Below are 45,044 nucleotides of genomic sequence, written 5' to 3'. Positions count from 1 at the left end.
TAGTCTAACAGACATTGTAAAGCCTTCCTAAAACTGTTTATGTTTAATGAACCGCCGTATGCCGAACGGCACGTACGGTGGTGTGAGAGGACAGTAAGGGAAGTAATCCCTTACTTCCTACTCGATACCGGGCCACGGATTTAAGCCATGGCCGGTTGTGATCTTTATGCAACAGCAGCTGATAATGCAGGAGCGGCGGGAAAATCAACCGGCACTTTAGTGACACCATGCAGGTAGTTGGTAATTATTTTATCGCCGATGAGCACGATGGTATCTACCAGGTTCTCGTTGGTATAACCGGCTTCGAAAAAGTTTTCTACCAGGGCCGCATCGGGTCGGCCGGCACTTTCAACAAAACTTTTTGTAAGCGCAGCCAGGGCATTCAGTTTCTTATCGAATGAAACAGCGCCGGTCCTGATCTCCAGTATCTGCTGGTCGCTAAAGCCGTTTAATTTGCCAATGGTCGTGTGAGCGGCTAAACAATAGTCACAATCATTCACCTGGCTTACTACCAGGTTCACCACTTCTTTTTCTTTTGAGGTTAATGAACTCGGAGCGCTTTGCAGGGCCAGGTAATTGCCTAAGGCATTTTTGGAATAGGCCATAGTAGCGTACAGGTTGGGAACTTTGCCCAGTTTTTTCTGCAGGGTATCGAAAATGGCCTGGTTGTTAGCTGATACTTCTTCTCTTGTAGGAACTTTGAACGATCTCATTTTTTTATCTTTTGATTTGTTTGTCGTTATTGACGATGTAAAATTGCAAATCAAAAGGGCTGATAAAAATGGACACATTTCCCGAAGGCTTGTGCTTTTTTCCCTAAAAAGGCGGAAGGCAGAACATACAACGCAAAACGCCAACACGGGGCGCCGGAGGCTGAACGTTAACCCCCAATGCCGGGCTTGCCGAATGTATTCGAAAAGTACCCTTTGCAGGAAGGAGTGTTAAACTTTCGGCATTACACTTTTTGCGTACTACGAAATTCTGAGGGAGAGACCTCGGTGCTCTTCTTGAAGAAACTACTGAAATAGGCCGCATCTTCAAATCCCAGTTCGTAAGCAATTTCCTTGGCCGATCTATCGGTGTAGAGCAGCAGCCGCTTCGCCTCCAGGATAATGCGCTCCTGGATGATGGCCAGCGGTGATTTTTTATTATACAGGGCAAAGAGGTTCGACAGGGTTTTGGGCGAACGGTTCACCTGGTCGGCATAGAATTTTACGCTATGCTCCTTTTTATAGTGATTTTCCACCAACAGATTGAATTGCCGGATGATGTCCAGCTTTTGGTCGGGCAGTCCAGTTTCCGGCAAAAACTGCTGTTTGGCCAGGCGGGTGGCGATGATGATGAGCCTTTTCAATAACATGCGCAACATGTCTTCCTGGATATTATCTACGGTCGCAAACTCTTCAATGAACATTTGCTGCAGCAGATCAATTTTATGGCTGTTTTCCTTGTTAAGCGAGGTAAACATGGTCTGTTGAGCACCGAAGAATAAGAAACCGACGCAGCTTACTTCCTTGTCGTGGTCAACGATACAATAAAATTCCCGGTTAAATTGCCAGGCTACAATGCCGCTGCAATCTGAGAAGCTGAATGTTTGACTCACCATCAGGCAGAGCAGGGTACCAGCCGGGAACTCATATTCAATACCGTCAATCGTGACCTTTTGCGACAGGCCCTTATTCCAGGCGATGGTCAGCAATTTATCTTTCCGGTCTTTACCATAGAACTGCCGGTCAAATTCATCTTCTTCAAAGATCAGCTTGCATTCGCCTGCCGTCTTTGCATTTTTATATACCAGTTTCATACATGGAAGAATAGAAGAGCAATATAATTAAAAAGTGCCTGACCTGTAAGGTCCGCAGCAACCGACTGTTTACGCAAATGCCCCGCAAGCCTTACAGGTCACTCACTTTCCTGTCTTAACGCCTGTTTATATTCAGGTAAACAATAGCACAAAGCATAATGATGATACCGGCCCATTGAATGCAATGGATAGGCTCCTGCAGCACGATAGCCGCACAAATAATCGCCACCGGCATTTCAGCTACCATGAGCACGGAACTGACGGATGCTCCTATTTTAGGGATGCCTACTGCAAATAAGAGTGGCGGAATGATGGTGCCGAATAAAGCCAGCATGCCTGTCCATTTAAAGAACGATAAATTATATGGAATGCCAGTCGATAAATGATGACAGTTGACGATAAAAATAGCGGCAGCAGCACCGGTGACCATAATGGCGCTTCTGGTAAGCGGTACTGTTTGTTTACCTGTCTTGCTATTGGCAACTATATAAACCGCATATAGAGCCGCTGAGGCGGCGGCGATGACAATACCTTTAAAGGAAAGGTCTTTGGCCAGATCGATGCCGCCTGTTGCCATAAATGTTCCGATGAATACGAAGGCAAGGGCCAGGAATAACCGGATGCCTGGCCTATTCTTTAACAGGAACCAGTCGAGCAGTACCGTCATCCAGGTAAATTGCATTAACAGGATGATGGCTACAGACGCAGGTATATAGTTTACCGACAAGTAGTATAAAAAAGTAGTAAGACCAATCAAAGCGCCGGTGCAAAAGAGCAGCAGCCAGGTTTTGCAGGAGATGGTGGCTTGTTTGTTTGTATAGCTGTTCTTTTTCATTAATAAAACGAGTGACCAGAGTACCAGCGCGCCCAAAACGGCCTGCACAAACGAGATCTGTGCCGCATTGAATCCTTCTTTGTAGGAGAGCTTTGCCAAAGTAGACAAAATACCGTAGCTGCAGGCTCCGGTAAAAACCATGAGAATATATTTAGACATTGTCTATTCGTTGTTTTGAATGTTGAAAAGAGGAAAATTGAAGAAGAGACAGACAAAACAACTGAAGGCCCGCTTACATAAAGTAATGGGGAATGGATTGCAGCAGATGCAATGGTAACATTTAACCGACAGCTATTTGCCTGTTAAATGACGGGCGGGGGAAGAATAGAAAAGGATGATCTGAGCGCCATAACGTTTGTTTCTAGTGCAAATTTATTGAAAAAAGGTTATCGATACGCTTGTTGAATGGATCCGCTGTTAACGCTGAAAATCTTTTCGATCAATTCGATACCAATTACATTTAATTCCATGATGTACAAATGAGCCGGTGAGTGTTAAACCAGCTTTGCTAAGTACTTTATTGGATCCGATATTTTCCGCATGCGCATGGGCAAATACTTCGGGGGCCTGTAAAACATCAAAGGCATAGGTAAGCGATGCCTGCGCTGCTTCGGTAGCAAAGCCCTGTCCCCAGTATTTCTTGATCAACCTGTAACCAAGGTCCAGGAAATTAATGTGATTATTTGTTAATTCAGCGATCAGCTTTAACTCTGCCCATCCCATGAACGCGTTTGTTCTTTTATCAATCACCGCCCACCGGCCGATACCGTTATCGATATACTGTTGTCTGATAAACTGAATGGAATCGGCGATCTGTTGTTTATTTTGAACCGGTTGGCTGGTTAAATACAGGTGAACGTCCGGGTCAGCATCCAGCTCAAAGTATTCATCGATATCCATTGGAAGGATCTCTCTTAAAATCAATCGGTTTGTTTCGGCAAAGATTTTCATGATGACCCGGCAAAGATACAATTCCTGACGTTAGGCCCTGCATTGGCTCATTTGTTGCGTACAAATTGGAAACTTTTTCATGGCAGGAAAAAGATTCGACATAGAGATCATTGCTGCCCCTTCCATATTGGGTTTACGGCCGACCGGCGTACAGGATCTTGCCAAAACGCTGTTGGCCGCTGGTTTGGCCGGCCGGTTACAGGTAGAACTTCCTGTAAGAGAGGTTCAAACACTTAATGATTTTTATAACAAAGAAAGAGACCCGCAAACCCATTGCCTGAATCCTGCATTGATCAGGGAGTTTTCACTCATTTTAGGAAAGGAGGTAAACACGGTGATCAACAGTGGCCGCTTTGCATTCATTTTAGGCGGTGATTGCAGTATTCTCATCGGCATAATGGCTGCTTTAAAACGTATCGGTTCCTATGGACTGATCTTCATAGATGCGCATGCCGATTTTTATGAACCGGAGAAGTCTACTACGGGCGAAGTAGCCGATATGGACCTCGCCATTGTAACAGGGCGGGGGCCCGCCATTTTAACAAACATTCATGACCTGCAACCTTATGTAAAGGATGAACACGTCATTCATATCGGACAAAGAGATATAGAAGAAGCGATGGGGTTTGGCAGCCGCGATATAAGAGAAACAATAATCAAATGTTTCAGCATGGCCGACATTGAAGAGCGCGGCATTGAAAAAGTGATGGCCGACACTTTATTACACGCACATCAATTACCCGTTGAATCGTTCTGGATACATTTCGATACAGATGTTTTGGCTGACGATATAAACCCTGCAGTGGAGTACCACCTGCCAGGCGGACTTTCCTTCTCCCAACTTGAATACATCTTACAAAACTTATTAATGTCTGTAAATATTGCAGGTATCAGTGTAACTATCTACAACCCATCTTTCGATCCTGACAGAAAAATTGCCCGCAATATTGTTGAAAGCCTCGGCAGGGCATTCGATGTATAATTTTTTGAAATGATCTATTTTTGCGGTAATCAACAGCGCATTTTATCTATGGATGGCCAATACAGAAAAGACATTTATCCCGGGCAGGAAGTAGCCATTATACTAAAAAAGCACCAACGTACCGGTAAGTTAACATATGGGATAGTGAAAGACCTGCTGACTTCAGCAGCCTATCATTCGCGGGGAATAAAAGTTCGGCTGGAAGACGGGCAGGTTGGCCGGGTAGCCCAGACAGATGTGGTGGACCCGGAAGCAGAATAAAGCGATCGGTTATTACAACTTAATTCAATACGTCGTTGACTGATTTGAATAATTCGGCTTTGGTGAATGGTTTTTTGAGAAAGACATCAGCGCCGTTTTCAATAGCAACATCAGAGGCAGCCGCATCTACACCGGTTATCATGATCACCTTCGTAGCAGGATGATGCTTTTTAATAAAGCTGATGAAGTCTATCCCGAACCCGTCAGGTAAACGGTTGTCTAACAACACCAAACTAGGTTGTTCCTGTAGAAGGTATTCCTCAGCTTTTGCAAGGCTTTGAACATGTTCTACCTCCATATCTTTTTCATCTAACAGAATATTCAATAATAAGCAGAGATCTCCCTCATCCTCGATGATCAATACCTTTTTGGGGGCATGTTTTGTGGCTTTGACTTTCATACAAGAAGGTGGTTTGTGCTTCACGCTATTAAAAAAGCGTGCCAACTTCTTAGCTGTTGCCGATCGGGAAATCTGGAGATCAGTTAAACGATTGCCTGAATTGCAGGGGCGAGATATTAGTTTTCTTTTTAAAGAATTTATGGAAAGATTGCGGGTGTTCAAAACCCAGCTGATAGGCTATTTCCGCGACTGATAAATTGCTGATGGATAAAATTTCCTTGGCTTTTTCAATGACTTTCTCCTGGATGTGTTGTTGGGCATTCTGTCCGGTCAGCGAGCGAAGCATATCGCTTAGGTAATGCGGTGATACGTTAAGCTCGGCGGCAAGATATTGTACGGTAGGCAGGCCCTTCATCAAAGCAGTTTCGTTATTAAAGTAATCACTTAGCAGCGCTTCCATTTTTGTAAGCAGATCATGATTCACCGCCTTCCGGGTAATAAACTGGCGCTTATAGAAGCGGTTGCTGTAATGTAACAGTAATTCAATATGGGCTACGATAATATCCTGGCTTGAATCATCTATCACCTGTAATTCCTCTTCGATATTACGCATAATGGTAGTAATGACCGTTCTTTCTTTTTCTGACAAATGCAGGGCCTCATTGACCGAATAGGAAAAGAAGCCAAAATTTTTAATGCTTTTTCCCAGCGGATAATTCCTGATAAAATCAGGATGGAAGAGTAAGGTGTGCCCCCTGTATTCCGTTTCATCGGATACTGCCAGTACCTGGTTGGGTGCTGTAAAGGCCATGCCTCCTTCATCAAAATCATAATAGTTCTGCCCATACTTGATCCTTCCTCCCAGGGCTGCTTTAAAAGAGATCTTATAAAAATTGAGTAAAAAGGATTCGGGCAACTTGTTTTTATCAACCGAGATCTGTGTATTGTCTACCAGGCTTACCAGCGGATGCAGGGGCTTTGGTAAGCCCAGCACCCGGTGTAAGTCGGATATAGCATTGAATTGATAAGGGATCTTGTCTTCCTTTTTCATTTAATAAAGTTAATTAAGAAAGCGCTAAAAAGGTTTCTTCCATTTGTTTCCTGAATGCTTCATCGCCCAGCTGCAGGCGTTGTGCATACAGCGCCTTTGCATCTTCTCCCGCAACATATCTTAATTTGTCTTTTCCGTCTGTAGCAGCTTCATAAACCACCTCTGCAATTTGTTCTGCCGAAGTAAAATGATCTTCATTGATCTGTGAAAACATCTTGTTCATCCATTGTTCATAGGCAGGGTGTGAAGTCATATCAGCAGAGCGGTTCAAAAAATCTGTTTTAATGCCGCCGGGGGAAACTGTTTTAATGCTTACGCCGATCTTCTTTAATTCAAAGCCCATACTTTCGCTCCAGCCTTCCAGGGCCCATTTGGTGGCATGATAAACGGAAGAGAAGGGGAAGGTGATCAACCCTCCTATAGAGGTGGTATTGATAAAGAGTCCCTTTTCTTTTTCACGGAAAAAAGGAATGAATGCCTGTGTAACCCTGATAACGCCTAAAAGATTGGTATGTAACTGGCGTACGACCTGTTCATCAGAGGTAGATTCCAGCGGCCCCATCAAACCGTAACCCGCGTTATTAAAGACCACGTCAATATCACCTGAATGCATTGCCTTCGCGGTGGTTTCTTTGATCTGCACAGGGTCTGTAACATCCAGGGGCAACAAAGTGATGTTGTCGATCTTATCAAGCTCTTTTTCATTTTGCGGTTTACGCATGGTGGCAATGACTTTCCAGCCTCTTGATGCAAATAATTTAGCTGTTGCTTTTCCCAGGCCTGTAGAGGCTCCTGTAATAAAAATCGTTTTCATTTTTTGTAATTTGTTATACAAAATTGCATTACCGCTTATTCCCGGATGTAGCCTGATCGGAGCTTATAGTAGCCAAATCGGAATGGGGCGGGGGCGCAGGGCCGGCCCGGCATAAACATTGATCTGAATGGTTGTTAATTGTTTTCTTTAATTTCCGGTCGTTAAAAATAATTATATGCATAAGATCGTCAGCCTAACGCTTTGTCTTGCAGTATTTGCCATAGCTTGTAATGACAATAATCAAACTGCTGTAGAAGGATCGAACATTGCTGCGGACAACAGCCCCGATACCTCCGGCTCTTCTGTGGAGAACAGATCGCCTAATACTTCTTATAAACCCGCCTTTCCCGGGCAAACGCGGATTGGCCGCGTTGCGACAAAAACGCCTTATGAAGCTGTGGTGATCACTTCTGATCTTAAAAACCCCTGGGGTATTGCCGTGTTGCCAGACGGCCGGTTCCTGATCACCCAGAAAGGAGGCACCATGTGCATTGTTACGGCAGAAGGAAAAGTCAGCGAACCTATTACTGGCCTGCCACCGGTAAATTACCGGGGCCAGGGTGGTTTACTGGGACTAACCCTCGATCCGGCTTTTGCCAATAATAAAATGGTGTACTGGGTGTTTTCTGAGAACGTCGAAAACGGAAACCTTACCAGTGTGGCAAAAGGAAAATTGTCTGCCGATGAGAAAAAGATCGAAAATGCCACAGTCATTTACCGCGCTACACCAGCGCACAACAGCAATCTTCACTATGGTGGCCGCATCCTTTTCGATAGATCGGGTAACCTGATCGTGAGCACGGGTGAACGCTCAGACAAGGAAACAAGGCCCCAGGCGCAGTCTTTAAATTCAGGCCTGGGCAAACTGGTTCGCATAACCACCGATGGCAAACCTGCCAGTGGGAACCCTTTTGCCGGACAAAACAATGCGCGGCCTGAAATTTATTCCTATGGCCATCGCAATGTGCAGGGCCTGGCATGGCATCCTGAAACCGGCGATCTTTGGGAAAATGAATATGGACCCCAGGGAGGCGATGAGATCAACCTTATTCGCCCGGCTAAGAATTACGGCTGGCCCACCATTTCCTACGGCGAAGAATACAGCGGCGGAAAAATAGGAGATGGTATTACACAAAAGGAAGGCCTGGAGCAACCGGTTTATTACTGGGACCCGGTAGTATCGCCCAGTGGAATGACGTTTTACAATGCTGACCTCATACCAGAATGGAAGAACAATCTGTTTGTGGCTGCCCTGAACAAGCCGCATTTGATACGGCTGGTAATTGAAAATAATAAAGTGACCGGCGAAGAGCGTTTTCTGGAGCAGGAAAACCAGCGTTTCAGGGATGTTGCTGTTGGCAAAAATGGCGCCTTGTATGCCGTTACCGATGCAGGTAGAATGTATCGCATAGGGAAGAAGTAAGCAGTATATGTAACTGGCTATGGCATAGTTTTTTTCGGCTTTTGATATGGCCAGGGCAAGAATATATATAGGAACTTCCGGTTGGCATTATAAACATTGGCTGGGCACCTTTTACCCGGCCGGAACGAATGCTAAACAGCAATTCAATTACTACACAAAGTATTTTGATACTGTTGAAATAAACAATTCATTTTACAAGTTACCACCGCGGGAAGTTTTTGAAGGATGGTATCAAAATTCGCCCCGGAAGTTCCTCTTTGTTATCAAAGCGAACCGGTTCATAACGCACAATCTAAAGCTAACCAGGCCACTAGAACCATTAACAAGGTTGTTTAACAGTATTGCTCCGCTTAAAGAAAAATTGGGTCCTATCTTATTTCAGTTACCTCCGAAATGGAAAGTGAATGTAGAGCGGTTAAAAGCCTTTCTGCAGGCGCTGCCAGTGGGCTATAGTTATGTATTTGAGTTTAGAAATGATACCTGGTACAATGAAGAAGTGTACACATTGTTGCAGGAATACAACTGTGCTTTTTGCATTTATGAATTGGGTGGCCATTTATCGCCATTAAAGGTTACGGCCGATTTTGTGTATGTGCGGCTGCATGGGCCTTCTGCAAACAAATATCAGGACAGTTATAACAGGGCAAGTCTTAACAAATGGGCGAAACTATGTATGGAATGGCAGAGCCAGAAAAAAAAGGTATATGTATACTTTGATAACGATCAGCATGGTTATGCAGCGTTCAATGCGATCAGTTTGAAAGCCATGGTTAAAAAATTAACAGCGATGAAAAAGCTGCGTTCAACCGGTTGAATGATCGCCTTTCATTGCTGTTATCCGGCATAACACCATGCATATTTATTGTTTCCGGTTATCTCCACCTGATTCCAGTCTTCTTCTTAATTGGGCGGAAGGAAGGTAGATCTGGAAACCAACAGAAAGGCGCAGGTCACTAGATGTAACTCTTTCACCGAATCCAATAATACCATTGTATTTCAGCAATGCTTCAAGACCTACATTTTGAGTGAGGAAGTAAGTCCAGCCCGGCCCAAAACCTAAACCCAAACCATTGGTGTTCTCACCGGACGCAGGATTGGTGCCTTCAATACCTGCATTTCCTTCCAGGAAAAAACGGGAGTTACGAACGACGTTAATATCCGTGCCGAGGTAGTAACGTCCTAACAGACCAATACCATAATCAATACTTTCGCCGCCCCCTTTGGACGTTACCAGGCCGAAGTTCAGATATCCGCCCAATGCCAGATTATTTGAAAAGAAATACGCCAGTTTCGGTTCCAGGAAAAATGAGAAGTTACCTCCTTCATTTAAGCTGAGATCGAAATCAGCAATGTCGGCACCCACCAGTATATTGCCTTTCTGGATCTGAGCATGTGCTCCAATGATCAAATGCGAAGTTATCAGCAGTGTAATTATTTTTTTCATAAACCGTTTTAATACGGAAGCAAAAAAATCATACCCAGATGTAAATGACCCGGCATGATAAATAGGCATCAATATAGTAACAGACCATATCGTACAAACTCCATTAGTGCGCAAGTTTTACCTCAACCCGTTAACAGGTAAAGGCCACAACAACGTGAAGCCAGCGATGTCTAACCAGGGATGGAAGCTGCTCTGGTAACAGGAATAAGTGGTGATGTGGTATCCCTCATAGGCCGTAATACTTACCTTTGTTATATGTTCATTCCAGACGTATCGCAGCCATTGTGGTTCACGATAACGCTTATCGTGTTCTTTGCCATAATCGTGGGCAGGTATTTCCTGGTGTCAGGTTTGTTCTACCTCGTATTTTATATCTGGTTCCCTTACCGGTGGAAACAAAGAAAGATCAGTAAGAAAGCGTTCTCACGCAGCCAATTACATAGAGAAATAAGCTGGAGTATGTTAACGGCTGTAATATTCGCGTTTGTGGGAACAACGATGATCCTGCTATGGCAAAACGGATATACTAAGATCTATACCGATCTTACAGCATATGGATGGTGGTGGCTGCCGCTAAGCCTCCTGGTATCCATGCTGCTGGATGAAACTTATTATTACTGGATCCACAAGGAGCTGCATACCCCAAAGCTCTTTAAAGTAATACATAAAATACATCATCAGAGTAATATCACCTCTCCCTGGACGGCTTTCTCTTTTCATCCATTAGAGGGATTGCTTTTGTCTGTTTCGTTGCCCGTCATTCTTATGATCATTCCCATGCATCCGGTTGTCATCCTGCTGCAGCTAACCATTATGACATTCAGCAGTGTGATCAATCATCTCGATATAGAGCTTTATCCAGCCCGCTTTCATAAACATATATTGGGGAAATGGTTTATTGGCGCAACGCATCACGCGCTGCATCATAAGCAGTTCAAATATAATTTCGGCCTTTACTTTACTTTTTGGGACAAGTGGAGAAAAACCGAAAGCCCCTTGTTTGATGAAGCGTTTGAACGTAATACGGCAGCAGATACTAAAGTGTAAATGCAACCGCGTTTGTGCTGTTATGTTAAAGACCGTATCGGTTTCAGTACTTTCTGCTATTGAACTATTTTATGACAGGAGTTAAATGGTGTTCATCAACTTTTTTGTGGCAAAGGTAAGGGCTGCAACAGGCGATTCAAATAATTGTGGTTCTCCATCCTCATTATTGATCCATTCGGCATTCGCGGATGGCGGTTCGGCAAGATAATAGCGGGCCTTAAAATATTCAGTTGGAATAGTGTTGGGGTTTTCCCTGCCTGCAGGTTGTTCAATCACTTCTACCCACACATCTTTACCGTTTATTTTATGATGCTCGATCATAGTAAACAAGTTTACAGTCAGCTATGCAAATGCGGGACCAGGCTGTACCTTTTGGCTGAAAAGGGATGAACGGCGTCGGCTGAAGCTAAAAGAGGCGCCGCAAGCGGCGCCCCTGTTTGATGATTGAACTGCAATAAGCCAATAGCTATTTTTTGACGATCCTTTTGATGATCTTTTTATCCCCGTTGATCAGTTGTACTACATAGATGCCTGCAGGATATTTATTAATGTGCAATTTATGAACATTGCCCGATGCAGAACCAGTATAGTAGGTTTTACCGGTAAGGTCGGTCACGACGATCCGGGTTTTTTGGTTGCTTTCGGGTAAGGTGATGGTGACCTCATCTTTTGATGGAACCGGGTATACCTGGATGCGCCGGGACAGGATCTCAGCTTCAGTGCTTGCTGCAGCTGTCACACGTGCGGTAGCGGCCGACCCATACACCTCAAATTCATACAGAGAATAGCCATATTGAGACCCACGGGCGGTGCCGGTCATCCGAACATATCTGCAGGTTGCCGACAATCCGGTATGATCGTTTGTGAGTGAAGTATTGCCGCTGACGTTTTTGACGGTTGTCCAGTTGACGTTGTCTGCAGATACTTCCACCAGGTAATCCCTTGCATAGGCGGCTTCCCATGCCAATTTGATCCGCGAGACGGTATACTGGCCGCCGAGGTCAACCGTGATCCACTGCGGATCAACATAGAGGGTGGCCGACCAGCGGGTTGATGCATTGCCATCAACTGCATAATTGCCTGTGAATGCAGCGCCTTCAACAGATGATACGGTTACGTTTTTGTTAAGCGCAATATTGTTCGGGGTGCCTGCCACCGTGCCGTAAACTTCCAGGTCGTATATAGAATAACCATAGGTGGTACCACGGGCAGTACCGTAAACACGTACATACCGGGCGGTAGCGCTTAAGCCGGAATAATCGTTGCTTAGGGAAGTATTGTTTTGCACGTCGCGGACGGTGTTCCATTTGCTGTTGTCGGTAGAGACCTGCACGAGGAAGTTTTTACCATAGGCAGCTTCCCAATTAATGCGGATGCGGTTGATGTTATAAGAATTGCCTAGGTCGATCGTGATCCATTGCGGATCGATGCCCTCAGCACTGGCCCAGCGGGTAGCCCCATTGCCGTCTACTGCATTGGGACCTGTTAGTGTTCCGTCTTCAACAGAAGAAACAGTAACCGGTTTATTCAGGGCAATATTTTCGGGATTTGGGTTTGTTCCTCCGCCGAAATCATCAGCCGGATTCAACATGTTATTGCGAATGAACAGACCCGCTTCTTTGAGGCGGCTGGTTGTCCAGTTATTGCCGTTGCAGGTACCGGTTGTCCACACAGCGCCGCTTCTGAAATCATCGCTGTAGTTCCAGTTCACCCAACTGATCTTTTTCGTGCGCATGAGATCTAAATAGCGTTGCGACATGGCCATGTCGTTAAGACCATCGCCGGAGGCCTCCTGGGTACCAAATTCGGTAACGAAGATGGGCAGCCGGTCACTGGCCCAATCCAGGTGACTGAGGTAAGCGTCGCGGTGGCTTCTGGCATAAAAATGAAAGGTGTACAGGAGGTTGGGGTAGTTGAGCGGACTGTTTATGATCTCCTGTGCGCTGCTACCTTCTGATAAACCAAGTGATGACCAGGCCCTGGTGCCTACGATGATGGGCGCGTCGTTGTCGATGGCCCTGATGACGGGGATCACCTGGTTGGCGTAGTTCTTAATGCTTGCCCAGCTTACATTGCCATTCGGTTCATTACAGATCTCGTAGAGGATATTGTTATTGTTTTTAAAGGTATTCGCCATTTCTGTAAAGAAGGTAATGGCGCGGCTGGTATTGTGATTGGGATCACCGGGTGTGAGCATGTGAAAGTCGATCAACGCATACATACCGCGGGCGGTTACTTTATTCACCAGTGTTTTTACGAGATTGGTATAGTGGGTGGGATTGGTTTCATAACCGCCTTCCTGGATATACATGGAAATGCGGAAGATGTCTGCCCCCCAGTCATTGGCTACTGCATCGAGCGATGCATCGGTAAGACATTGGCTGTACCATTGAATGCCGTGGGAGCTCATCCCGCGTAACTGGATAGGATAGCCGTTCTGGTTGGTTAGCTTGGTGCCTACTACTTTTAGCTGGCCATTGATGGCAACAGGTGTTTGTGCAAAGCCCCATACGCAGATGAAAAGGCTTACAAACAGGACAATTGGTTTTTTCGGTGTTTTCATTAGATGGTTTATTTACTTGGTTCTGAAAATGACATACGGGTTGGCCTAACCTGTTAAGGAAAGGAAACAATTGTGCAGGAGGCTTTTGTTACTGGCAGTGAAGAAGGTAAATCGTTTGAAAGATAGCTTAGCTATTGGGGTTATAGGGAAGACAAATGTAAGGAAAGGGTTGTTTAAAAATTATCTTGTGGATAATAATAAACTGTTGAGATTTCTTAAGGTTTGAGTGGAATGCCTGATACCAGGGTTTAATTAAAGATCCCATTCATTTCCGTTAGTATAATAGGTTGTTCATCGGTAATGACGATGGTATGCTCGTGTTGCGCCATAAAACCTCCTTTGTTGCCAACCATCGTCCAGCCGTCGTTGAGTTCCACGGCATAGGTAGAGGTGGTGGAAATAAAGGTTTCAATGGCTACGACCGAATTTTTCTTAAATCTTCTCAGGTCGGAACGGTTCCTGTAGTTCAGCAATTCTGCCGGTTCTTCATGAAGGCCGCGGCCGATCCCATGCCCTCCCAGGTTTTTAATAACTTTATAGCCATGTTTCCGGGCTTCTGTCTCCATGAGGTGCCCAATATCTGCTATTTTTACGCCGCCCCTGATGTTGCTGATCGCATGGCGCAGGATCTGTTTGGAGGTATCTACTAATTTTTGATGTTGATTCACATCATTTCCAAGAACAAAGGAGCCGCCATTGTCGGCCCAGAAGCCAGCAAGCTCGGCAGAAACGTCAATATTTATCAGGTCGCCCTCTTTCAAAATGCGATTGGCCCTGGGTATACCGTGGCAGAATTCATTGCCTACACTTATGCAAGTCCAGCCCGGGAAGCCGTATGTCAGATAAGGTGCTGATCTTGCGCCAAAGCCGGCGAGGACCTGCCCTCCAAACTCATCCAGCTCTTTGGTGCTCATGCCGGGTTGGGCATAATTGATCATTTCCTTTAATGTGAATGCAACGGCTTCACTTGCTTTTTGCATTCCTGACAATTCCGATTCCCTGGTTATTGACATATTTTCCTTTTTCGGCCAGCAAAGGTATGAAATTATTGACGGGTGCGTTTTTGGTGGTTTAAAGCGAAGGTAGAAGCAACAGGCAATACCGGTCCTACCATTGCTTATCCAGCTTAATGGCTTCTTGTAAGAGGCGAACTATTTTCCGTTGGTTGATCTCCTCCGGAGCTTTATAAATTTTATAGAAGATCTGCTTATTGGTTCCCTGCGTTAAATAATTGTCAACGTCATTAAGTTTGTTGCCATACCAAAATCCGAAGAGCACACCTTCTTTGATCCCACCTCTGGGGACTGTAGCGGGCCAGATAATACAAATTCCCTTTTTGCCATAGAAGTAAGGTACATTAAATGAAAGTTTCTCTTTGCAATATCCGGGAAGGGTGTCGATAACGATATGCCTCAATACATCAACGATTATTTTTTCGTTTTCAGGCAGCAAAGCATAGAGCTGAACCAGGGACTTGATCTTTTCTGTAGCCATATAAGAAAGAAAAGTGTGCTATAGAATTATTTTCAGGATATCAGTTTATAAACATATTCATCTATTTCTGCAGCCCGTGCATTGGCAAAGCCGCGGATCGTATCTATTTTTACAAAGCCACATTTCTCCAATACACGTTGTGAACCTATGTTATCGAAAGCTACGCGGCCAAAAATGGGTCGTGTCTTTTCAATCGTAAGGAACTGCATGAGAGCAGCAGAAGCAACTCCCTGTCCCCAGTATGGCTTGTCTACCCAATAAGTTATTTCTGCATCACCATCCATGACAAATTTAGATACGCTGCCTGCAATGGCGCCATCCACCAGGATGGTACGGGTGTTAATGCTTTCATCATTTAGCAGTCGATCCCATTTCTTCATGAAGGCATCCCTGTCGCGATGATCTTTTGGCATAAACGCAGCAAGGTGACAAGCTTCTTCGTCGAGTTGAAAGCGGAAGAAATGTTCCAGGTCGGTATATACCGGGCTGCGAAGTTGTATAACTGGCATAGCCGTAAGTTAGGAAGAAAAAGTTATAGTTGCAGTGATGCCTTTCGTTGTGATATAGTGTTTTTTAGCCATTTATAATCCTGGTATGTGAATGGTTTGGTTTCCTCGTAACCGATTGATGCGATACTCGCGCCCGCCTGTTGCAATCCTTATGAACGGTTCGATGTTTTTTCAGTCAAGTTTCTTCTTAAAGACCACTCTGTGCTGCCCCAGGCCTGAGTAGTCTTTAATCACCTTTATGCCGTATTCATTTTCAATTCCGGTCATTTGCATTCCCATAGCCAAATGAAAGTGTATTGATTTTTCATTTGTTGGCGTTGTGATGGCTTTTAAGTTGTAAATACCGATGCTTTTTAGGTAAGCTATAAAATGATTGTAAAGGGTTTTGCCTAATCCTTTATTTTGATGAGTTTGTCTAACCCCGACAAGATGAACATAACCGGTGTGTTCAGTCTGTGATAAAAAACCAAAGAGATAAGCAATTACCTTCTCGTCGTTTTTTATCACAAATGCCGTGTTTCCAAATTCATTAAAAAACATGGGATGATGATATGAAAGCGTTCTGTTGCTTCCCCAGAAATCTTCGATGTCGGCAAGGATCTGTAAAAAATCCGAATGATTACAATTTAGTATTCGTGCTGTATTCATATGACCATGCAAAATGTCAAAGTTCTTAAAAAACTTTTATTTGTCACATCTTGCTCGTTGCGCTGTTAACGTCCGTCGCTAATCGTTACAGTTGAACCACCTGGAAATCAATTTTAACAGAATGTATAGTTGCTTCAGGATTTATTCTTCACCTGTATAGCTATGTTAGGACGAGACAAGTGCTACAAAAGTTGGTGTTGAGTGCTCTAAGAGTGTTTACAGACTTGTCTACGATTGGTGAGGGAGTGCTCTTGCGCACTTGGTCTGCAGAGCTGTGTTAGAGCTATCTGCTATCTTAGAGCTATCTTAGTGCTATCTCAGTGCACTCTCAATACTATGGCACATCATGAGGCTACCGAAGGATGTATTGGCGACATGCACCTGTTTACTACCGCCAATATTGAAGGGCTGCTTCCTCAAAACTGGAAAAAACTACCACAACTGTAATCGCTTGCCCGGTGGCTTATAAACACCGAATGAAACAGGGAGGTAGGCTGCCGCAAGTAGCATCCTTGATGGAAACACTGCATCCCTGGCTGGGAAGCAACCGTTATTTGACAGTGACCCCAACATGCTTTTGAGAGCGCCGGCTTCAATTGGGTAAGCGCAGACCTCGTGAATTTTATCTTTATTTTTTATTTTAATATGGGCTGCTGGCTTCAATATTGATTGGGTATATGTATGAAAAGCATCTTTTTATTACCCCTTATCGCCTTGCTGCTGCCGGCTTCCGTACAGGCTCAGCAGACGACAGGCCGGTTAGATATAAAACTCAACAAAAACGTCTTTCCACCCGGCGATTCATTACTTGTAACAGTGGATTATAAAGATGGCGGTGGCCAACTACTGAACCAATCCCTGGCAACAATGGAGCTGGTGATTGAGAACGAAGAAGGCCGGCGCACCCGCCTCCGCTGGCCGGTGATCGAAGGGCGAGCTTCTGGTAAAATTTTCTTACCCGATTCCTTGCCCCTCGGCAAATACACGTTGCTGGCGGGCTTGCAGCAACGATTTTTCGAAGTGATTGGCCAGATAAAAGACGACAGGAACATCGGTAGTATTCAAGCGATGCTTCTCACCAAAACTGGCGACTGGGACGAGCAGAAAGTAACTGTGGCGCCGGACGGCACCTTCGCTATCCGTAACTGGCTGTTTGAAGACAATGCATTGTTAGCTTTCCAGCGAACAAAAGACAATAACCAGTCGCTGAATATCAGCATCAGTAGTCAACTTGATTCCAGCTATGAACCCCTGGCCGTTGCAGGCAGAACATTTTACATAGGTAACCCGCCAGCAGCGGTGCGGCCAACCCTGAACAAGCCTGTTGAAACCCCAGAGGCGCTTTTTGCAGACCGCGGTACTACGCTGCCGGCGGTCATTGTAAGGAGCACCGCCAGAACCCGGGGGCAGCAATTTAATGAAGAACATGTCAGCGGCTTGTTCCGGTCAGGAGACGAGCGCTTGATTAGTATTATGGATGACCCCAGTGCGATTGGGTTTCCCAATGTTTTTAACTACTTGCAAGGCAGGGTTGCCGGGTTGCAAATTGCATCAACAGGCGCTGCCACGTGGCGTGGCGGCGGGGTAACGTTCTATCTGGATGAAGTAAGGGTGTCGGCCCAACAGATCGCCAATATACCCATGACAGACATTGCAATTGTAAAAGCGTATCCCCCGCCTTTCACCGGTGCTTTCGGTGGCGGCGCTGCGATTGCAGTTTATACCCGTCGGGGTGGCGAAGCCAATTACCTACCTCCTAACAGGCAGGTGTTTAAAGTACGAGGCTACACGCCATCTGCAATAGCGTTGGACATGAATAAGCTAAGTTTGTAATCATAGGATCAGGTTCAATTTTTCTGCCATATAACCGTCTTCAAAAAATACCTCGGCTACATCTTCAATGATATCTTGTTCAGAGTAAAGATTGCACAGGTGAACATCATATTCGCTAAAAATAGCCAGCTGGCGGATATGAACCCACGCTGAAATTCTTTGATCTACCCGGGATGGGAGTTGAACCCACACTTAAATAAAAAAGGCCTCACTTCCGTGAAGCCTTGTCTTAGTAGCGGGATCGGGAGTTGAACCCGAGTCCGCCAGCTGGCGGATATGAATCCAACGCGCTGATCAAATAAAAAAGGCTTCAAATCTGAAGCCTTTACCTTGTAGCGGGATGGGGACAATTCCAGAACCAGTTACTAGCCGACTTAATTGCTTTTAGCGACTTATAAGCTCGGCAGTCAGCCGATCGACTGCCTGTCTACTCATTTCCGAAACTTTTTGTTTCTGTTGGCTTCAGTTCATACCCGACATTTGTAAAGCTAACTACCAGCCATTTACCGGTCGCCTTGTCTAGGACATATGTGCCGATATTGCCTACGGTACTTATTGAGCGCACTTGTACTACTGCCACATCAGGCTTTACAAATCTTATCTTTTCGATGGTGTATGCTTTCTGGCTATTCTTTGCTGGTCCTGCATGAAACTGAGCAAGGGCTTCTTTCATCACTTGCTTGCCTTTATGCCATTCCCCAAAAACATTGATATGGTCTATATCGTCAGCATATACAGATACCATCTTTTCCACATCATGAGTATTCCAACCTTCGTAAAACCGCGCCAACAAGTCCCTAATTGCATTTTCTCCTGAGCACTTGTTGATTGTGCCGTTAAGAATTGAACGGAAAAAGTGAAAAGCATTGTCATAAAGAAGCAAAGACTATACTTGCAGGGGAAAAATTTTTTCTTCATATGTTGTAGGTTTAAAGCGTGTTTTGGTAAAAGGACTATCCACTCTCAGTATTGCTGCAGTCAAGATAATAGCGCCGCTCTGCAGAAGCCGAAGCCAAATTAATGTTTATAGCTGATACTTATTTCTGTTGTTCATCAGTGTTCCCGTCACGCCGGAACTGAAGCTGAACAGCGAAAATAACCGCTGATGTTTATGCAAAAGAAACCGTTACCTTCCTAAAATCAAAAGAGTTTAATTTCGTTGCTCTTTCCAATAGCGCTACACATTATATTGTTGCTGCGTATGTCACAAATATTGACCAATTTCACGTTTTTTATAGCGGACAAGACAAACATATATCAATAAATGTTGGTGTGCTAGGTAACAGACCCTAAACTCTTCAAAGTCATTTGCATAATACAGGCTGACTATTCTTTTCTAAGAAAGGTTATCCTGTCCGAGGGAATGGGAGTTGAACCTAATTGGCAGCAGCGTAACGCTAACTGAACGATAATGACCAAATAAAAAAGGCTCCAAATATTGAAGCCTTTTCGAGTAGCGGGATGGGGCGAAAAGTCTAACCGATTAATACAGGATTTGATTGATTTGACAGTTTGTCTGACTGACAAAGAACTTAAAAGTATATTTCCGGCCAACCAGTTCCCTTCAATTTGCCATATCTGTCAAAATTAAATACAATTACAGTTAAATTGAGAGATGGCGATTGCATTAAGACACTGACAGCCAATACATTAATGCTTTTTACACTTCTAGGGTACACAGATCTTACTTTTATGTTAGATTTGTATACGAGGATAAATTTTATATAAATGACTTCGCCACTTTTAGATAGAATTACTATACAGCCTGGGCTAATGGGAGGCAAACCCACGATACGTGGTTTGCGTTTTCCTGTAAGTGATATATTGGAATTACTGTCCAGTGGTCTTACCGAGGCAGAAATTCTTGAGCAACATCCTGTTCTCGAAAAGCAGGATATTGCAGCAGCCCTCCTATATGCTTCAATGAAAATCAAAAACACAGTAGTCATTCATGCAGCCTGATTGGGAAATCTGGATCGATACCAATATTTCTCCAATAATTGCCAAATGGATGGCTGAACAAACCGGTTTGGTCGTCAAATCTTCTTATAGCCTTTCTTTACACTTTCTAACGGATAGAGAAATTTACGAGAAAGCAAAAAAACAAGGAAGGGTAATCTTAATTTCCAAAGATGCTGATTTTCCTGAACTGATTAACCGGTTAGGAACTCCGCCGAAATTAATCAATATCAGGGTTGGTAACATGGGTAGTCGGCAATTATGGGAACGAATTCATGCAGGAGTTGTCCAAGGAGTAAAAATTTTAATAACTTCTGATGTTGCTATAGTTGAAATTGATTGATTCTTTTTAAACTCGCTAGCTCCACCTTACACTATAATTACATTTATTGAAAAAGACAGATCCAACAGACATACTCAAGTTATGCATATCTGGCAATTTTATCTCTTACTTATCTTCCAAAGCAAATATTCTTATTCTAATAGACAATGCTTCGCCTCCGCAGTCACAAATTGTGATGAGTGCCAGCCTTCGAACAAATGCAATGGTTTTTTAGGAAATGTGAACGTGAATGAGGAGTAAAGGCAATGATTAACTGACTAGCAGTTCCCGATTTAACCTGTGCGGGCTAAATGGTTTTACATAGAAACACTTAAAGGTGTCAGTTTTACTATTCGGAAGATAAAAAAGTTTGAAAAAAATCAAAATGGCCTAACTATCGTTAAGCCATTTGTCAGTGTAGCGGGATCGGGAGTTGAACCCGAGACCTTTGGGTTATGAATCCAACGCTCTAACCACCTGAGCTATCCCGCCAATTATGTTTTAAGACCGTTCTGAGATTTCTAGTGATCCGGTCGAACCCGAGTCCGCCGGCTGGCGGATATGAATCCAACGCTCTAACCACCTGAGCTATCCCGCCGTTTCGTTGCCCCCATTCCGCCCACTGGCGGATATGAATTCAACGCTCCCATTAATCCTCACTTAGCGTGCTTGAAATAATGGGGTGCAAAAATAGAAAAAAATCGCTTTCCTGAAAATTTTATTAAGCAGTTCTGACACAATTCTTTAAGAAAATCGGCTTGACCGCTGGAAACTGGCCGCATAACCTCTTTCCAATTTGAAAAGTTAGCGGCCTCAAGTGCAAAGCTATTAGCAAAATCAGCATGTCACCCTGCCGATGCGATAAGGCTTTTACCGCATCGGAAATATCATCCGCCAGCGCGACGAAGACTGACAACCGATCGAAAATAGCATCCACCGGGTGCGAGAAGCCTTCTTCCCGCGGGGGAAAGGCTGCGCCCGATACAAAATATCTTCCGCCCTGTGGGCGAAGGCTCCGTCCAGACGGGAGAGATCATCCACCGAGCGGGTTGGGACTGGACAACCGATGGGAGAGAGCACCGACCTAACCGGTGAAGGCTGTTGCCTGCTGGGAGACGCCTTATTCCCGATAGGCGTTGGGTTCATCCCGGTCGGAAAGGTCTTCATCCCAACAGGCGGAGGCTGCGAAATGATCGGAAATCTCATGAACAAGATGGGTGGCGTCATCGGGTTGATCGATTTCGTCCCCCGACTGCTCGAAGGCGACGTCAAATTAGTGGGCGAAGGCTCCAAATTGATCGGTGATCTGAAATTTTTGACGGGTGAAGGCTCAAACCCGGCCGGTGATCTGAAATTCCGACCGGGCAATCGCTCCATCTCTGTGGGCGGTGTCAAATGCCGGTCGTCGATCGCTCCATCCCCATCGGCGGTGTCAAATGCCGGTCGCGAATGGCCTGAACCCAATTGGTGGCGTAAAATTTCCGACCGGCCAAAGTGCAAAACCACCGGTGTTGTCAGTAACCCGCCAGATGTTTTGGACTGGCAACTTTAAACGCTGAATTCTTGTTCAAATTCCAAAAATCGGTCATCTTCGCAGCCTGGTTAAAGGCTTCCGCGCTGAAGCCTTTTATTTTTAATTCAGGATTATGGCTAAGTCAGGTCGCGGTAAACAGGTATTGACAGATCAGCAAACGGCTATCATTAACTCCAAAGGGGATCTTCGCATCAACGCGGTTGCGGGTTCCGGTAAAACAACAACCATTATTGAATACGCCGCTTCCCGGCCCGCCAATGCCCGAATCCTGTACCTCGCCTTTAATAAATCGGTAAAATTAGAAGCTACGCGCAAATTTGCTGAATACGGATTAACCAATACAAAGGTTGAAACGGCTCACTCCCTCGCTTATAAACATATCGTATTCAAACACAATTACAAAGTAAAAGCCCAGGGCTACAAGAACAGTGAAATATGTCAGCTCCTTAGCATCCGCAGCAATGGTGAAAAACATGCAGAGTTTGTGATCGCTAACCACATCAGCAAATTCGTTGCTTATTTCTGTAATAGCGACAAAGCCAAAGTGCAGGACCTGAACTATCTCGATACCATTGCAGATGCAAACGCCAAAGCTTTCGCCCGCTCTTTTTATAAATTCATCGAGGATGGCACCCGCTTGCTGCTGGCTAAAATGGACAGAGGGGAGATCGAGATCACCCATGATTTTTATCTGAAGAAATTTCAGTTGTCCAATCCCGATCTACCTTACGATTATATTTTGTTCGACGAAGCCCAGGACGCTTCTGCCGCTATGCTCGACGTTTTCATGAAGCAAAAAGCGACTAAAGTGATAGTTGGCGACACGCATCAACAGATCTATGCCTGGCGGCATGCCGTTAACTCGCTCGATAAAGCTAATTTCAATACTTTACAATTATCAACCAGTTTTCGTTTTACCCAGGAAATCGCCCATCTCGCCACCAATATTCTCTCCTGGAAAAATCATTTGTTCGAATGTGAACCGGTTGCCATTACCGGTAAGGGCACCTCGCAAAAAGAAGTTGTAAAAGCAACCATTGCCCGTACGAACCTTGGCCTTTTGCTGAAGGCCATTGATTTTATCACTGACAATCCCAAAGTGAAGCATATCTACTTCGAAGGAAATATCAACTCCTATACCTATGCCGATGATGGCGCTTCGCTTTATGATGTATTGAGTTTATACAATGGTAACCGTGACCGGATCCGCGACGAACTGGTAGGCTCTATGAATAATATTGACGAACTGGAAGAATACGTAGAAAAAACCGAAGATCACCAGCTGGCTACCATGATCGAAATCGTTCGGGAATATGGAAATGAAGTGCATGGCATCATTAAATCACTGAAAGAACTGCATACCGGCGATGAAGACCGCAGCAAAGCCGAAATGATCTTTTCAACCGTTCACCGTTCTAAAGGAATGGAATACGATGTGGTGTACCTGGTAAACGATTTTCTCACCGAAAGCAAACTGAAGGACCTTAAAGAAAAGCATAAAAGCGACAAAACCGTAGCTTTCGATAAGGCCAGGCTCAACGAGGAAATCAACCTGCTGTACGTGGCCATTACCCGCACTAAAAACAAATTGTATATCCCCGATACCTTGGTGCCAAAAGATTTTCCTGTTTCTGCTCAGATCATCAAAGTAAAAGCCAGGGAAAAAGAGCTTACCAACAATAGCTATTTAACAGAAAGAGCCGCGTTAAAACAATCTACCGTTAAGAAAAGATCAACCGTTACTTCGCCAAAAGAAAGGGCTTACAATGTGCTTCAACAAAGGGAGATCAACAAGGACGCTTACAAACCCTGGTCGCCCGATCAGGATGATGAGCTTAAAGAGTATTATGATAATGGTACTTCCATCAGTAAGATCGCGGCGCACTTTGGCCGCACCAAAGGGGCCATTATTTCGCGCCTCAAAAAATTAAAACATTATTTCGACGAGTAATAATCAGCATATTATGTGCTGCATAGATACACCCAAAAAAATATTTGGTAAATTATACCAATCGGTATATTTTTGTGGTGTTATGACAAAAGCAGAGCGTACAAGACATTTTATCGTTGAAAAAGCAGCCCCCATCATAAATAAGAAAGGAATGGCCGGTACTTCTATCAATGATATTGTTGAAGCTACGAGGCTTACCAAGGGTAGTGTTTACGGCAATTTTGAAAGTAAAGACGAGATCTGCCTGGAAGCTTTTGATTACCTGGCAAAAAGGGTAGGGGCCGATATAGTAATGGCCATGTCCCGTGCAAATTCGAACAAGGACAAACTGTTTGCTCTTTTCGAATATTATCTTGCAGTCGTTTCTCAGGAAAACACCTATGGTTGCCCACTGTTAAATTTTGGTACAGAAGCAGATGATACCAATCCCATCGTAAAACAGAAAGTTAATAAAGCTATCCTCGCTACAGAAAACCTGATCGCAAAAGTCGTTCGCTCAGGTATTGAAGCCGGTGAATTCAAAAGATCCTTTGATCCCGAAACCTTTTCTATAAAAGCCTTTGCGATGATCGAAGGCGGTATGTGGATCGCCCGCCTGCAGGGGAACAACAAACAATTACAAATCATTCTTGATTCTTTGAAGCAGGAAATTGATGACTATTGCCAATAGTCCTTTTTTTTACGCAATAATATACCGATCGGTATAAAATGGTCAGCTAATTAAAAACAAACAATATGAACATTGAAAACAAAACCATCCTTATAACAGGAGGTGGTACCGGTATTGGCTTTGCTATAGCCAAAGTATTATCACTAAAAGGTAATAATCTTATTCTGGTTGGCAGAAGAGAAGACAAATTAAAAGAGGCCGTTGCCCGTTTGCCGAAGGCATCTTATATCGTTGCGGATGTTACCAATAGTACTGATGTTGAGAACCTGGTTCAACAGGTAAATGCTACATTTGGTGGTTTAGATATCCTGGTAAACAATGCCGGCGTGGTAACTGCGTATCCTCTGGAAAGTACAGAGGGCGTTTACGAAAAAGCAAAGTTTGAAATGGACCTGAATTATCTTTCTGTAGTAAGGCTTACAGAACGCCTGTTGCCCTTGCTTAAAGCCAGTAAAGAAGCAGCTATCGTGAATATTGAATCAATTGTGTCGTATTTGCCTAACACCGTAATAGCAACTTACAGTGCGACAAAAGCGGCCCTGCATTCGTATTCCCAATCATTAAGGCTGGTGCTGCAAAGAACACATCCTCATATCCAGTTGTTCGAAGTGTTTCCGCCCTTTGTTGATACCGATATGACCAAAGGCTTCAGTGCCGATAAGTTATCGCCTGATGTAGTTGCCGAAGACATTTACAACGCACTGCAAAAAAATGAATACGCCATAAGGCCGGGGCTGACCAAGGATGTATATCATTCATTTCTGCAGTCACCAGAGATTACTTTAAAGAGATTCAATGGGATAGAGGTGTAAGCCAGTGAGCTTTTAAACCAAGCATCTTTGAGCTTTTAAGCCAACCGGAACAGTTCTGCAATCACCAACTTTGTGGTATCAAAAAATGAATACTATGTCAAAAGTTTGGTTTATTACAGGAAGTTCCCGGGGATTGGGAAGAACCCTTACAGAGGCTGTGCTGGCAAAAGGTGATCGGGTGGCTGCTACGGCACGCCAACCGCAACAGTTAGCTGAGCTCGCCGAAAAATATCCACAACAGCTTCTGCCGCTTCCACTGGATGTTACCAGTAAAACAGCGATCGTCAATGCTGTTGAGCAAACTATTAAAAGGTTCGGACGCATAGATGTGCTGGTGAATAATGCCGGTTTTGGTATTATTGGCGCCGCAGAAGCATTTACCGATGAACAGGTGAGCAGTCAGCTTGAAACGAACCTCTATGCTCCTATTAACGTTACCCGGGTAGTATTGCCCTATATGCGTAATCAGCGCAGCGGCCGCATTTTGCAGATCAGTTCATTGGGTGGCCGTGTAGGTAATGCAGCCCTTTCTATTTACCAGGCAGCTAAGTTCGGTCTTGGTGGCTTTACTGAAGCGCTGGCCAAAGAAGTTGCCCCACTGGGTATAAAGGTTACTTCAGTAGAGCCGGGCGGTTTTCGTACCGACTGGGCCGGAGCATCTATGAGCTATGCACCTGCCGTTGAAGGTTATGAAGAATCGGTGAATAAAAGAGTTGAATTTTTTCAAAGCGGTAAATTTATTCCCGTAGGCGACCCTGTTAAAGCGGCGCAGGTTATGATCAGTATAACTGAACATCCACAGCCGCCGGTTCACCTCGTATTGGGCAGTGAAGCCGCTGGCTTGTTACGGCAGGCAGATGAAGACAGGAAAGCGGAATTCGAAAAATGGTTACCGGTAACCCTTTCTACCGACCATGATGCTGCCGAGAATTTCCTGGAAACGGAATATGGTAAATCGATTCTTGGCGGAAAAAGCTAAACTTTGCTGAACAAATCGTCTGATACTATGGCTCAACAGCCGTCAAAACCTGAAATTGTTTACTCCTGCTACTACAAAACGAGTCGTGGGGGTGAACAATTTATTCAGGACCATGTCTTCAGCTACCAGATCTCGGGTACACTTACCATTAATGATGGTCATGGCGACCACCGGTTTTCGCCCGGTGATTTCCGTTTCATCAAAAGAAATCAACTGGCCAAGTTTTTAAAGCAGCCACCGGAAGGCGGCGAGTTTAAGTCTATTTCTATTTACCTCGATCAGGCAACGTTGCGTAATATGGGCAGGGAATATGGGTATAGTGCTGACAAAGACCATACGCCTGTTTCCATGATCAGGCTCAATCCGCATCCACTTTACAAAGCCTACATGGATTCTTTGATCCCTTACGCAGGATTGCCGCCTGAAGAGAATGAAGTTTTGTTGTCATTAAAAGTAAAAGAAGCGGTACTGCTGTTACTTCGAGATCAGCCGGCTCTGAAGAATGTGTTGTTCGATTTTTCAGAACCAGGCAAGATCGATCTCGAAGCATTCATGCTTACTAATTATCAGTTCAATGTGGGCTTGAGCCGGTTTGCTTACCTCACGGGCAGAAGCCTGGCCACATTTAAACGTGACTTTGAAAAGATCTTTCATACGTCCCCCGGCAACTGGTTGTTGCAGAAGAGACTGCAGGAAGCCCATTATCTCATCAAAGAAAAAGGAAGCAAACCTTCCGATGTATACCTGGAAGTTGGTTTTGAAGACTTGTCGCATTTTTCGCATGCATTTAAAAATGCGTTTGGAGTGGCGCCTTCTAAAATTTAGATACCGGTATATGCCCTGTCAAAGGCGCCACGATTTCATTTTAATCATACATTATAACTGATCATTTAAAACTTCCTCACGCTTCGTAATATTACGATAACAGGGGTGCGTTATTGTTAGAAAATACAGGTTCCAAAATTTACTGTAAAGAAAGAGTAGAATTGCATCACAGTTGGAATAAAAGTTGTAATGTAAGAAGCAGGATATTCAAAGGATATTGGATTTAACCGGGGGCGTTATTTTTATCTGGCCCCCTCTTTTCAAAACTAATATCCTTTCAAAATATATACGCTTACTTCCTGGATCCGTACCCGCATCATGCCCTTACCTTGGTTATTCTTTAAGGTATGATGAATGAACCGTTTTTTTTGTTAACGTAAACACCAAATCCGCCAAAAGGCGTATTGTGCAGCATAAGCACTAACGTGCATGCAGCTTGCAGTTGCATACTGGCTAACATTGCTTTGAATAATTTTAATACCCGTATATGGAAGTCCCGTCGTGGTTTACCCCAAACGGGATTTTATATTTAGCCGCTACAGATCCTCACGGTTTGGACGATCATTTAATTTACCGCCCGCTAAAAGAATGCCCTTATTATCGGGAAAATAAAAAAGGCAGAAAAGAGCAAACACTGGTTTATTGATAATTTGGCCGAAAGGTGTCTGTAACTTTTAAACGCGGGCCATGCCTTATTTTATTATAACGGTGAAAGAAAGCAAAGCAGGCGCCAGACGGCGCAGGAAACTGGTGGTTGCTTCCAAAACGAAACCGGAAGCCATGATATCCTTTCAGGAGATGTGTCGCGGCACCGGATTTGTGCCGGATCATAAAAGCGTGAACGAGATAACGCCGCTCCGCTACTACAAGATCGTAAGCAGGCTATTGGGAAGAAAAATAACTGCAGTGGCGGCATGAGCCTGTAAATAAAAAGCTCCCTGACGGAGCTTTTAAATCTTGGGCACCGGCGCCTGATTAGTCACAAAAAAAGGCTGCTCCGGCCAACTGGCGGAACAACCTTAGGTGGTATACGTACTAGTTATATTATTTCTTGCCCGGATATTCTTTCAACGCCTGCTCCAGGCAATCCATTGCTTTATTCAGATCATGTACATTCAATACATATGCCAGCCGCACTTCGTCTTTCCCCAGCCCGGGTGTTCCATAGAAACCACTAGCCGGCGCCAGCATCAGGGTTTGTCCGTTAAACGAAAATGACTCCAGTAACCACTGGCAAAAAACATCCGCATCGTCGATGGGTAAACGCGCCATGGCATAAAATGCACCGCCGGGGTTCGGACAACTTACTCCCTCCATCGCATTCAACCTTTTCACCAGCACGTCGCGCCTTTTCTGGTATTCTGTTTTGGTAGCATCAAAATAATTATCGGGCAGGTCTACCGCGGCTTCTCCCAGGATCTGGGCGAATGAGGGCGGACTTAACCTTGCCTGGGCAAACTTCATTACCGAATCCAGCACCTCCCGGTTCCTGGTAACCAGCGCGCCTATGCGGCCACCACAGGCGCTGTATCGCTTCGATATCGTATCCATTAATATCACATTGTCATCTACCCCCTTTAAATGCATAGCGCTTATATGTTCGCCGCCATAGCAAAATTCCCGGTAGGCTTCATCTGAGAACAGGTACAGGTTATGCTCCTGCACGATCTGTTTCAGCGTTTCCATTTCTTCCCGGCTGTATAAATAACCGGTAGGGTTATTGGGATTGCAAATGAGTATCGCTTTCGTCTTAGGCGTAACCAGTGCCGAAAATGCTGAAATGGGGGGCAGGGCAAAACCATTTTCAATATGAGAGGTCACCGGAACCACCTTGATACCGGCTGCTACTGCAAATCCATTATAGTTGGCATAGAACGGTTCCGGAATGATCACCTCATCACCGGCATCGAGACAGCTCATGAAGCCGAATAAAATGGCTTCTGAACCACCTGTGGTAACTATGATCTGGGTATGATCTACTTCAATACCTGTCTTTTTATAATACTGCACCAGTTTACGGCGATAACTTTCATTACCGGCGCTATGGCTGTACTCCAGCACTTTGAAGTCTGCGTGACGCACAGCGTTCAAAATAGGCTCAGGTGTTTCAATATCTGGCTGGCCTATGTTCAGGTGATACACCTTAATACCCTTTTTTTTGGCGCCCTCCGCATAAGGCACCAGTTTCCGAATAGGTGATGGCGGCATCAGTTTGCCGCGACTACTAAGTGTTAGCATTTCGCAAATATAGGGTACTGGTTTTATGTTCTAAATGCTTTGTTTCTGATTGAGAATCTGGTATTTACAAAAAATACTGTTCTGGTAGACTGGTTAATTTCAGGTGTAATGACTTTCAATGGATTATAGCCGGCACAAACAGGCATCTTGAACAATAGGTTAAAAAAAAATCCTCACTGCTTTCGCCGTGAGGATCAGTATAAATCGATTATTACTTTCTACTTCAGAGGAATTATCCTTTTTTGTTTCCTTTTTCTTTTTCGAATTTAGCGTAGTCTTCTGCGTTCAGAACTTCGCCAGTAATTTTCAATTCCAAAGGCTGATCAACCCCGGCCACTTTTACATAGATAGTTTTATTAAAGGGGCCGGCGGCCGCCGCATTGAATCCGGCAGTGATCTTGTCTTCTTTCCCTTTGCCAACAGGAGCTTCTGGTTTTACGGGCGTGGTACAGCCGCAGGAAGCGCTTGCTGATTCAATAACTACGGGTTTATCAGAAATGTTAGAAAAAGTAAAGTTGTATGTAACAGGCACACCTTGTTTGATCTTTCCAAAGTTGTGCACTAATTCTTTGAATTTTACAAAGTTATCAGCTTTATTAACGGTAGCAGCAGGAGCAGTCTGTGCAAAAACGCCGGCCGTCAGGATCAATGCTGCAAAAGCTAATACAAATCTTTTCATGAGTTTATGTTTTTAATTGTTTTTCAATAATGATAAAGACGCATTTACAGGAGCAGAGGTTGTAGGGCCTTTATAAACCGAACCTGTAATGTTCAGGACCTTTGTCTGGTTATTATTGTAGATAATGGTAATGGTTTTATTAAATGCACCCTCATTGGCTGCATTGTAACCTACTTTAATAACACTGGTTGCGCCTGGCTGAATGGCCTCTTTGCTCCATTCAGGAGTGGTGCAACCGCAGGATGCCTGAACGTTCTCCAGCATCAGGGGCTCCTTGCCGATGTTCACGAGCTCAAAGTTATGCGTAACAGGGCGACCTTGCGGAATTTTTCCGAAATCATAAGAGGTTTCCTTTAACTGAACTACCTCCGCAGGTTTAGTAGCGGCTGGCGTAGTTCCGGTGGATGTTTGTGCCTTCGAAACAAACGCAAAAGCGGAGAAACAAACCAGTAATAACAAACTCTTCATACGTACAAAATTTAAGGTTTTTGGCGGCTCATTACTAAACTACACAATATCCCCGAAACTTTCTGGTGTTAAAATGGTTACACTGTTCATCGATGGGAATAACACATGTAACGCTAACATGTTCAAAATTACATTTTTAACGGCCTTTCAGCCAATAAAATTTTGGGCTTGTGACATTTTTTTAACAACCCCGCAAATTGGCGTGAATATTAATATTTTTGTCGCATGGAAAATAGCACTCACAATCAATCGCTTGCCGGCGAGAAGCTGTCTTTCGATAAATTTCGCGAAGAAGTTCTAAAAGATTACCGCCTGGCCTGCGAAAGCCGGGAGGCCAGTTTACTGGGTCGTAAAGAAGTACTTACCGGTAAAGCCAAGTTCGGCATTTTTGGTGATGGCAAAGAAGTAGCGCAAATCGCCGCTTCGAAGTTTTTCCAGCCCGGCGATTTCCTGTCGGGTTATTACCGCGATCAAACAATTGCTTTTGCCACCGGCCAGGCCACCGTCGAAGAATTCTTTTCACAATTATATGCCGATCCCGATACGGCGCATGATCCGCATAGTGGCGGCCGCCAGATGAATTCCCATTTTGCCACGCCCATCGTTGATGCACAGGGCGAATGGCTCGACCTGGTTAACCGTAAGAATATAGCAGCCGGTTTGGCCCCTACGGCCGGACAAATGCCCCGTGCGTTGGGAATGGCCCTGGCTTCTAAATTATTCCGCCATTCGGATGTGCTGAAACATTTGACACACCTGAGCAACAACGGTAATGAAATTTGTTTCTGCACTATCGGTGACGCTTCTACGTCGGAAGGACACTTTTGGGAGGCGCTGAATGCAGCAGGTGTGTTGCAAATACCCTTAGCCGTTTTTGTGTGGGATGATGGCTATGGCATTTCTGTTCCCCGCCGCATGCAAACCATCAAAGGTTCTATTTCAGAAGCCATGCGTGGCATGCAGAAAAAAGAGAACACCAATGGTTTTGATATCTATAAAGTAAAGGCCTGGGATTATGCTGGCATGTGCGAAGTTTTTGAGTCGGCGATCCGCCGCATGCGCGAAACGCATATTCCCGCCCTCTTCCATGTAGAGGAAGTGACCCAGCCGCAAGGCCATTCTACCTCGGGCAGCCACGAACGGTATAAATCACCCGAGCGCCTCGCCTGGGAACGCGAATGGGATGGAAACAAAAAAATGCGCGAATGGATCCTCGAAAATACCCTGGCCAGTGAGGAAGAACTGGAAGACATTGAAACCAGAGCCAAGGACATGGTTCGCGAAAGCAAACAGCGCGCCTGGGAAAAATACATAGTACCTGTTAAACAGATTGTAGCTAAATGCGTGGAGCTGCTCGATGTCCTGATCGGCCAGGGCGCTGATCCTACCGGTGAAATAGCCGCTGCTAAAAATGCGCTGGCGGCCAACCGCGAGCCCTTGCGTAAAGATGCGATTGTAGCATTACATAAAGCGATACAGGCTGCCGGAAACTCGCCTTTGATTGCTGACGTGAAAAATATGTATCAGCAATTACGCAAGGAAGGCTACGAAACCTATGGCAGCTACCTGTATGATGAAAGCCCAAAGAGCCCGCTGAAAGTAACTACCACACCGTTGGAGTTTGCCAACGATGCCCCTATGCTGAACGGGTATGAGATCCTGAACCACTACTTCGATGAGCTGTTTGCCAGCAATCCGAAAGTACTGGCTTTCGGGGAAGACGTTGGCAAGATCGGCGATGTGAACCAGGGTTTTGCCGGCTTGCAGAATAAATATGGAGAGAACCGCATTTTCGATACCTCTATCCGTGAGCTCACGATCATCGGGCAGGGGATAGGCATGGCCATCCGAGGCCTTCGTCCTATAGCCGAAATACAGTACATCGATTACATGTTGTACGGACTGCAACAGTTGAGCGACAATGCTTCCACCTTGTACTGGCGTACAAAAGGAAGGCAAAGTTGTCCGCTTATCGTACGCACCCGGGGCCACCGGCTGGAAGGCATCTGGCACAGTGGCTCGCCCATTGGAATGATGCTGCATTCCCTGCGGGGCATGCACATTTGCGTGCCGCGGAATATGGTGCAGGCGGCCGGTATGTACAATACCTTGTTGCACGGCAATGATCCGGCTGTAGTGGTAGAATGCCTGAACGGTTACCGCCTAAAAGAGAAGTTGCCTTCCAATTTGGTTAATTATAAAGTGGCGCTGGGGGTTCCTGAGATCCTGAAGGAAGGAACTGATATCACTATCGTTTCTTATGGAAGTGTGTTGCGGATCATCAGCGAAGCAGTTGCCATACTCGAAAAATCGGGTATCAGTTGCGAGATCATTGACGTACAAACCCTGTTGCCCTTCGATGTGAATCATATGATCATGGATTCGCTGAAAAAGACCAATCGCATCGTGTTCATAGATGAAGATGTGCCGGGTGGTGCGGCTGGATATATGTATAATAAAGTGCTGGAAGAGCAGGGCGGCTATCGCTGGCTCGATGTATCGCCGCGTACCATTACCGGTCAGGCGCACAGGCCGAGTTATGGCAGCGATGGCGATTATTTCAGCAAGCCCAATGTGGAGCAGATAGTGGATGTGATCCAGGAGATGATGAGTGAGTAATCAATAAGCAATTGGCAATAAGCAATTGGCAAAGAGTACAGGCTTTGGTTAGTTGATTAATAGATATTAACCAGCTGCCGTGAGTGTTAAAAATTTCAAAGAAACAAAGGTTTATCGACTTGCTTTTGATTTGGCGATGGAAATATTTGAGGTGTCAAAAACGTTTCCGAACGAAGAGAGATATTCACTTACCGATCAAATAAGAAGATCATCGCGGAGTGTTTGCGCAAACATTGATGAATCCTATAGGAAAAAATCTTACCCCGCTTATTTTGTATCTAAAATATCTGATGCTGATATGGAAAATAGCGAAACAAGTGTATGGTTGGATTTTTCAGTTGGGTGTAAGTATATTAGTGAAGAGAAATATAAAGCTTTATCAGAAAAAAATAAGGAAACAGGCAGGCTATTAGGCCATATGGTCAACAACCCAGATAAATACTAATTGTATTTTTTGTCTATTGCTTATTGTCTATTGCCGCCTTTCACCATCCAATGCCCTTTTGTTATGAAATTAACCCTTTACCAGATCGATGCCTTTACCAACCACCTGTTCGGAGGAAATCCCGCAGCCGTAATACCACTTGATCAATGGATCAGTGACAGCTTGATGCAGCGGCTGGCTATGGAGAATAACCTCAGCGAAACTGTTTTCTTTGTGCCCTCGGTAAAACCAGATGCCGATTATGAGATCCGCTGGTTTACTCCGGAATCAGAGATCAACCTGTGCGGTCATGCCACCCTGGCTTCGGCCTTTGTTCTGTTTCATGTGATGGGTTATGGTTATCCCGCGATCCGTTTTCAATCGAAAAGCGGCATACTGACCGTCACCAAAAGCTTCGACCGGATCCGTATGGATTTCCCGGCCTGGAAACCAGAACCCGTAAACGAATGGCCTGCTGAATTATCTACCGCTTTGGGCAATATTCCCTTCACCAGTGTACACAAACACCGCGATTACCTGGTGGAAGTAGCCGATGAAGCCATTGTACAACACTGCCAGCCCGATTTTACCCTATTGAAAAAATCAGGGCATAAAGTGATCCTTACGGCCAAAGGAACGAAAGCCGACTTTGTCTCAAGGTTCTTTGCCCCTACCGTAGGCATCGATGAAGATCCGGTAACAGGTTCAGCGCATGCGCAGCTGATACCTTTCTGGGCAGAAAAACTGAACAAACAAACATTACATGCGCGCCAGTTATCGAAACGCGGGGGCGAATTGTGGTGCGAAAACCTGGGCGATCGGGTTACCATCGCCGGTCAGTGCGTATTTTATATGAAAGGTGAGATAGACCTATAAACAATTATTCAGTGCTAACAGCAAGCGAAAAGCGATTTATAAAATCCTGGGAAGAACAGCGTCAGGGCGGGCGGGTAAAATATTATCTGCTGTATATTACTATGGGCACTATTGTTTGCGCCCTGGTAATAGCCTTTTTAACCCAGGTACTGGGATTTGGTTTGCCCCAAAGTCTTATAAAGATCATTGTTGGCAGCTTCCTGATCGTTACCTTTTCCACCATTTTCTCCTGGTGGTATAATGAGAAAAAATTCAAGGCCATCATTCAGCGGGAAGTAAAAGAGGGAATGAGGAGAGATGACGAGCTGACCAGTTGACTAGATAAGACTTAAGGTTGATAAACTGAAAAATAGGAGTGAATGCTGAGCGATGAATTTATCCGCGCAAACGTGTATTTAATTAGCACATCAGCAAATTAGCACATCAGCAAATTAGCAATTAGCACATTAGCAATTAGCTAATTGAGGAATTGTTACTCTAAAAAGCGCTCGCGTTCTTCGAGCGTAGGTACCGGGCAGTGTTCCTTCTTTCCAAAAAGTTTATACCGGTTCATGGCAATCAGCCGGTATACGCCATCTCGAAGGGACTGGGGTACATAAATAAACAGATACATCAATTGCCACCCACGTCCCAGGTGTTTCAGCAAACGTAACACGGCTGTTGAACGTGTATACAACACATTTCCTTCAATGAGCATGAAAGAATGATATTGATCAGTAGGGAGGTGGTATTTATGCAGGTATTCCTGTCCCGTTTTTCCCTGCAGCGACCCGAATACAAACCGTTTCTTCTTGTCCCTTTTTAAAATGAACTGTACTGTCCCGTTACACAGGTTGCACACTCCATCAAAGAGCACAATGTATTTTGAAGAGGTACTGGCCATTATTAAGCAAAATTACGGGGCCCGGGTAAATTTTCTATAGCCGGAAGCCGGGCATTTTTATGAGATTGGATATGTTCTCACAGATACAAATGTTGTTCCAGTCATACATAAAAAAACCGGATGGCAACATCCGGTTTTTAATTAAAAATTTATATTTTATCAATTGCCTTTTGCCAGTTGCGTATTGATTACTGCAGGTTATGGAATACTTTCTGCACATCATCATCCTGTTCCAGTTTGTCAACCAGTTTCAATACTTCCTGGGCCTGTTCTTCTGGTAATTGTACTGTAGTGGAAGGGATCCATTCTACTTCGGAACTGATAGGAGTGATATTTCGTTCTTCCAGTGCTTTCTGCATATTGCCAAAATCATTGAAGGCTACGCGGATCACCAGCACAGTCTCGCCATTCTCACCGGTTCCTTCCCCCATTTCTTCCAAACCGGCATCTATCAGTTCAAGTTCCAGGTCGTCCTGGTTCAAACCCTCTGGTTTCAGTTTAAACACACCCATTTTTTTGAACTGGAAGCTTACGCTGCCGCTGTTGCCCAAAGTCCCATTGCCTTTGTTGAAAATGGCTTTCACGTTGGCTACGGTGCGCACATGATTGTCGGTTGCGGTCTCAACCAGGATAGCAACGCCGTTCGGACCATATCCTTCGTACAGGATCTCTTCATAGTTCTCCATCTCTTTACCCTGAGCACGCTTAATAGCCGCTTCCACGCGGTCTTTAGGCATGTTCACGCTTTTGGCGTTCTGAAAACAACGCCGCAGGGCCGGGTTGGTATTGGGGTCAGGTCCGCCCGCTTTTACAGCGATTGCGATCTCTTTTCCAATACGGGTAAATTGTTTGGCCATCCGGTCCCACCGGGCAAACATGGTGGCTTTACGTACTTCAAATATGCGACCCATATATTAGTTTATACTTTTTTTAGGTTACAGGTTACAGGTTCCGGGTTCCAGGTTTTTGCCTTGGGCCTTCGCCTTGCGCTTAAAACGGTTGCAAAAATAAAATAACTGGGGCAAGTAGCCAACATACACTGTTTAAAACAAAACCCCGCCGGCAGGCGGGGCTTTTATTGAACAGATCTGAAAATCGTTATTTTTTAAACATCTTGTAGCCAAATAGTATGGCATGCAGCAAGGCAAAGACCAGCGAAAAATAGAATATGCCGGCGTCATCGGGTGTCAGCATATGATGAACAAAGGCTATGATGGCCAAAACGATGGAAAGCACCAGTCCACAAATACCACCCACTTTGTTACCCTGGGGGAGAGTGGTCGGGCTGTTGGCCGATAATATACTGTGACGAACGCCGTAAGCGAGGTAGATATCAAGTCCAAGGATCATCCAAACTATCAGCCGGATCCAGGTGTCGAGCGGCAGGAACACCATCATGAACAAACAGGTGAACACACCCAGGATGGGCACTAATGGTACCAGCGGCGTTTTAAAGGCGCGGGGAGCATTAGGCATGGTCTTACGCATGATGATCACCCCTATACAAACCAGGATGAAAGCGAACAGGGTGCCGATACTGGTCATTTCTCCCACCACCCGGGCCGGTACAAAAGCTGCGAAGAGGCTTACAAAGAGCAGGAACAACATATTGTTTTTTGCCGGGGTGCGGAACTTTGGATGCACTTCAGAAAATACCCGCGGTAACAAACCGTCTTTACTCATGCTGAAGAATACGCGGCTCTGGCCCATCAACATCACCAGGATCACCGACATATAACCGGCCAGAATAGCGAGTACAATGGCCTTGTTCAACCAGGGATAATCAGCATGCACCACGCCGTTCGCATCGGGCGTACCCATATGGTCAATTGCTACTTTTACCGGGGCGATACCATCCTGGCCCTTGAAGGAAGTATAGTTGGTTACGCCCGTCATTACGTGGGCAAACAGGATGTACAGGACCGTACAAATAGCCAGCGAACCGAGGATACCCCAGGGCATATCTTTTTTCGGGTTCTTGGCTTCCTGCGCGGCGGTACTTACCGCATCGAAGCCGATGTATGCAAAGAACACGATAGCGGCTGCCCGGATGATGCCACTGAAACCAAACTCACCGAAATTGCCGGTGTTCTCAGGAATGTAAGGAGTATAGTTTGCATTGTTAATATACTTCCAGCCCATGATTATGAAGATCAGCACAACGGCCACTTTCAGGGTAACGATAATTCCATTGATAAAGGCGCTTTCTTTAGTGCCTTTTACCAGTAACAAACTCATTAAGATCACTACAAAAACCGCGGGTACATTGATGATGCCGCCATCCCATGGCCCCGCGGTTATGGCAGGCGACAGGTGGATATTAAAATCTGCCAGGAACCGTACCAGGTAGCGGCTCCAGCTGATACTTACCGTGGCTGCACCAACGGCATATTCCAGCACCAGGTCCCAGCCAATGATCCAGGCTACAAATTCGCCCATGGTAGCATAGGAATATGTATAAGCGCTTCCCGCAACGGGGATCATAGATGAAAATTCTGCATAACATAAGCCGGCAAAAGCGCAACCCAAAGCGGCAACTATGAAGGAGATGGTAATGGCAGGGCCGGCCTGGTTGGCAGCGGCGCCACCGGTAATGGAGAATAAACCGGCGCCAATGATGGCCCCGATACCCAATGCTATAAGGGAACCGGCGCCCAGTGTTTTTTTAAGGGTATGCCCACTGGTATCCTTTGCTTCATTTAATAATGAATCCAACGGTTTTTTGACAAATAAACTCATAAGAGCGAGTTAGAAGTTTTTTGAATGAATAGTATTTCTTTAATCATGTATGAGGTCGGAAAGATAAGGATTTCTTAAAATTACTGCTCAAAAGAGTTCTTAAATCCTCTCCACATCCCCGGGGCAAAAGATAAAACGATCTCTCAAATTGGTTTATGCTTTTAATATTATATTGCACCCTATTACTTTTTAACGGATCTACATGAAGAAAAACAGGCTCACGCTCTATATACTGATCGCCATGGCGGCGGGTATTATTGTGGGTTATCTGATGCACCGGGTAGGAACAGGGCACAACATTACCTATTCCCCTGCTAAAGATTATACGGGAAAGGACACTATCACGTTGGTTCTCTCGGGGAAAGAAGTACAACAGCCGATCGAGGTTGTTAAAGATTCTGCTGCTTATCGTCAAACAACCGTAACCGCCGGAACCTGGCTGGTAGTGGCCAATACGAACGCTTCTTACGAGGTCAACAGGGAGTTGACATTAAACAAGATCAAGGTTGCACCCAAACACGGTACGGCGTCCATTAAGGCCATTCAGTCGTTCAGCGATAATATTAAATTATTGACTACTATTTTCCTGCGGCTGGTTCAAATGATTATTGCACCGCTTGTTTTCTGTACGCTTGTAGTGGGCATCGCCAAACTCGGCGATCTGAAAACAGTTGGCAGGGTAGGAGGCAAAGCGCTGCTTTGGTTTATCTCCGCTTCATTGGTAAGCCTGCTGCTGGGTATGCTCATCGTTAACCTGGCAAAACCTGGTTACGCCGTTGATCTCAGCAATGCCGATACTGCCGGCGCCAAAGACCTGATCGGTAAAACGCAGGAATTTTCTTTGGGTAAATTTGTGGAGCACGTATTTCCTAAAAGTGTCATTGAAGCTATGGCTACCAATGAAATACTGCAGATCGTCATCTTCAGTATTTTTTTTGGTGTGGCTATGTCGGCCCTGGGCAATTACTCCAAGACCCTGGTAAAAGCGCTGGATGCCGTAGCCCATGTTATATTAAAAATGGTGGGCTATGTGATGAACTTTGCGCCCCTGGGAGTTTTTGGCGCAATTGCCGCTGTGATCGCCACCAAGGGGCTGGAAGTGTTCCTGTTCTATGGTAAATACCTGATGTTCTTTTTGATAGGTATCGCGATTTTATGGGTTATCTTACTATCGGTAGGGTATTTGATCCTGGGCAAACGCGTAGGCACTTTGATAAAACGGATCGCTTCGCCCATGCTGGTCGCTTTCAGTACCACCAGCAGCGAAGCTGTTTTTCCAAAATTGACCGAAGAACTGGAACGGTTTGGTTGCAAAGACAAAATTGTTTCATTCATTTTGCCCCTGGGTTACAGTTTCAATCTCGATGGCAGTATGATGTACATGACCTTCGCCAGTTTGGCCATTGCGCAGGCTTATGGCATACATCTTGACCTGGGCACGCAGCTCACCATGCTGCTGGTGCTGATGTTAACGAGTAAAGGAATTGCAGGCGTGCCGCGGGCTTCGCTGGTTGTGGTGACCGCCACCTGCGCCATGTTTAAAATTCCACCGGAAGGTGTTGCTTTGATCTTGCCGATCGATCATTTTTGTGATATGTTCCGTACCATGACCAATGTAGTAGGCAATGCCCTGGCAACGAGTGTAGTAAGTAAGTGGGAGGGCGAACTGAAACCCGAAATGGCGCCAACCGATCCGGTATTGGTAAATGAGTAGACAGGATTCCCGCAAAGGGGGAACAACCAAACAAAATAAACTTATTCATTAAAAAATTTTATGTTGAAACGACTGATATTTTTATTGTTGAATGTGTTGCTAGTATCCGGAGTTATGGCACAACAGCAAATAAGAATTCAATGTACCAATCAGTACGAAGCACCGATTGATAAATTAACGGTGACGGTTGCAGGCCAGACAACAACCTATTCTCCCGATAACCTGGGTTATATAACGATCAATATAAACCCGGCAGATTCCGTGATCATCAATGCTGCTCACCACGAACCTTATACGGTAGCCGGCGCTTCGCTGAAAGAAGGGGAGCTGGTGGTGCTGCAAAAGAAATTTACCTGGAAGGATCTGCTGAACCCCATGTTCTATATTGTTTACGGTGGATTTTTTCTCTTACTCTTTATAGTTTTTGCTGAAACCGGTTTGTTCGTGGGCTTCTTTTTGCCGGGCGACAGCCTCTTGTTCGTAGCAGGCATTTATAGCACCAACCTGGTTGATGACCTGTTCAGAAAATTCGGGTTCCAAGGCGTGCGCTATGAATGGCTCGATCTGTTCATCCTCATCTCCCTGATCTCTGTAGCCGGTATATTGGGTAATACCGTAGGCTACTGGACCGGAAGAAAGATCGGTCCAACCATGTTCCACTGGCGCGACCGTTTCCTGTTCAAGAAAAAATATCTGTACGATGCGCACGATTTTTATGAGAAACATGGAGGCGGCGCTATCATTTTCGCACGCTTTCTACCCATCGTAAGAACCTTCGCGCCCATTGTTGCGGGTATCGTGGCGATGGATAGAAAGAAATTCTCCTTTTATAACATGGTAGGTTGTATCGCCTGGGTATTCAGCATGATCATTGCCGGGCACTTTTTGCAAAAATGGATCTTCACCCAATTTGATTTTGACCTGAAGAAACACCTCGAAGTAATTGTACTGGGTATAGTTGTCGTAACCACTGCCCCTGTATTGATAAAATTATTTTCCGGAAGAAAAAAAGAAAAGGTATCTCAACCCCCAACTAAGTAACGAATGCAATCAAAACCAGTATCTGTCTTTAGCCTGGCAGTTCTAGTAGCTGCTCTGGGCTACTTCGTTGATATTTACGACCTCTTACTCTTCAGTATCATTCGTGTTGATTCGCTAAAAGACCTGAGGCTAACCCCTGAACAGATCGCTTCCGAAGGTTTGTTCATCATCAATGTGCAAATGGCCGGTTTGCTCATAGGCGGTATTTTGTGGGGTATTCTGGGTGACAAGAAAGGCCGCCTGAAAGTGTTATACGCATCTATCATTTTATATTCCCTGGGAAATATTGCCAACGGTTTTGTGCAAACGGTAGAGCAGTATGCAGCTGTACGCTTTTTAACAGGGATTGGCCTGGCTGGTGAGCTGGGCGCCGGTATTACCCTGGTAAGTGAACTGTTACCTAAAGAAAAACGCGGGGTCGGTACATCCCTGGTGGCGGGTATTGGTTTAACCGGTGCCGTGGTCGCATTCTTCTTTAAAGAGAACTTCCACTGGCGCACCTGTTATTTTATTGGCGGTGGCCTTGGCTTCATGTTATTGCTATTGCGGGTGGGCGTACTCGAATCGGGTATGTTCCAGAATATTCAGCATAGCAACATATCGAAAGGGAACTTTTTTATGTTGATCAATAATGGCAAACGATTAAGAAAATACCTTACCAGTATTCTGATCGGGTTGCCTACCTGGTATGTGATCGGCATCCTGGTCACTTTCTCTAAGGAGTTTGGCGAAAAAATGGGCGTTGTGGGTAAGGTCGATCCGGGCAAAGCCGTCATGTTTTCCTATGCGGCTATCTCTATTGGCGATATTGCGGTGGGATTGTTAAGTCAGTCGTTGAAAAGCCGTAAAAAAGCGCTGTTCATTTTTTACGGGTTAACGGCCATTGGTATTGTATGGTTCTTTAATCTGAATGGCGCCCCGGTGAACAGTTTATATGCCGCCTGCGCCCTGCTCGGTTTTGGCACCGGCTTCTGGGCGATTTTTGTAACCATGGCTGCCGAACAGTTTGGTACCAATATCCGGGCTACTGCAGCCACCACCGTACCGAATATGGTGCGCGGCGCATTGATCCCGATCTCTATTTTATTCACTTCATTGCAGGGCTCGGCCGGGTATGTAAACAGTGGCATGATCACCGGCATAGTCGTGATGGTGATCGGTATCGTGTCGGCCTTGTTAACAGAAGAAACTTTTCATAAAGATCTCAATTACGTAGAACAGTGAGACCGGTTTATTGAATATTATGAAGATCCTTATTATCAGATTTAGCTCCATTGGGGATATTGTTTTAACAACACCTGTGATCCGATGCCTGAAGAACCAGTTGCCGGATGTTGAGATCCATTATCTCACCAAATCCAGTTTCCGGGCAGTGCTGGAGGCCAATCCCTATATTGATAAACTACATTACCTGCAGGATGACCTGCAGGCAGTGATAGCTCCCTTGCAGCAGGAGAATTTTGACTATGTGATCGACCTGCACCACAACCTGCGTACCATGCGGGTAAAAAAGGCATTGGGCAGAAAATCCTTTTCTTTCAATAAGCTCAATATTCAGAAATTCATATACACCAGCCTTAAACTGAATGTACTGCCCGATGTTCATATCGTTGACCGCTACCTGGAAACGGTTAAATCGCTGGGCGTAAAGAATGATGGCCGCGGCCTGGACTATTTTATTCCGGAAAAAGATAAGGTGAAGGAGAGCGATATCCCCGCAGGCCACCTGGCCGGTTATATTGGGGTAGTGATCGGCGCCGCGCATAACACCAAGAAATTACCCATCCATAAGCTGAAGGAGCTCTGCGCCGCCATTGATCATCCCATTATTTTGCTGGGCGGAAAAGAGGACCGCGCAACCGGTGAGCAGATCGCCAGCGTTGACCCGCATAAGATCTATAACTCCTGCGGCAAATTCAACATTAATGAATCGGCTGACCTGGTGCGCCGCGCCAAACTCATCATAAGCCATGACACAGGGTTGATGCATATTGCTTCTGCTTTTAAAAAACAGATCATTTCTATATGGGGCAATACGGTGCCGCAGTTTGGCATGTATCCGTATTATGGTGCCTCCTCGCAGCAATTAGCGAAAGACAAACTGCCTTATGATATCATGGAAATAAGGCCCCTGTACTGCCGGCCCTGCTCTAAAATAGGATATGATAAATGTCCGCTCGGGCATTTCAAATGCATGGAGAAAATATCCATAACGGAGATTGTTAATAAGCTGAATCAAAGACTGAGTAAGTAGCCTTTATTGCCATCTGCCAATTGCGAACAGCCAACTGCCCACTGCAAATGGCCAACTGATAAATCATGATGTTTAAAGCAGTAGTTAAGTAAAAGTAACAGGTATTTTGCCAACTGCCAACTGCCCACTGCCCACTTCCTCAATTCAACTTTGTCCGGGACAATGTTTCCAGTTTCGTGCTGATCAGCTTTTTCTCAGCCAGCGAAGTGGTTAAGGACAGGGCTTTTTGAAGGAATATGGCGGCATTGTGATCATCGCCCAGTTGAATGTATAGTTCGCCTATTACCGCGCTGAATATATATTGGGTGTTCATCAGCTGCTCAATGCCGTTGATCTGCCATATTTCCTGCACCGCAGCAGCTGTTTGATGCAGTTGCGCCAATACAATGGCCCTGTTCAAAATGACCAGGGGCGTTTGCTTTCGTTCAAGCAGCAGATCGTAGAGTTGCAGCATGCGTTGCCAGTTGGTTGCTGCAAAACTGTTTGCCAGGCAATGTTCGGCAGCAATGGCCGATTCAAGATGATACACCGTAAGGTCATTCCCCTGCGAAGAGAGGTTCAGGAAATCATATCCCTTTTGGATAAGCGCCTTGTTCCAGGTGCTTCTGTCCTGGTGCTGTAATAAGATAATGGCATTGTTTTCATCTATGCGGCTTTCAAAGCGGGATGCCTGGAAACACATCAATGATAATAAAGCAAAGGTGGTAGGCTGTTTGCCTGCTTTATGTTCTGTAAGCAGGAGGCAAAGCCGCATGGCTTCAGCGCAGAGGTCTTTTCGGATCAATTCATTGGCAGTCCCGGAATTGTATCCTTCGTTGAAAAGCAGGTACAGGACGGTGTAAACAATGTCCAAGCGGCGCGACAGTTCCTGGCCGGCCGGAATATCCAATGCGATCTGGTTGTCTTTTAAGAACTGTTTTGCCCGGTATAAGCGTTTTTGGATAACTGCTTCATTGGTCAGCAGGGCGTGGGCAATTTCAGCAACGCCAAAACCAGATACAGTTTTTAGCGTGAGCGCCACCTGGTCTTCTTCTTTCAGGCTGGGATGACAACAGGCGAAGATCATTCGCAGCTGGCTGTCGGCGATCTCCGCTTCGCCGAAGAACTGTTGCACGGTATGTTCTGTTTCCTGTTGTAGTTCTGTAGCCAGCTCGCGCGAATAGTGTTGAAAATGCTGATGCCGCCGGATGATATCAATGGCCCGGTTGCGCGCCACCTGCATCAGCCAGCCGCCGGGATTCTCGGGCAGCTGGTTGAAGGTCCAGGTTTGCATGGCCCGTAAAAAAGATTCCTGTACCACATCTTCGATCATTTCCAGGTTGTGCATGCCGAAGATGCGGGTGAGCACAGCGATCATCTTTCCCGACTGGTGCCGGAAAAGATGATCGATCAGTTGCGCCACGCGGTTTTGTTCCGGTTCTTTCAAAGCACCATCATTTGGGTTATTACATATCCATTTTCATTACTTCACGCACTTCCACGCTGCCATCGAGGGGCAGGTCGGGACAGCCTTTGGCAATTTCTGTTGCTTCTTCCAGCGAGGCTGCCTTGATGATAAAAAAGCCGCCTACCAGTTCCTTGCTTTCGGCAAAAGGACCATCCGTAACCAGCGCTTTGGCGCCTTTTACCGTTTTGCCATCAGGTAATAAAGGCTCGCCGGCTGAATAAATATTTTTCGCTTTCAGATCATCTACCCAGGCAAACCATTTTTGCATGTGTTGCTGCATTTGTTCTGCAGAGAAATCATATTGCTCCGCAGCGCCCCGGAAAATGAACATAAAATCTTTCATAATAGTAAATTTTTGATGATTACATATTTAAGTTACCGGGAAATGACGAATGGGAATTAACGGGCCGGACAAATCCTGAAAAAATATTTACGAAGCACAAAAAAAGCGGTCCGGCCAAACTGGCCAGACCGCTTTTTTGTGGTGCGCCCGGCACGGGCGCAAACTCTAGGGTGGAAGTCCCGAACGCACCTTGATAGTGGGAAGCGTTAACCAAAGGCAAGGGTGTCCTTCGTGAGGGGGAATCTAAAGGAAGCCGGCGGTAAATCTC

General features: G+C 45.3%; 47 protein-coding genes and 1 tRNA gene. 23 read left to right on the top strand and 25 right to left on the bottom strand.

Annotation, left to right across the window (positions count from 1 at the left end):
- Positions 1-164: 164 nt before the first annotated feature.
- The 4 genes from JT717_RS27545 to JT717_RS27530 form a co-directional block, all read right to left on the bottom strand.
- Entirely contained in the window at positions 165-713 is a 549-nt protein-coding gene (locus JT717_RS27545; protein WP_205514546.1) for a carboxymuconolactone decarboxylase family protein, read from the bottom strand.
- A gap of 242 nt (positions 714-955) precedes the next feature.
- Positions 956-1,804: a helix-turn-helix domain-containing protein gene (locus JT717_RS27540; protein ID WP_205514544.1), complete on the bottom strand. Its 849-nt coding sequence runs from the start codon at positions 1,802-1,804 to the stop codon at positions 956-958.
- A 115-nt stretch (positions 1,805-1,919) separates the two neighbouring features.
- Entirely contained in the window at positions 1,920-2,798 is an 879-nt protein-coding gene (locus JT717_RS27535; protein WP_205514542.1) for an EamA family transporter, read from the bottom strand.
- Between the two features lie 258 nt (positions 2,799-3,056).
- A complete protein-coding gene (locus JT717_RS27530) occupies positions 3,057-3,590 on the bottom strand; it encodes a GNAT family N-acetyltransferase (protein WP_205514540.1) in 534 nt (177 codons plus the stop codon).
- Positions 3,591-3,669: 79 nt separating this feature from the next.
- On the opposite strand from JT717_RS27530, the gene JT717_RS27525 reads away from it, so the two are divergent.
- A complete protein-coding gene (locus JT717_RS27525) occupies positions 3,670-4,572 on the top strand; it encodes an arginase family protein (protein WP_205514539.1) in 903 nt (300 codons plus the stop codon).
- Positions 4,573-4,581: 9 nt separating this feature from the next.
- Positions 4,582-4,833 carry a YwbE family protein gene (locus JT717_RS27520; protein ID WP_369411772.1) on the top strand — a complete coding sequence of 84 codons (252 nt, stop codon included), beginning with the start codon at positions 4,582-4,584 and terminating at the stop codon, positions 4,831-4,833.
- Positions 4,834-4,852: 19 nt separating this feature from the next.
- On the opposite strand, the gene JT717_RS27515 is transcribed toward JT717_RS27520, so the two are convergent.
- From JT717_RS27515 to JT717_RS27505, 3 genes are all read right to left on the bottom strand, one after another.
- A complete protein-coding gene (locus JT717_RS27515; protein ID WP_205514538.1) occupies positions 4,853-5,233 on the bottom strand; it encodes a response regulator in 381 nt (126 codons plus the stop codon).
- Positions 5,234-5,312: 79 nt separating this feature from the next.
- Entirely contained in the window at positions 5,313-6,224 is a 912-nt protein-coding gene (locus JT717_RS27510) for a helix-turn-helix domain-containing protein (RefSeq protein WP_205514536.1), read from the bottom strand.
- A gap of 13 nt (positions 6,225-6,237) precedes the next feature.
- Entirely contained in the window at positions 6,238-7,038 is an 801-nt protein-coding gene (locus JT717_RS27505; RefSeq protein ID WP_205514534.1) for an SDR family oxidoreductase, read from the bottom strand.
- Positions 7,039-7,213: 175 nt separating this feature from the next.
- Between JT717_RS27505 and JT717_RS27500 the strand changes: the two genes are divergently transcribed.
- Both JT717_RS27500 and JT717_RS27495 read left to right on the top strand, forming a co-directional pair.
- Complete coding sequence (locus tag JT717_RS27500; protein ID WP_205514533.1) at positions 7,214-8,461, top strand: PQQ-dependent sugar dehydrogenase; 1,248 nt, start codon at positions 7,214-7,216, stop codon at positions 8,459-8,461.
- 46 nt (positions 8,462-8,507) lie between these two features.
- Positions 8,508-9,275: a DUF72 domain-containing protein gene (locus JT717_RS27495; protein ID WP_205514531.1), complete on the top strand. Its 768-nt coding sequence runs from the start codon at positions 8,508-8,510 to the stop codon at positions 9,273-9,275.
- A 45-nt stretch (positions 9,276-9,320) separates the two neighbouring features.
- On the opposite strand, the gene JT717_RS27490 is transcribed toward JT717_RS27495, so the two are convergent.
- Entirely contained in the window at positions 9,321-9,905 is a 585-nt protein-coding gene (locus JT717_RS27490; protein ID WP_205514529.1) for a putative outer membrane beta-barrel protein, read from the bottom strand.
- 180 nt (positions 9,906-10,085) lie between these two features.
- Between JT717_RS27490 and JT717_RS27485 the strand changes: the two genes are divergently transcribed.
- Complete coding sequence (locus JT717_RS27485) at positions 10,086-10,952, top strand: sterol desaturase family protein (protein ID WP_240348456.1); 867 nt, start codon at positions 10,086-10,088, stop codon at positions 10,950-10,952.
- Between the two features lie 81 nt (positions 10,953-11,033).
- Here JT717_RS27485 and JT717_RS27480 read toward each other — a convergent pair whose 3' ends face one another.
- The 6 genes from JT717_RS27480 to JT717_RS27455 form a co-directional block, all read right to left on the bottom strand.
- Positions 11,034-11,273 carry a hypothetical protein gene (locus JT717_RS27480; RefSeq protein ID WP_205514528.1) on the bottom strand — a complete coding sequence of 80 codons (240 nt, stop codon included), beginning with the start codon at positions 11,271-11,273 and terminating at the stop codon, positions 11,034-11,036.
- Positions 11,274-11,418: 145 nt separating this feature from the next.
- Entirely contained in the window at positions 11,419-13,515 is a 2,097-nt protein-coding gene (locus JT717_RS27475; protein WP_205514526.1) for a cellulase family glycosylhydrolase, read from the bottom strand.
- A gap of 248 nt (positions 13,516-13,763) precedes the next feature.
- Positions 13,764-14,528 (bottom strand): type I methionyl aminopeptidase, encoded by a 765-nt coding sequence (map, locus tag JT717_RS27470; protein WP_205514524.1) that lies wholly within the window; start codon positions 14,526-14,528, stop codon positions 13,764-13,766.
- A 94-nt stretch (positions 14,529-14,622) separates the two neighbouring features.
- Positions 14,623-15,009, bottom strand: coding sequence for a DUF1801 domain-containing protein (locus JT717_RS27465; protein WP_205514522.1), 387 nt, complete (start codon positions 15,007-15,009; stop codon positions 14,623-14,625).
- 32 nt (positions 15,010-15,041) lie between these two features.
- Positions 15,042-15,518 (bottom strand): GNAT family N-acetyltransferase, encoded by a 477-nt coding sequence (locus JT717_RS27460; protein ID WP_205514520.1) that lies wholly within the window; start codon positions 15,516-15,518, stop codon positions 15,042-15,044.
- A gap of 171 nt (positions 15,519-15,689) precedes the next feature.
- A complete protein-coding gene (locus JT717_RS27455) occupies positions 15,690-16,166 on the bottom strand; it encodes a GNAT family N-acetyltransferase (RefSeq protein WP_205514518.1) in 477 nt (158 codons plus the stop codon).
- Between the two features lie 681 nt (positions 16,167-16,847).
- Between JT717_RS27455 and JT717_RS27450 the strand changes: the two genes are divergently transcribed.
- The gene (locus JT717_RS27450; protein ID WP_205514516.1) at positions 16,848-17,999 is read left to right on the top strand and encodes a hypothetical protein; all 1,152 of its coding nucleotides are present in this window, start codon (positions 16,848-16,850) and stop codon (positions 17,997-17,999) included.
- Positions 18,000-18,426: 427 nt separating this feature from the next.
- Here the strand turns inward: JT717_RS27450 and JT717_RS27445 are convergent, their stop codons facing one another.
- Entirely contained in the window at positions 18,427-18,882 is a 456-nt protein-coding gene (locus tag JT717_RS27445) for an SgcJ/EcaC family oxidoreductase (RefSeq protein ID WP_205514515.1), read from the bottom strand.
- An 845-nt stretch (positions 18,883-19,727) separates the two neighbouring features.
- Here JT717_RS27445 and JT717_RS27440 point away from each other — a divergent pair.
- Both JT717_RS27440 and JT717_RS27435 read left to right on the top strand, forming a co-directional pair.
- Complete coding sequence (locus JT717_RS27440) at positions 19,728-19,961, top strand: DUF433 domain-containing protein (RefSeq protein ID WP_205514513.1); 234 nt, start codon at positions 19,728-19,730, stop codon at positions 19,959-19,961.
- Entirely contained in the window at positions 19,951-20,301 is a 351-nt protein-coding gene (locus JT717_RS27435; protein ID WP_205514512.1) for a DUF5615 family PIN-like protein, read from the top strand. Before JT717_RS27440 ends, JT717_RS27435 begins: the two co-directional genes overlap by 11 nt.
- Positions 20,302-20,698: 397 nt before the next feature.
- On the opposite strand, the gene JT717_RS27430 is transcribed toward JT717_RS27435, so the two are convergent.
- Positions 20,699-20,772 (bottom strand) — tRNA-Met (locus JT717_RS27430).
- A 712-nt stretch (positions 20,773-21,484) separates the two neighbouring features.
- Here JT717_RS27430 and JT717_RS27425 point away from each other — a divergent pair.
- The 7 genes from JT717_RS27425 (at position 21,485) to JT717_RS27395 (ending at position 27,969) form a co-directional block, all read left to right on the top strand.
- Positions 21,485-21,832 (top strand): hypothetical protein, encoded by a 348-nt coding sequence (locus JT717_RS27425; RefSeq protein ID WP_205514511.1) that lies wholly within the window; start codon positions 21,485-21,487, stop codon positions 21,830-21,832.
- A 94-nt stretch (positions 21,833-21,926) separates the two neighbouring features.
- The gene (locus tag JT717_RS27420; protein WP_205514509.1) at positions 21,927-23,765 is read left to right on the top strand and encodes a UvrD-helicase domain-containing protein; all 1,839 of its coding nucleotides are present in this window, start codon (positions 21,927-21,929) and stop codon (positions 23,763-23,765) included.
- A gap of 82 nt (positions 23,766-23,847) precedes the next feature.
- Positions 23,848-24,435 (top strand): TetR/AcrR family transcriptional regulator, encoded by a 588-nt coding sequence (locus JT717_RS27415; RefSeq protein WP_205514507.1) that lies wholly within the window; start codon positions 23,848-23,850, stop codon positions 24,433-24,435.
- A 65-nt stretch (positions 24,436-24,500) separates the two neighbouring features.
- A complete protein-coding gene (locus tag JT717_RS27410) occupies positions 24,501-25,247 on the top strand; it encodes an SDR family oxidoreductase (protein ID WP_205514506.1) in 747 nt (248 codons plus the stop codon).
- 94 nt (positions 25,248-25,341) lie between these two features.
- Positions 25,342-26,226 (top strand): oxidoreductase, encoded by an 885-nt coding sequence (locus tag JT717_RS27405; protein WP_205514504.1) that lies wholly within the window; start codon positions 25,342-25,344, stop codon positions 26,224-26,226.
- Positions 26,227-26,253: 27 nt separating this feature from the next.
- Positions 26,254-27,051 carry a helix-turn-helix domain-containing protein gene (locus JT717_RS27400; protein ID WP_205514502.1) on the top strand — a complete coding sequence of 266 codons (798 nt, stop codon included), beginning with the start codon at positions 26,254-26,256 and terminating at the stop codon, positions 27,049-27,051.
- A 687-nt stretch (positions 27,052-27,738) separates the two neighbouring features.
- Positions 27,739-27,969: a hypothetical protein gene (locus JT717_RS27395; RefSeq protein WP_205514500.1), complete on the top strand. Its 231-nt coding sequence runs from the start codon at positions 27,739-27,741 to the stop codon at positions 27,967-27,969.
- A gap of 126 nt (positions 27,970-28,095) precedes the next feature.
- On the opposite strand, the gene JT717_RS27390 is transcribed toward JT717_RS27395, so the two are convergent.
- From JT717_RS27390 to JT717_RS27380, 3 genes are all read right to left on the bottom strand, one after another.
- Positions 28,096-29,289 (bottom strand): pyridoxal phosphate-dependent aminotransferase, encoded by a 1,194-nt coding sequence (locus tag JT717_RS27390; protein ID WP_205514498.1) that lies wholly within the window; start codon positions 29,287-29,289, stop codon positions 28,096-28,098.
- 232 nt (positions 29,290-29,521) lie between these two features.
- Entirely contained in the window at positions 29,522-29,968 is a 447-nt protein-coding gene (locus tag JT717_RS27385; protein WP_205514496.1) for a DUF1573 domain-containing protein, read from the bottom strand.
- Between the two features lie 12 nt (positions 29,969-29,980).
- Entirely contained in the window at positions 29,981-30,436 is a 456-nt protein-coding gene (locus tag JT717_RS27380; protein ID WP_205514494.1) for a DUF1573 domain-containing protein, read from the bottom strand.
- A 225-nt stretch (positions 30,437-30,661) separates the two neighbouring features.
- On the opposite strand from JT717_RS27380, the gene JT717_RS27375 reads away from it, so the two are divergent.
- The 4 genes from JT717_RS27375 to JT717_RS27360 all read left to right on the top strand — a co-directional run bounded on the left by JT717_RS27375 (position 30,662) and on the right by JT717_RS27360 (position 34,672).
- Positions 30,662-33,055, top strand: coding sequence for an alpha-ketoacid dehydrogenase subunit alpha/beta (locus JT717_RS27375; protein WP_205514493.1), 2,394 nt, complete (start codon positions 30,662-30,664; stop codon positions 33,053-33,055).
- A gap of 79 nt (positions 33,056-33,134) precedes the next feature.
- Entirely contained in the window at positions 33,135-33,500 is a 366-nt protein-coding gene (locus JT717_RS27370) for a four helix bundle protein (protein ID WP_205514492.1), read from the top strand.
- Between the two features lie 63 nt (positions 33,501-33,563).
- Positions 33,564-34,355, top strand: a complete 792-nt coding sequence (locus JT717_RS27365) for a PhzF family phenazine biosynthesis protein (protein ID WP_205514491.1) — start codon at positions 33,564-33,566, stop codon at positions 34,353-34,355.
- A gap of 11 nt (positions 34,356-34,366) precedes the next feature.
- Entirely contained in the window at positions 34,367-34,672 is a 306-nt protein-coding gene (locus JT717_RS27360) for a hypothetical protein (RefSeq protein WP_205514490.1), read from the top strand.
- Between the two features lie 155 nt (positions 34,673-34,827).
- Here the strand turns inward: JT717_RS27360 and JT717_RS27355 are convergent, their stop codons facing one another.
- The 3 genes from JT717_RS27355 to JT717_RS27345 form a co-directional block, all read right to left on the bottom strand.
- Complete coding sequence (locus JT717_RS27355) at positions 34,828-35,238, bottom strand: thiol-disulfide oxidoreductase DCC family protein (RefSeq protein WP_205514489.1); 411 nt, start codon at positions 35,236-35,238, stop codon at positions 34,828-34,830.
- Between the two features lie 188 nt (positions 35,239-35,426).
- Positions 35,427-36,149 (bottom strand): YebC/PmpR family DNA-binding transcriptional regulator, encoded by a 723-nt coding sequence (locus tag JT717_RS27350; RefSeq protein WP_205514488.1) that lies wholly within the window; start codon positions 36,147-36,149, stop codon positions 35,427-35,429.
- 187 nt (positions 36,150-36,336) lie between these two features.
- Positions 36,337-37,977 carry an amino acid permease gene (locus JT717_RS27345; protein WP_205514487.1) on the bottom strand — a complete coding sequence of 547 codons (1,641 nt, stop codon included), beginning with the start codon at positions 37,975-37,977 and terminating at the stop codon, positions 36,337-36,339.
- Positions 37,978-38,179: 202 nt separating this feature from the next.
- Between JT717_RS27345 and JT717_RS27340 the strand changes: the two genes are divergently transcribed.
- The 4 genes from JT717_RS27340 to JT717_RS27325 all read left to right on the top strand — a co-directional run bounded on the left by JT717_RS27340 (position 38,180) and on the right by JT717_RS27325 (position 42,986).
- Positions 38,180-39,691 carry a dicarboxylate/amino acid:cation symporter gene (locus tag JT717_RS27340; RefSeq protein ID WP_205514486.1) on the top strand — a complete coding sequence of 504 codons (1,512 nt, stop codon included), beginning with the start codon at positions 38,180-38,182 and terminating at the stop codon, positions 39,689-39,691.
- Positions 39,692-39,805: 114 nt separating this feature from the next.
- A complete protein-coding gene (locus tag JT717_RS27335) occupies positions 39,806-40,732 on the top strand; it encodes a DedA family protein (RefSeq protein WP_240348455.1) in 927 nt (308 codons plus the stop codon).
- A gap of 3 nt (positions 40,733-40,735) precedes the next feature.
- Positions 40,736-41,956 carry an MFS transporter gene (locus JT717_RS27330; protein ID WP_205514484.1) on the top strand — a complete coding sequence of 407 codons (1,221 nt, stop codon included), beginning with the start codon at positions 40,736-40,738 and terminating at the stop codon, positions 41,954-41,956.
- A gap of 19 nt (positions 41,957-41,975) precedes the next feature.
- Entirely contained in the window at positions 41,976-42,986 is a 1,011-nt protein-coding gene (locus JT717_RS27325) for a glycosyltransferase family 9 protein (RefSeq protein ID WP_205514483.1), read from the top strand.
- 139 nt (positions 42,987-43,125) lie between these two features.
- On the opposite strand, the gene JT717_RS27320 is transcribed toward JT717_RS27325, so the two are convergent.
- The 3 genes from JT717_RS27320 to JT717_RS27310 form a co-directional block, all read right to left on the bottom strand.
- A complete protein-coding gene (locus JT717_RS27320) occupies positions 43,126-44,412 on the bottom strand; it encodes an RNA polymerase sigma factor (RefSeq protein ID WP_205514482.1) in 1,287 nt (428 codons plus the stop codon).
- A 19-nt stretch (positions 44,413-44,431) separates the two neighbouring features.
- Positions 44,432-44,776 carry a YciI family protein gene (locus tag JT717_RS27315; protein ID WP_205514481.1) on the bottom strand — a complete coding sequence of 115 codons (345 nt, stop codon included), beginning with the start codon at positions 44,774-44,776 and terminating at the stop codon, positions 44,432-44,434.
- A 19-nt stretch (positions 44,777-44,795) separates the two neighbouring features.
- Positions 44,796-45,044, bottom strand: a 249-nt coding sequence (locus JT717_RS27310) for a hypothetical protein (RefSeq protein WP_205514480.1), incomplete at its 5' end; no start/stop codon positions are given.

The sequence above is a fragment of the Longitalea arenae genome, assembly GCF_016924755.1.
Taxonomy (GTDB): Bacteria; Bacteroidota; Bacteroidia; order Chitinophagales; family Chitinophagaceae; genus Niastella; species Niastella arenae.
Note: the sequence above shows the minus strand (reverse complement) of the source record. Positions and strands in the feature narration are given on the sequence as shown.

Coding starts and splice junctions, on each gene's coding strand:
- JT717_RS27415 (WP_205514507.1), top strand. CDS start 23,848: ATGACAAAAGCAGAGCGTACAAGACATTTTATCGTTGAAAAAGCAGCC.
- JT717_RS27315 (WP_205514481.1), bottom strand. CDS start 44,776: ATGAAAGATTTTATGTTCATTTTCCGGGGCGCTGCGGAGCAATATGAT.
- JT717_RS27425 (WP_205514511.1), top strand. CDS start 21,485: ATGAACAAGATGGGTGGCGTCATCGGGTTGATCGATTTCGTCCCCCGA.
- JT717_RS27325 (WP_205514483.1), top strand. CDS start 41,976: ATGAAGATCCTTATTATCAGATTTAGCTCCATTGGGGATATTGTTTTA.
- JT717_RS27510 (WP_205514536.1), bottom strand. CDS start 6,224: ATGAAAAAGGAAGACAAGATCCCTTATCAATTCAATGCTATATCCGAC.
- JT717_RS27330 (WP_205514484.1), top strand. CDS start 40,736: ATGCAATCAAAACCAGTATCTGTCTTTAGCCTGGCAGTTCTAGTAGCT.
- JT717_RS27365 (WP_205514491.1), top strand. CDS start 33,564: ATGAAATTAACCCTTTACCAGATCGATGCCTTTACCAACCACCTGTTC.
- JT717_RS27520 (WP_369411772.1), top strand. CDS start 4,582: ATGATCTATTTTTGCGGTAATCAACAGCGCATTTTATCTATGGATGGC.
- JT717_RS27525 (WP_205514539.1), top strand. CDS start 3,670: ATGGCAGGAAAAAGATTCGACATAGAGATCATTGCTGCCCCTTCCATA.
- JT717_RS27375 (WP_205514493.1), top strand. CDS start 30,662: ATGGAAAATAGCACTCACAATCAATCGCTTGCCGGCGAGAAGCTGTCT.
- JT717_RS27405 (WP_205514504.1), top strand. CDS start 25,342: ATGTCAAAAGTTTGGTTTATTACAGGAAGTTCCCGGGGATTGGGAAGA.
- JT717_RS27485 (WP_240348456.1), top strand. CDS start 10,086: ATGGAAGCTGCTCTGGTAACAGGAATAAGTGGTGATGTGGTATCCCTC.
- JT717_RS27435 (WP_205514512.1), top strand. CDS start 19,951: ATGCAGCCTGATTGGGAAATCTGGATCGATACCAATATTTCTCCAATA.
- JT717_RS27455 (WP_205514518.1), bottom strand. CDS start 16,166: ATGAATACAGCACGAATACTAAATTGTAATCATTCGGATTTTTTACAG.
- JT717_RS27490 (WP_205514529.1), bottom strand. CDS start 9,905: ATGAAAAAAATAATTACACTGCTGATAACTTCGCATTTGATCATTGGA.
- JT717_RS27335 (WP_240348455.1), top strand. CDS start 39,806: ATGGCACAACAGCAAATAAGAATTCAATGTACCAATCAGTACGAAGCA.
- JT717_RS27515 (WP_205514538.1), bottom strand. CDS start 5,233: ATGAAAGTCAAAGCCACAAAACATGCCCCCAAAAAGGTATTGATCATC.
- JT717_RS27340 (WP_205514486.1), top strand. CDS start 38,180: ATGAAGAAAAACAGGCTCACGCTCTATATACTGATCGCCATGGCGGCG.
- JT717_RS27355 (WP_205514489.1), bottom strand. CDS start 35,238: ATGGCCAGTACCTCTTCAAAATACATTGTGCTCTTTGATGGAGTGTGC.
- JT717_RS27450 (WP_205514516.1), top strand. CDS start 16,848: ATGAAAAGCATCTTTTTATTACCCCTTATCGCCTTGCTGCTGCCGGCT.
- JT717_RS27400 (WP_205514502.1), top strand. CDS start 26,254: ATGGCTCAACAGCCGTCAAAACCTGAAATTGTTTACTCCTGCTACTAC.
- JT717_RS27540 (WP_205514544.1), bottom strand. CDS start 1,804: ATGAAACTGGTATATAAAAATGCAAAGACGGCAGGCGAATGCAAGCTG.
- JT717_RS27535 (WP_205514542.1), bottom strand. CDS start 2,798: ATGTCTAAATATATTCTCATGGTTTTTACCGGAGCCTGCAGCTACGGT.
- JT717_RS27460 (WP_205514520.1), bottom strand. CDS start 15,518: ATGCCAGTTATACAACTTCGCAGCCCGGTATATACCGACCTGGAACAT.
- JT717_RS27420 (WP_205514509.1), top strand. CDS start 21,927: ATGGCTAAGTCAGGTCGCGGTAAACAGGTATTGACAGATCAGCAAACG.
- JT717_RS27505 (WP_205514534.1), bottom strand. CDS start 7,038: ATGAAAACGATTTTTATTACAGGAGCCTCTACAGGCCTGGGAAAAGCA.
- JT717_RS27530 (WP_205514540.1), bottom strand. CDS start 3,590: ATGAAAATCTTTGCCGAAACAAACCGATTGATTTTAAGAGAGATCCTT.
- JT717_RS27410 (WP_205514506.1), top strand. CDS start 24,501: ATGAACATTGAAAACAAAACCATCCTTATAACAGGAGGTGGTACCGGT.
- JT717_RS27465 (WP_205514522.1), bottom strand. CDS start 15,009: ATGGCTACAGAAAAGATCAAGTCCCTGGTTCAGCTCTATGCTTTGCTG.
- JT717_RS27350 (WP_205514488.1), bottom strand. CDS start 36,149: ATGGGTCGCATATTTGAAGTACGTAAAGCCACCATGTTTGCCCGGTGG.
- JT717_RS27385 (WP_205514496.1), bottom strand. CDS start 29,968: ATGAAAAGATTTGTATTAGCTTTTGCAGCATTGATCCTGACGGCCGGC.
- JT717_RS27390 (WP_205514498.1), bottom strand. CDS start 29,289: ATGCTAACACTTAGTAGTCGCGGCAAACTGATGCCGCCATCACCTATT.
- JT717_RS27380 (WP_205514494.1), bottom strand. CDS start 30,436: ATGAAGAGTTTGTTATTACTGGTTTGTTTCTCCGCTTTTGCGTTTGTT.
- JT717_RS27440 (WP_205514513.1), top strand. CDS start 19,728: ATGACTTCGCCACTTTTAGATAGAATTACTATACAGCCTGGGCTAATG.
- JT717_RS27480 (WP_205514528.1), bottom strand. CDS start 11,273: ATGATCGAGCATCATAAAATAAACGGTAAAGATGTGTGGGTAGAAGTG.
- JT717_RS27500 (WP_205514533.1), top strand. CDS start 7,214: ATGCATAAGATCGTCAGCCTAACGCTTTGTCTTGCAGTATTTGCCATA.
- JT717_RS27475 (WP_205514526.1), bottom strand. CDS start 13,515: ATGAAAACACCGAAAAAACCAATTGTCCTGTTTGTAAGCCTTTTCATC.
- map (WP_205514524.1), bottom strand. CDS start 14,528: ATGTCAATAACCAGGGAATCGGAATTGTCAGGAATGCAAAAAGCAAGT.
- JT717_RS27545 (WP_205514546.1), bottom strand. CDS start 713: ATGAGATCGTTCAAAGTTCCTACAAGAGAAGAAGTATCAGCTAACAAC.
- JT717_RS27395 (WP_205514500.1), top strand. CDS start 27,739: ATGCCTTATTTTATTATAACGGTGAAAGAAAGCAAAGCAGGCGCCAGA.
- JT717_RS27495 (WP_205514531.1), top strand. CDS start 8,508: ATGGCCAGGGCAAGAATATATATAGGAACTTCCGGTTGGCATTATAAA.
- JT717_RS27345 (WP_205514487.1), bottom strand. CDS start 37,977: ATGAGTTTATTTGTCAAAAAACCGTTGGATTCATTATTAAATGAAGCA.